Here is a 40404-nt window from a genome sequence, read left to right as displayed (position 1 = left end):
TAGCCGCGCTGGGCCATGGATGGCCCTTCGCGGCGGGCCCACGGAGCAATGCCGGAGTGAGGGCACACCGAGCCTAGGCGAGGTGCCGAGTGGTGGGGCATATAGCGTTTTGCTTACTTTTGCGCTTTTCAAAAGTGAGCCGCCGTCAGGGCGGAACCCTAAGTGGCCGTTACCGCAGCAATGGATATGTACGCAGTCAACAAGAGCATGGCCGGCTGTCAGGCCGCCATCGCGAGCAAGCCCGCTCCCACAGGAGAAACGCGCCCCACTCCCGACGCCCATTTTTTTCCTCATTCACGCGGAACCGCCAACCGCACAGGCGCCACTCACCTCGTGAATATGCCCAAGCCCAGAGGAACCGCCCATGTCTTCCACCGATGCCGTCCAGCGCCGCCTCGACACCTACTTCCAACGCGCGACCGACAACGTCAACAACGCTGCGATGAACGCAGCAGAAAGTCAGTCGCTCGACGACATGCACTCATTCCTGACCAGCATGAACGGCATGTCCGTCGCGGTGAACGCAGCGACTCAACAGACCACAGCCCATCACAACCTCGCCAAGGCGATCATCGATGCAATGCCATGAGCTGCGCACACAGCTCACCCGCTGGAACGCCAACGTCGATGGCCCGGAGCGGTTCACCGTTGTCATCGACGATGGCGAAGCAACGTTCAGCAAGCTCGACGAAGGCCTGCTGGCATCGGTCGAACTGACCGTCCCGGTGACCCATGAGGTGGTTCTGGAAGACCTGCTTCGGCTGGCGCACCCAAGCCTCTCGCGATTTCCCGGCGCGCTGGCTCGTTCGCCGCAAGACGGTCGGTTGTGGCTGCTGGCGCAAGTGCCGCTGGACGGGCACATCGACGACTTGATCGAGGTGCTCGAAGCACTGCTCAACCAGCGTGACACCTGGCAATCCATTCTCAATAAAGACCAACGTGCCGTTGCCGCGCCTGTGGCGCGACGCCTCTCGCACTCTCACTTGCTCGGAACAGGAATCCGCCATGCCTAACAGGTGGCTTGCACCGTACCGCTTGATGACCGCAGGCAAGGTACACCTTCGCCAGTCGATCGCACGCCGCTGGGCGAAACCTTCGCTGATCGCACTGGTATTGGCCGGCGCGCTTGGCGCTGGCATGCCGGCAGAGGCGGCCATACCGACCGACTGGAAGAACACGCCTTACGCCTACGACGCCCAGAACACACCGCTGGCCAAGGTACTCGGCGACTTCGCCAATACCTTCGCCGTGCAACTGGTAATCGACGGCACGGTGAAAGGCACCGTCGACGGGCGGATGCGCGCCGAAAGTCCCCAGGCGTTCCTCGACAGGCTCGGCCTGGAAAATCGCTTCCAGTGGTTCATGTATGGCAACACGCTGTACGTCAGCCCCTTGCAGAACCAGGACTCCACGCGCCTGGAAGTGTCCGCCGATGCCGTGCCGGACATGAAGCAAGCCTTGACCGACATCGGCCTGCTGGATCCGCGCTTCGGCTGGGGTGAGTTACCCGACGAAGGCGTGGTCCTGGTCTCCGGCCCGGAACGCTATGTGCGCTTGGTGGCGCAGTTTGCCGAAGCGCGCAAGACCCCCGAGGAAAAGCAGGAAGTGATCAGTTTTCCGCTGCGCTATGCCACCGCCGCCGACCGCAACGTCAAGTACCGTGGTGAAACGCTGGTCATCCCCGGGGTCGCCAGCATCCTGAAAGGCTTGCTGGAAAGTCGCAGCGCCGTGTCGGGGGGCATGCAGACGGCCTCGCCCCAAGCATCGTTCCAGAACATGCAGACCCAGCAGTCCATGACCATGGGCAATATCGAACAGTTGGCGTTGAACGGCATGGGTCGGCCGAACACCAGCCGTGTACCGTCCGGCGCGAACAGCGGTGCAGGCGCTCGGGGCAAGATCCGCGTCGAAGCCGACGTGCGCAACAACGCGGTGCTCATCTACGACGCACCCAAGCGACGGGAAATCTACACGCCGCTGATTCGCGATGTGGACGTGCCGCGCAAGCTGGTGGAAATCGATGCGATCATCCTCGACATCGACCGCACGCAACTGGCTGAGCTGGCCTCGAACTGGAACGTCGAGAGCGGCGATCTGATCGGCGGCGCCTCGATGATTCGCCCTGGTGCCAGCTCGACGGTGTTCATTCAGGACTACGGCGATTTTTCCGCGCAACTGCGGGCCTTGGAGGGCCGTGGCCTGGCCTCGGTGGTGGCAAACCCTTCGGTACTGACCCTGGAGAACCAGCCGGCGGTCATCGACTTCAGCCGGACCGAGTACATCTCGGCCATCGGCGAGCGCGTAGCCACCGTCGAGCCCATCACGGCAGGCACCAGCTTGCAGGTCGTGCCCCATGCCATCGAGACCGGGGGCCGCAATCAGATCCAGATGTCCCTGGACATCGAGGACGGCCGCATCGAACCCTCGGAAGTCGGCCAGCAGACGCCCAGCGTGCGCCGGGGCGTGGTCAGCACCCAGGCTGTCATGGGGGAAAGCCGGTCATTGGTGGTAGGCGGTTTTCATACCGAAGAGACCGGCGACAACCTCGAACGAGTGCCATGGCTGGGTCGCATCCCGCTGATCGGGCCGCTGCTGTTTTCCTCGACCACGCGCGAGACCAGTCGCCGCGAACGGGTGTTCATCCTGACGCCTCGCCTGATCGGTGACCAGGTCGACCCGGCCCGCTACATCTCCGCCCTTGACCGCGAACAGGTCGACAGCGCCATGGCCCGCCTGGAAGAGCGTCGCAACGGCACCCGCCCCGTCGGTCGTATCGAGGTCAGCGATGTGCTCGCCCAACTCGCCGACGGCAACATTCCGGCCACGTTCAAGCAAGCGGCGTCGATTCCTTATTCGCCCGACACATTGTGCGCGTTGCAACCCGGGCTATCGCTGGACGCTGCCCGGGCCCAATGGTTCGCCGGCCCCGATTACGGCATCGCCGTCGGCGTGGTACGCAACGATGGCCAGCAAAGGTTGCGCTTCGACGAAGCGAGTTGCGGTAGCCGCTGGGCCCTGGCCACCTCCGCCTGGCCGAAGGTGTGGCTTGAGCCCGGTGAGGAAACGGAAGTGTTCGTGGTCATGAAACAACCCACACGCACGCCAGGCGGCGAGCGCCCTTCTCTTCTGCAAACCAGCGCGAGGACCCTGCCATGAGTCGCACGCCACTGCTGCTCGTTTTATTGCTGAGCCTGCCGGTGTTCGCCGGCTGCGCGTACCGCTCAGGCTGCCAGGGCGATGCCTGCAGCCGCGCCGAACCGGACAACGGTCGGCTGGTGATCTGGTGGTCACCCGGCATGCGCGGCGGCCTTGGCTCCCCCGAACACCCACTGGACCATACGGTCGTCCCATTGGAGAACTGAAACGCTATGTCTTTTTCGGTACACAGCGTAAGCACTCGCCAGGCCTTCCAGAAGAACATCATCGCCGGCATCGCGACGTATTGGGAAATAGCCCCAGGCATTGAGTTCTGTCTGCGACGCGAGCCACACAGCGTGGGGCTCGCCTTACAAATACAAAGCCAGGCGCTGCGTGCAAACCAGATCCAGCATGCCCTCGAACGGCGTTTCGCCCAGCCGGCCGACTACGCGCAGCTGTTCGTATTTCTCGATCCGCAGCGGGCACTCGTGGTCTGGCAGGCGCTGCCCGACGCGCCGCTATCCACTGAGCTGCTTGATGAAATCCAGTCCCGTCAGCTGTCGCTGCTGGGCCTGGAAGACCTCGATGATTACTCGGCCACGTATTGAGGGCAATGCTGTTCACCCAGGAGCAACACTGAACCCGTGGCGAGGGAGCTTGCTCCCGCTCGGCTGCGCAGCAGTCGTAAAAACTACCGCAAACGGTATCTCCCGGTGCACCGCGTTGAATGGTTTTGGGGCCGCTGCGCAGCCCAGCGGGAGCAAGCTCCCTCGCCACAGTGATTCATCCAGAGACTTTATGAGAGAGGTTTTCCATGACCGTCGCACCGCTTGCCCAGCGCTTGATCTCGGCCCTCGCGGAACATTTGCATGCGCACTTGCAGTTGGAAGGTGGCGTGTGCGCGCTGTATGACGCGAGCAACCGCGAAGCCGTGGTCATCGAGTTGCCCGATCACGGCGATGTCGCCATCCTCCATAGCTCCATCGATGTACCTGCCCACGCGCCCGGCTTGCACAAGCGGCTGCTGGAACTCAATTTTCGATTGGATCTGCTCGGCGGCAGCTGGCTGGCCCTGGACGATAAGGGCAGCGTTCGCTTATGTGCCCATTGTCCGCTGGCGATGCTCGACGAGGCGCGGTTCTGCCATTGGATCGTCGGTTTCGTCGCCCAGGTCGGCGACATTCGAGCGCGCTTGGCGGTGCCTGCACCGCCGGGCAGCCCTCGTCCGGCCTCGCTCAACACCAACCGCACCCGACTGGGCTAACCCTGTAGAAGCAGGCGAAGCCTGCGATCTCTTGATCTTTCGCTTGAGATTCAAGTGTCATTGAAAAGATCGCAGCCTCGTTGCACTCGACAGCTCCTGCGCCGCTTTATGTGGGCTCATCGCTTTATCGAAGCTTCATCGCCTCGCCACCCTCCTGCATGACTTTCCTTGCACTGTCCATGAAGCCCTTGGTGACCTCCGTCACCGTATCGCTCATCAACTTGGCCATGTCGGCGGAGCTTTTAATGAGCATCATGGTGCTCTGGCGCTCTTCCATCCCCATCTGCATCTCGAACTGCTTTTCCATCAACTGCTTTTGACGGGTTTCCATCTCGCGCATGAAAGAGTCCGGCGTGCGAGATTCCGAAGCGGGACTGGACGTTTGCGTGTCATTCAGCGGTTGCGTGTCATTCGACGGCGCCGCGTGATTGGCGTCCCGCGCTCGGGGGCGGCCACGCTGATGCATTGCCGGTGGCGTCGAGGAGGAACGTCCCCGGCCATGCAGGCTTTGGGTACCTTCGCGCTGCTGCGCCTCACGGGGTCGCTGGCTCAGCGAAGGGAAGCGCGATGGCGATAAGCTGTCGGTGCCGTGCAGGGCACCTGTGCCCCTTAAGGGGCTCGTCAGGGAACTGGGTTCGGGCATGGGAATCCTCCACGAGTCAATGTCTGTGTGGTGGGCACTGTCGGCAGGCCGGATCCTGCGGACGAGCCTGGCTCACTCCCTGAGTGGCAACCGCGTATGCATCGGTTCCATCGACCTCAACGCTGGTTCAATTCCGGAATCTCGATGACCTCGCCCTTGGCCTCGTCATCCAGTTCGCGCAACACCCGATAAATGTGGGCGACCGCCTGGAGCGTTTCCCGGGGGATGTAGCCGCCGACATCTTCACGGTAGATCGTGCGCGCCAGCCAGATGCACTGGATGACCGGAACCCGGGCCGCCTTGGCCCGCTCGATCAGCGCCCGGGCCTCGGCATCGACGCCTTTGACGATCAACTGCGGCAGCGGCGTTTCCTCGGGACGATACAACAGCGCGACGGCAAAGTGGGTGGGGTTGACCACCAGCATGTCGGCGTCTTCCACCGGTTTGGTCTCTTTGTTGACGGGCTGGTCGACCAATTGCCGGGCCAGGCTGCGGCGATGCATTTTTACGTGGGGGTCGCCTTCCATTTCCTTGAACTCCTTGCGCACTTCCTCCTCGCTCATGCGCAGGCGCTTGGCGAAGAAATATTTCTGCAGGCCGAAGTCGAGGATCGCCAGCACCAGCAATACACCCAGGCAAATGTGCATGATGTGCCGAAACAGGCTGGCCAGCCCGCGCCAATAGCTGTGCAGGTCGCCGTTGACCAGGCTGATCAACGACCCGAGTGCCGGCAGGGTCACCAGATAAATCACGGTGCCGATAAACACGGCCTTGACCAGCCCCATGAACAGGTTGATCAGCGCCTGGCCGGAGAACATCTGTTTGGCCTGGTTCATCGGGTTCAAGCGGTTCGGGTCCGGCTGAAGGGCCTCGGGGGCGAACAGGAAACCGAACTGTATCCAACCGGCCACCAGGCGCGTGACGATCGCCAACCCTACGGTCATCAAGGTGAAGTTGAGCAGCACGCCACCGGCGTGGGCCAAGGTTTCCTCGAAGGCACGCACGAAGTCGACATCCAGCCGATGCAGCGGGAATGCCACCATGTCCCCCAAGGCCTGCATGCTGTCGTCGGCCTGGGTCAATGCCACTTCGGTGATCGCCGCAAGCACCAGCAGGCTGCTCAAGTCCTGGCTTTGGCCGACCTGGCCTTTGTTGCGCGCGTCGCGAATTTTCTTCGGCGTCGCCCGCTTGGTCTTTTCGCCACTGTCTTCGCTCATGGGCGAAGCCCTCCTTCAGGGCGCCTGCAACAACAGGTGAAGCAGATGCCGGATTTCGCCATAGCGACCAAGACGGCCAGTCATCGCGTCCCACAGCGTGGGCAGGTAGAACAGCAGGAAGCCCAGGCCAATCAGGCTCTTGGCCGGCATGGCGAGGACGAACACCTGCAATTGCGGGCTATACAGACTGAGCAGCGCCAGGCTGAACTCCACCAGCAACAGCAAGCCGATAAAGGGCGCCGCGTAGAGCATCATGTGCATGAACATTTCGGCGAGCAGCCCGAGAAACACGCCGAAGCCATCCGCGCCAGGCAATGGGAACCAAACGGTGGGCGACCACACCAGGTAGCTGTCCCAGATCACCTGGGTCAACGTGCCAATGCCCAGGGTGGTGACCAGCAGCAAGATCGTCATCTCCTTGAACAAGAGGCCCAGGGGCGTGGTGTCGGTGCCGAGCGCCGGATTCAACTGGCCACCGATGAGCGCACCGCGCTGGTTGTCCAACAAGGCGCCCACCGACTCATACAACCAGAACGGCATCGCCAACAGCACCCCGAGCAAGAAGCCCAGCACCAGCTCCTTGAACATCAACCCGGCCAGCGACAGCCAATTGACCTGGGCATCGATCAGCGCCTGGCGAATACCGGGCGCCGGCAACATGCCCAGGGCAAACACAACGGCATGGCGCGGCAAGCCTCGCAGGTGCTGGAAGCAAAACACCGGGACCAGGTAAGCGACCGGGTAAATCCGCGCCATGCCGAGCGCGATCGACAGCAGCAAGTCGAAATACGGGACGAAAGCCTGGGCCGTCATCAGGTGTTGGCCATCATTTCGAATGCCCGACGCAGCAGTCCCAGCAACTCCACACCGATCCAGCGGCCCGTCACCAGCAAGGTCAGCCCGACCGCCACCAGCTTGATGCCGAAGGGCAAGGTCTGGTCCTGGATCTGCATCAAGGCCTGCACCAGGGACGTCAGCACACCGACGATCACCGCAACGATCAAGGGCGGTGCGGAGAGCAGGACCACCAGCAGCATGCCTTCCTTAAACAACGTCAGCGCGTCCATCGCACGTCCTCAAAGATAGGAATAGAAGAGGCTGTCGAGCAATTGCGTCCAGCCCTGCACGAGGACAAAAATCAGCAGCTTGAGCGGCAACGAAATGGTCATGGGCGCGACCATCTGCATGCCGAGTGCCAGCAGCAGGTTGGACACGATCAGGTCGATGACAATGAACGGGATATAGATCAGGAATCCCATCTGGAAACCGGCCTCGAGCTCCGACAGCATGAAGGCCGGAATGAGCAGCATCAGGTCGTCGCGGCTGGCCTGCTCGGCGCGCTCCTTGGGCCACATCCGCTGGGTGTTTTCCAGCAGGTGGGCGAGGATGTCCGGGTTGGTGTTGCGCGACATGAAAGCCTGCAACGGTTTTACCGCGTTCAGCGCAGAACCTTGCAACGCCTCGGTGCTGCTGAAATCCAGCGGCTGTTCCTTCAGCTGTTCGGCGATGTTGTGGCCCACCGGCGCCATGATGAACAGCGTCGCGGCCAGGGCAATGGCATACAGGGCCATATTGGGTGGCACCTGCTGCACACCGATGGCGTTACGGGTGATCGTCAACACGATGGCTATCTTGAGAAAGGCGCTGCAGATAATCAGCAGCAGGGGGACCAACGAAATCCCACCAATGAACAGCGCCAGCAGAAAGGGGTCGACCCCCTGGAAGCTCATCCAGCCACATCCACGCGGGCGATTTGCAGACCCAATCGGCCATCGACCTCGACCAGCTCGCCCTGGGCCAGAGCTCGTTCGCCATAAAACAGCGCCGCCGTCCCCGGTGCCACACCTGGCACTTGCAGCACCGCGCCGGGCGCCAGATTGCGCAGCTCGCCCAAGGTCAGGTGCAAATGACCGCAGCGTATCGTCAGCGCCAGCGGCAGGTCGTCGAAACGCTCGGGGAGATCGGCAGCGACCGGCTCCGTCATCGGCGCCTCCTCGGTTTCAGCGGCATAGGCCGACAGCGGGTGCTCAGTCGCCTCGCCAGTTTGGTCGTCAGGTTCATAGCCGGTGCTATCGTCCCAGTCCGGCGTCAGGATGTCGGTGTCAGCGGTGGTGCTCATAACGGTCTCCTCCAGAGCGAGCAAGGTCAGGCGCAACGGCGCGGCACGGCTGTGTACCCGCACCTGCAAACAATGCCGGCCCAGGCGAATCAGCCCTTGGCCGGATGAATCGAACAGAGCGGTTTGTGGCACCAACACATCACCGGGGCGCAACGTCGCCACCTGCCCGGCGGCCAGCGCCAGGTGTCCCAGTTCCAACGGGACACGCAGCGCAAAGCCCTCGATCCTTGGCGCGGCTCGCCGTTGCCAGGGATCGGTGCGAAGCAGCCCCAGCAAGGTCGCACCGGTCATTTCCAGATGGCTCGTGACGCGGGCCGCGCCCACCCTCACGTCGAGCCGGCAGGCAATGCCCTGCACCGCGGGTTCGGCCGCTGGTTTGATAAAACCGAAGGCCTGGCGCAGGGGCTCGCTCAGGGTTTGCTGGAACAGCGACCAGAACCACGTGTCATCCGGTCCGGGTTCGGCAGGCAGGACCACCGGGCATTCACCGAACAGGCTGAGCACCGCGCCGGCCTCGTCCAAGGTAAAGACACCATGGGCACACGCCAGCACACACGGCGTGCTCCCAGCCGCAACGCCGCCCGGAGTCAGTTCCAGCAGGCCCGTCTCGCCCGCCACCTCGAAGGGCAACCGGACGCCAATCCCCAATAGCCGCCGGGCGGTGGCGTCCTCGCTGCCCACCGTCGGCAGCACCAATGCTTGGACCGTCATGTCGCGCCAACCTCTTCTTCCTGCGCTACGCGCACGCTGACCGGCTGGCCCAGGCTTTGGGTCAGCGCCTCTTCGAGACGACCGGATCGACTCGACAGCCGCGCCTGTACGTCTGCACTTTCGCTGCTCAGGCCGATGTCCCACCCGCACGCCCCGCCTGGCCGCCGGGCGGATACCTTGATGCGGCCCAGATTGGGCAGATGCAGTAGCAGGTCCAATTGCTGGTCGAGGGTGGCGCGCAAGCGCGGCGTGAGCTGGTCGACAAACGCCTCCTCTTCGCCGCTCGAAAGGTTCACCAGGCCCGACAGCGAACCGGTGCCGGCGCTGTCATCCTGCGCACCGCCCCGTGGCGCATCGACCCACTGACGGAACCAGTAACCGTCACTGCTGCCTGCCGTCAGGTCCGGGTCGCGTCCGCTGGCAGGGGCGGACTCACGCTCCACCGGACGGCTTGCCCGACTCACCTGGGCAGGCGGTTGCTCGTACGCTCGAGGCGGATGCCGAACGGGGGCCGCCGGGGGATTGCCGTGCGGTGTCGGCCCACCGCGCACGCTGTGCTCATTCATCGCTGGGGGGCTCCACCAGGTACTCCATCATTGCGCTGAGCTTTTCCAGATCTCGCCGGCGCCCTTGCAGCCGCTGCTGGGCAGCGGTCGTGTGCCGGGCCTGCTGCGCCTGTTCATCGTCCAGTGCCTGCACTGCCCGCGCTTGCTCGGCCAGCTCGCCGATCAAACGACGTTCCTGGGTACTCCAGGCATTCAGTTCGCACACGCTCAACGCCCGGCCACGGTGCTCGCCGTACAACGCCTCGCGCTGCACCGCCTGTTGCTCACGGGTCGCCTGCATTTGCGCGCGCGCGGCGGCAACCGCGGCTTCGCGCTCACGCAAACGCTCACGCTGCTGGCGCCACGCCCGCTCGGCTTGCGCTTCGCGGTGACGGCGTATCGGCGCCAGGGCGTCCAGATCAACCCGGGACATAGGCGGTCAACTGCTGCAGGTGGGCGAGCGTGGACGCAAACGGCTCCGGCTCACGCAGATCCTGGCGCAGGAAGGCGTCCAGGGCACCACGCGACTCCACCGCCAGGTCGGTCAAGGGGTCGGCGCCGGCCTGGTATTCGCCCAGGCGCAACATCAGTTCGATTTGCTCATAGGCCGACAACAACCGACGCAGATTGATGCCCCCCCGCAGGTGCTCCGCCTCGGCCACATTGGCCAAGATTCGCGACAGGCTGGCCAGCACATCGATTGCCGGGTAGTGGCCGCGTTCCGCGAGCTTGCGTGACAGCACGATGTGACCGTCGAGCAGCGAACGCACTTCATCCGCCACGGGATCGTTCATGGAATCCTGCTCGATGAGCACCGTATAAAACGCGGTGATAGCGCCCTCGTGGGTCAGCCCGGCCCGTTCGACCAGGCGCGGCAGCAGGCTGTAGACCGACGGCGGCAGGCCGCCACGCCCCAACGGCTCGCCGGCGGCCAGGCCGATCTCACGCTGGGCCCGGGCGAAGCGGGTCAGCGAGTCGATGAGCAGCAGCACGCGTTGGCCCCGGGCACGAAAACCCTCGGCCAATGCCGTCGCGGTGAACGCTGCGCGGGCGCGTTCCATGCTGGAGCGATCGGAGGTGGCGCACACCAGCACCGCACGGGCACGCAGTTCATCATCCAGCTCATGGTCGAGGAATTCACGCAGTTCGCGCCCACGCTCGCCGATCAGGCCGAACACGATGACATCGCAATCAACGTTCCGGGCAATCTCCGCCAACAGTGTGGTCTTGCCACAACCGGCGCCGGCGAACAGTCCCACACGCTGGCCTTCGCCGAGCGTCAGCGGGCCGTCGATGGCCCGTACGCCGGTCATCAAGGGCCGTTGGATGCGCGGTCGCGCGGTGGGCGCCGGGGCCTCGCCAATCACCTGCGACGCATTCGGCACATGCGCACCGGCGAAGGCTCCCGCGCCGCCATCCACCAACGGTCGGCCGAATCCATCCAGCACCTGGCCCAACAACTGCGGCCCCACGCACACCCGATGCGGCATGCCCAGCGGCTCCACCGCTGCCCCGACCCGGACGCCCTCCAGCCCGCCCAAGGCGCTGAGCAAGGCATCGTGCTGGTCGAAGCCGACAATTTCGGCGAGCAGCGGCTCGCGGGCGTCGCGCTCGACCCGGCAGAGGTCGCCGATCTGCGCCCCCGGCAGCCGGCACTGCAGCAAGATGCCGCTGACCCGCTGCACCCGTCCGCGCACCATGACCGGCGCGAAGCGACGCAAGTGCGCCAATTGCCCGGCCTCCCAGGCCTCCAGTCGCGCGATGGCCGCCTGCGTCATCACCAGGTGACCTCGTAGCGTTGGTCGCCCTCGAAGGTGACTTTGCCGCTGTCGATGGCAGTCAAGCGCAGGCCATCGATCTGGTCGCCCAGGAACAACCGACGGCCATCGGCGGTGACCACGTGACCGTGCTTGCCGCCCACGATCTGGGCGATCTGGAACGGCAGCTTCGTCAGCCGTTCCTTGACGTTGGCCGTGATCCCGATCGGTGTTTCGTAGCGGTCGTGGAAGCGCTCGATCAGTCGTTCGACCATCGCCAGGCGCGGGCGCGGCAACTCACCCACCAGGACCAGCCGGTCGTCCTGGCTCTCGACCCGTACACCGGCGTCCAAATCGCGCTCCTGCAACATGCGATCCAGCTCCAGGCGGACCGCCTCGACATTGTCCAAGGCCACCTTGGTCTGCTTGAGCTGCTGGGCCGGGCTGCGTGCCACAGTCTGCGCCGGCTGGCTGGTAAAGGCCCAGGCGCTGGAGGCGACGGTGATCACCGCCGCGGCAATGGCCAGGCGCTTGGGCCACGACGGCCGCACGGCGGGCTTCGGGGGTTCCCGGTCCAGCGCAAGATGCGCAGCGTCGTCCAGCGCCGCCTCTTCGGGCCAGGGCTGATCGGCCGGGGCCAGGCACAGCCAGACGCCTGCCACGGCAAACGGAGCATTGCTCTGCAAGGGCTCGGTCGCGGCCCAGGGCTGGCCCTGTCCATCGCAAACCGTGCCCTCCAGCCGTTCCAGTAGCCACTGGCCCTGCACCTGCCGCAGGCTCACATGACGCCCACAGATGCCCGGATCGTATAGCGCCAGGTCAGCCTCCTCCGCCGCCCCCACTACCCATTGCTCGCCAACCAGCGGCAACGCCGCACCTCGGTGCAGACCACTCAAGACTCGCAGTTCGAACATGGTCAATTCCTCAAGGGGCGACAGACGCTCGCCCACGATCCGGTTGTACGACGGGGCACCGGCGGCCCCCGTCCTCTGTCACAGCCAGGCCATCGAACGCACCTGGATTTGCATCGTTACGTGGAGCCACCGCTGCTGGCGTGCCAAGACAAGCCCGTCACGCGGCATCCTCCATCCGTAGTTTTTCCTGCTCGAGGTCAAAGCGCCCCAGCACGGTGACCTGGGCGTTGCTGTGCAACTCGCTGAAGGCGAGCACGGGCACGTGATTGAATTCGTCGCGCAACAAATCGCGTAGCGGGGCCCGCAGGTCTTGCGCCACCAACAGCACGGCCACGCGCTTGGCGCGCAACGGGAAGCCTTCGCGCAACTGCATGACCAAGGCGCGGGTATGCAGGCTTTCCAGGGCAAAAAAGGTTTCCGTCTGGGTCTGGCGCAGCGCATCACGCAACAGGCCTTCGGTTTCCGGCGTCAACAGCCACACGTGCAGGCCATCTTCGTCGCGGTACTGGTGATAGATCTGCGACTTCAGGGCGATGCGCGCGTAGTCGGTCAGCGCACCGACGTCGCGCTCGTGCTGCCCGTGCTCGATCAAGGACTCGGCGATCAGCCGCACCGCGCGCAGCGGGACACCTTCGCCGGCCAGGCGCTGGAGCACGGCCGCGAAACGGGCCAATGGCATGGTCCGCTGCAGTTCCTGCACCAACTCTGGCTGGCCCGCTTCGAGCCAACTGAGAATCGACTTGCTCTCCTGCAGCCCCAAGAATTGTGGGCCCGTGGCAAACATCGCGCGGCTCATCCGCTCCACCAGCAACTCGGCGGCCGACACCGCTTCCACGCGTTCATCCGCCAGCAGCGGATCGTCAGGCGTCAGCCAGAGCCACTGCTGCTCGTCACGCACCTCGCTGCCGACCTGCCCGTCGCGCGGTTCCAACGGCAGCGGCCCGCGCGCCACGGCCACGCGCTCTCCGAAAGTTGCCCGCAACATCGGCACCTCGTGCACGCAGAAGCGGAACTCGTCGTCTTCCAGCAGCGCGCTGTATTCGATCTCGAAGGGCGGCAGGGTCAGGCCAAAGCCGGCCACCAGCGCGTTACGCTTTTTGCGGATCGCCTGGATGGCTTCCTCGGCGGCCGCGTTGCCTTCCATGGCTTTGGAAAACTGCAGAAGATAGGCACGGGTCGGGTCGAAGCTGCGCAGGTCTTCGGCGCCGTTCTGTGCCGGGGCCACGACCTCCGCTGGCTGGTCGCCCTGGCGGGCCAGCCGGGCGCGCGAGTAGAGCTGGACGATGCCGGCGGTGCCGGTGATCAAGGCGATGACAATGAACACCAGCGTGGGCATGCCGGGCAAGGCCGCGAAGCCGAGCATTCCCACCGAAGCGATCACCCAGGCCTTGGGTTCGGCGGTCAACTGCTGGGCGATTTCCTTGCCGACGCTACTGCCTGCCGGCTCCCCTTGCGGCGATACGCGGGTGATGATCATGCCCGCAGTAAGAGAAATCAGCAGGGCCGGAATCTGCGCGATCAGACCGTCACCGATGGTCAACACGGCGTACAAGTGCATCGATTCGGATGCGCCCATGTCATGCTGCATCATGCCGACCGAAAAGCCGCCGATGAGGTTGATCACCACGATCACCAAACCCGCGATGGCATCGCCCTTGACGAACTTCATCGCCCCGTCCATCGCACCGAACAGCTGGCTTTCCTTGTTCAATTCCTCGCGACGCCGCCGGGCTTCGCTGACATCGATCAGGTTGGCGCGCAGGTCGCTGTCGATGGACATCTGCTTGCCCGGCAGCGCGTCCAGGGTGAACCGCGCCGCCACTTCGGCGACCCGCTCCGAGCCCTTGGTGATCACCAGGAAGTTGACCACCGTCAGGATGAGGAAGATGACCAACCCGACCGCCAGGTTGCCCCCCACTACAAAATCGCCGAACGCCTGGACGATATGGCCGGCGTCGCCCTGGAGCAGGATCAACCGGGTGGTCGCCACCGACAACGCCAGCCGGAACAGCGTGGTCAGCAGCAGCACCGCCGGAAACGAGGAAAACGCCAACGGTCGCGGCAGGTACAGCGAGAGGACGATCAGCAGGCAGGAGATGCAGATGTTGATCGCGATCAGCGCATCGACCACCGAGGTCGGCAAGGGCAGGATCAGCATGAACACGATGCCCAGCACCACGAACGCCCCGACCACCTCGATGCGTCGCACCGCTTCGTTGGCGACTTTGTTCAACAGGGCGATCATGAGCGTGCTCCAATCACCGGGGCAGCGGTCTGGCTTCGGGGCTCGCCACGGGAACGCTCATCGAGCAGCACCAACAGGTTCTTCAGCGCGGTCTGTCGGCTTTTGCTATCCCGCCAGAGAGGTAGCGGCAAACGCTTGAGCAAAGGGTACAGGCCGTTCAGGGAGACCAGTTGGTCCCGCTCCTCTTCTCCACCCAGTTCACGCCCGATACGCCGTACTTCCGCCGCCGACAGGCCACTGCTGACAAACCCCAGCATGCGTTGGAGCAACAGCACCGCCGTGAGCTGGCTGGCCGGGCAACTGCAGGCCAGTTGCTCGAGCAAACGGCGGCAGCTGTGCAGGACACTGCCCAGTTGCGTCGAGGCGGCCAGGCCGATCAACAACGTGCGCAACAGGGCGGTAGGACGTGACGGTGTGTGCGCCGCGATATCGTCAGCCAGTGCCCGGCGCATCATGTCCAGCCCCGGCACGAAGGCCGCCTCGCCGAACAAGCCAAGCAACGCCTGCATCATGGTGGGCAACGATTGCTTGAGCACCACGGTGTCGTAATAGAGCCGCCGTACCGCCTGGCGCAGTTCGGGATCGCCGCCCGCAGCGCGCAAGGCCTCGGCGATGTTCATGCCCGCCTGGATCTGCGCGCCATAACGCTCGCGCAATAGTTGCAGGTAGTCGCGAGCGCGCTGGGCTTCGACGAGACGACCTTGAACTTCGGCCTCGCGCAAGGCTTGCTGCAGGATCAGGTCGGTACGGGCCGGGTCACCACCGGTGGACTGCACCACCTCTTCAAGCACCGGCTCGCCACATAACAACAAACCCGCCTGGGCGGCCATCGCCCCCAGGCTTTGCTTGCCTGGGTGGCCGAGTTGGTCGTACCACTCTTCCAACTGCTCCCGCGTCTCGACGCGCACCTGGCCCACCTCACTGCGGGCATTGCGGATGCGCCGCTGGCTCAGCGCCTTGGTATTACGCTCCACATGATGGCTGAAGGTCATGCCGACCTCCTCCATCGAATTGGACTGCACGGCCTGAAACGATTCGACAGGCTTGCCAATGCCCACGACGGCCGAAACGGCCTGGGCAAGGTTGGCGGCAATATGCGCATTTGTCGGGGCTTCTACTTTCATGATGGCCGTGAGCGTGGTTTCGGACGCTCAGTGGGTGGCGGCTATCCAGCATTCAGTTCCATCAGCGGCCATGGCCCTTTCTGACCGGTTCGCAAGGGTTTCCTGCCCGAGCGTTCGCTCGGTGCAATTTCATGCAGTGGCGCTTGGGACGGCTGTGCATGCCCTTGCACAAATAGAGCAAAAGCACTAGTAAAAAACACTTAATTATCAGACAGATAACTCACAAATCCGGCTTGGCACAGGTCCTGCTGACGGGGGAAACGTCGACATTTTGATCGGCGCTATGGAACCTACTCAGAGGGATTTATTAATGAACAGCCTGAATCTCATGACCCCCCCGCAAACCTCCCCGGCCCCCACAGGTGCGCCAGACATCTGCTTCGGCGAGGAACGCAAGCTGCGTCTGTTTGTGCAAAAACGTGTACTCAATCAAGACGACGCCGACGACATCATCCAGCTCACGTACCTGGAAGCCTGGCGCAACCAGCAGAAGTTCAAAGGGCTGGCAAAGCAGGACACTTGGTTGTGCGGCATCGCCCTCAACCTGATCCGCAACCACTTCCGTCGCTTCTATGCGCAGCCACCGCTGAGCACGTTCGATGAGAGCGAGTTCAGCGAGTCCAGTGACGACATTGACCTGAGTGAACTGTGCGACAACCGTCGGCTGTTGGACCGCACGCTGTTAGCCATGGACGAGTTGCCCAAGGACATGCGCGATACCCTGTGGACCGCCGTGGACACCGAGAGCAGCTACCGCGATGCCGCCGAGCGACTGGGCGTCCCCATTGGTACCGTGCGTTCAAGGTTGTTTCGCGCGCGTGAACAACTCAAACGAAGCGTCTATGGAGAAGCCCGGCCATGACCCACAATCGTTTGAACAGCCGGCCCGACCTGCCACGCGGCGTGCGCCGCTACACCCCCGACGACTTGCCGGTGATGACAGATATCTTCAACGAAAGCGCTCTGGGAGGTACCAGCTCCCCCGTGCTCAGAGCGTTTTCCCTGAAGGAAATGACGTTTTTCGTCGACTGTTTCGTCAAGGAGGGTGATCCGATCTACGTGCTCGAACGCGCTGGCGAAGTCGTCGCCTGGTTGATCGTCAACCGCTTCTGTTGGGGAGCCCAGGCCTGCCGATTGACCGGTGAAGTGTCGATCTACGTACGCAGCGACCACATCGGCAGCGGCGTCGGCATCCGCCTTGGCCAAGCTGCGGTGGTGTTGGCCAGGCAGTATGGTTTCGAGACGCTGGTGGCCTGGATCATCGAGCACAACGAGGCCAGCAAACGCGGCGTACAAGGGCTCGGCGCGACCCAATGGGGACGCTTCCCAGGGATTGCCCGGTTCGCTGATAACCGTGCGGACGTCGTGCTCTATGGACTGCACCTGACGCCAGGCGACACGGCATCCATCTCCCTTTCAGCGCCAGCGCAAAACGAGGAGGCCAGCCTGGCGTGAGTCCACGGCTCGTCCGGCTGGACGTCGGGCGAGCCGCCTCTTTCCAAGGCATGGGCCTGCGCTCATTCGAGCCGATGCCATTTTTTGCACAGCCCCCGCAGCCCCTGCTGTTCAGTCGATAAACCCGTGGCGAGGGAGCTTGCTCCCGCTGGGCTGCGCAGCAGCCCCTTTTTCATCAAGACCTCGGTCATCCATCCACCGACCAACACACCGGCAACGCCTCCGGCCCCCTGAAGTTGGGCACGTAGCGCCAGCGTACGGCGCCGGGATCGACCGCCAATTGCAGCCCAGGGCAGCACCGAAGAAGTGTGTTCAAGGCGATTTCCAATTCCTGCCGGGCCAACGAGGCGCCCAGGCAATAGTGCGTGCCTTTGCCGAACGACATGTGCGGGCAGGCCGGGCGAGTGATGTCGAGCGTGTCAGGATTTGCACACAGCGTTTCGTCACGATTGGCCGAGCCCACCACCGCAATCAGCAGTTGCCCGCGTAGCAAGCGTTGTCCGGCCAGTTCGGTGTCCCGGGTAACGAAGCGGACCATGGCCCGCTCCACCGAAGAGTCATAGCGCAGAAGCTCCTCGACCGCGCCAGGCATTAACGCCGGCTCGTCACGCAATTGCGCCAGCACCTTCGGGTGCTGCACGAGCATGTGCACCGCATTGCCGATCATCGATGCCGACGTTTCGTGCCCAGCGATGATCAGCAGCGCGATCATGCTGCACAGCTCACTCTGGCTGAGCATGCTGCCCTCTTCCTCGACCTGCGCCAGCGCCGAAACCAGGTCATCGCCCGGCTGTGCTCGACGCTGGTCGATCAACGCGAGCATGTAGCCCGCGAATTCCTTGTAGCAATGCTGCAACTCGCTCAGGTCATGCCCCACCTGCTGGACGATCATGTGGGACCAGCGGCGGAAGTCGTCACGATCTTGTGCAGGGACGCCAAGCAATTCGGCGATGACAGTGATCGATAACGGGAATGCATATTGGCTCACCACGTCCATTTGGCCGCTCGACCACACGGGTTCCAGCAACGTCTCGGCGATCTGTTCGATACGCGGCCGCAGGGCATTCACCGCCTTCAACGTGAAGGCCTTGTTGACCAGGCGACGCAAGCGGCGATGACTGTCGCCATCGCGGTTGAGCATGTGGTCGTTAAGAAACGCGATGGATTGTTCGCCGCCGAGCATCGCGGCGAACTGCGCATCGATCCGCGACGGGTCACGGGCGAAGCGCTCGTTGTCCAGCAGCACCTCCTCGACTTCCCGCGCACCGGTGACGTACCACATCGGCAACTGCCCTTCGGCCTGGCTGAGGAACACCGGGGACGCCTGGCGCAGCGCCGCATAATGCCGATAAGCCTCGCCACGAAAGGCGTCGCTATTCAAATCAAGGGTACGCTCGTAAGCCATGAACACTCTCCAGGGGCATGAATCGTTGCTCCTGAGTGGCCGGGCGCGCCAAAAAAGATCCATGTGGGTTACCTGCCGGTGAACCGTTTGCACGGCCACGGTCACTCAAGGGAAAACACCAACCCTTGCGTGGAGCTGACATGACGCGTGCACTTGCAATCCATGGCCAATGCGACACTCGTTTCGAACCGGTCAAAGAGGCGTTTATCCGGCTGATGCAAAGCCCCTTCGAACGCGGCGCCGCCCTTTGCATCCAGATTGACGGCGAAACCGTTATAGACCTGTGGGCCGGCACTGCCGGGCCGGAGCCGGACAGCCATTGGCAGCGCGACACGCTGCTCAATCTGTTTTCCTGCACCAAGCCCTTCACGGCGGTGGCGATCATGCAGCTGGTCGGCGAAGGACGCCTGGACCTGGACGCGCCGGTCTGCCACTACTGGCCGGCCTTCGCCAACGCCGGCAAAGCGTCGATCACCCTGCGCCAGGTGCTTTGCCACCGTGCCGGGTTGCCTGCGCTGCGCACGCCCCTGGCACCGGAAACCCTCTACGACTGGGACACCATGACCGACCTGATCGCCGAGGAAACTCCTTGGGCCGCGGCTGGGGAACAGCAGACCTATTCACCCTTGCTGTTCGGCTGGATCCTCGGCGAATTGCTACGCCGGGTGGATGGCCTGACGCCGGCGCAAAGCATTCACCAACGCGTGGCGGTGCCGCTCGGGCTGGACTTCCACCTCGGCCTGGACGACGCGACCATCGCCCGCTGTGCCTACATGGCGCGCACCAAAGACGAGATCGACGACGAAGCGTTTGGCCGGGTGTTGAAGGACGTGCTCAACGAGCCGACCGCCATGAGCGCGCTGGCCTTCGCCAACCCGCCCATGGTGCTGGGACGCAGTAACGAGACGGGCTGGAAACGCATGACCCAACCAGCGGCCAACGGACACGGCAATGCCCGCAGCCTGGCGGCGTTCTACGCAGGCCTGCTCGACGGGCAACTGCTGGAGTCACCGCTGCTCAACGAAATGTTGCGCGAGCACAGCGCCGAATACGACCCGACCATCCAGACCCCAACGCGTTTCGGCCTGGGCATCATGCTCAACCAGCCGGACGTGGCGAACGGCAGTTATGGCATGGGCAACGAGGCGTTCGGCCACATGGGCGCCGGTGGCACCATCGGGTTTGCCGACCCTGAACGCGGCGTGGCGTTCGGCTTCGCCTGCAACACCATTGGTTCCTACGTCTTGATGGACCCACGCGCGCGCGGCCTGGCCAATGTCGCGATGGGCTGCCTGTAAACCCTGGATGACCGGCTCGATGCTACTCACTTAAGCGAAAGATCAGGCTGCGGAAGATCGTTCCCCACGCTCCGCGTGGGAATGCCGCCAGGGACGCTCCGCGTTCCGCTTCTGGAAGCAACCGGCTCACACCCCTGGCGGCACTACCACCTCCGCCACCTGCGGCTCGGCCGAGCCGGTATCGGGTGAGGCAACCACTTGTTCTTCGCTACCGGCCACGCGGGGCAGCGCGGCCTTGGCGATCATGTCCGGTTGGGCCAGCAACCTGCGCGATGCGTCCAGGGGCATCAGCAGGCGCCCCCTGGCCCTGCCGCGCGCGGCAGGGTTGAGCATGCGCAATTCTCGTTCATGAACACCGGACAACTGCGCCAGGTGCGCCAGATCCACCGGCTGCGCCAAGGCGACCATCTGGAAATACGGCTGGTCGGCGATGGGCGCCAGGCTCACGCCATAGTCGGCGGGCGCATTCACCAGTTGCGACAGCGCCAGCAGCCGCGGCACATAGTTCTGGGTCTCGCCGGGCAACGACAGGTTCCAATAGTTGGTCGCCAGGCCGCGGGCGCGATTGCGCGTGATGGCGTCGCGTACGCGCCCTTCCCCGGCGTTGTAGGCAGCCAGCGCCAGCAGCCAGTCGCCGTCGAAGTAATCGTGCAGGTAGGACAGATAATCCAGGGCGGCCCGCGTCGATGACGGAATGTCTCGGCGCTCGTCATAGTCGCCCCGCTGCTGCAATTGATAGCGGCGCCCCGTGGCGGGAATGAATTGCCAGAGGCCCAGGGCCTGGGCCGGTGATTGGGCGTTCGGATTGAACCCGCTCTCGATGGCTGGCAGCAGCGCCAGTTCCAGCGGCATGTTGCGCTTGTTCAGTTCACCCACGATGAAATGCAAGTAACGGCTGCCGGCACGCCCGGTCTGGGTGAGAAAAGCCGGGCGATCCATCAGCCAGCGGCGTTGCTCATCGATACGCGCCACACCCTGGGTCTTGGCCTGCAAGGAAAACCCCTGGCGCATGCGCGTCCACAGGCTGCCGCCGCCTTGCGGGGATGACTCGCCGATCTGGATGATCGTGTCCGTAGGCGCCGGCTCAAGCCAGCGCAGTTGCGAGCGGTAAGGCTCGTTGGCGAACGGATCACCAATGGTCAACTGCGGTTCGAGGTGCTGGCAGCCATACAGCAAGGTCCCCATGGCCAGCATGGACAACCCTTTGGGGACGAAGCGAAGGGCCGGCAAAAGTGCAATTGATCGAGGCATGGGCGGTCAACCTTGAGTGAGGTGGCGCCATTGGGTGGCAGATCGCAAGGCAGCGGTTCCACGCGGCTCGTCCGGCACGCTGTCATCGGGCGGCAGGGGCTCGGTTGGAACCGAAATGCCGCAGCTGTCACTCACCATGGGCAGCAGGCGCTCGTCGGCGCCTGGATGACAATGCGAGGTCACTCATGGCGTCACCCATCTATTGCAAGCTGATCGATCAGCTCTGCGAACTCACAATGATTCCTACCCCGGCAGCGTTCTACGAGCAGGCGAACCTGTCGGTCAAGGATGTGGACTTTTCCCTGAAGCACACCCCAGGCGTGGGTGAGGGAGACGTCTTTATCTACTGCAGCTTCGGGCCATTGCCGGTGGCGAATCGGGAAGCGGTCCTGCAACGGCTGCTGGAAACCAACCTGTACCTGCTGAGCGGCGCGTTCTGCCCTTCCCTGTCTTACAACCGCGACAGCGAACAGGTGATCCTGATCGGCCACGTCCCCCTGGAAACCCTCACGGCCGAGCGCCTGCTCGGGCTGATGGGCGGTGCTGCCGACATGGCGCTGATTTGGCGCGACGGCTACTTCTTCGACGGTGCCAGCCCAAACGACACCGCCAAGACCACCCAGCACAAACCCACCCCCCGTAGCACCGGGCTCAACAGCGCCCTGTCAATCTAGGAGAACACGACATGCCAGATTTATCAGTAGGACGAAGCACCAGCTCGGCGGCGTTGCACCAGCAGGACGATCGCATCACGCCGGTGGGAACCAGCCTGTCCGGGCAGGTTCGTCCCTCCACCAATCCCCTGGTGCCTTATCACTTCGAAGGACAGGCGACCGACAAGACCCAGCAAACACTCCGAACCAGGCAACAGCGCCTGACAGGACTGGTCACCAGCCTCGGCAAGAAAAACCCTGAGAGCGACCCCATTGGCTATGCACGGGAGCACATGAGCCTGGAAGGCAAGGTATTGGGCTACGCGCCAGGCACAAGTTATCAAGATGTACAGAAGCATCTCGCCGCACTCGGCGGCACGCCACACCCGATGCTGTCGGGCCATGAAGAAACCGAGGCATTCGTCAAGGACTTCAACGAGTACCTGGCCAAGAATGAGGACGACCGGAAAGAGGACGGCGGTTTCAAGGCGGTCTGGGACAAACACTGCGAGCGCATGGGTAATACCCTTGGCGCCTATCATTCGTTGTGCCAGGAAGTCATTGATAAAACCCCGGAAGGGAACGATCGCCAACTGCTGAAAAATAGCCATGAAGCCTTCCGCGGTTATGCCAAGGGTGTCATGCAAGCCCTGACGCAAGACATGCCCACGCGCTTGAATACCTTCATGGAAAGCCGAATCGAGCACGCGCAGAGTGCAGCGACCAACGAGAGCCTTTCCCAACCCGAACGCGATCTGGCGAAAGATCAACTGGATCAGTTGCTCGAGGTCCAGGGGGAGCTTGGCGAGTTGCTCAAGACCGATGACGACAAGCCGAACACGCCAAGCGAACTGGCGACGGCGACGAAGAAAAACGAGGTGCTGGACACCGCACTGAAGAACGTCGCACGCCAGGACTATGTCGCCGACCTCAAGACCAAAAGCGGCTTTGTAACCGGCCTGGCGGTGTTCGCCGGGGCGGGGATCCCGCAGGGCGTGGCGTCTGCGGGCCACTTTGGCGCGATCACAGCGTCGATTGATGAAAAAATGGCGGACGCCTCCTACGGCAAGCATGTCGCGGCGACCTCGACTGTCCTAGGCGCCGCCCACAAGGTGATCAGCGACGGCATCCGCCCATTCGTCCAGGTCGTCGTCGACAAGACCATCGGCGCCGGCCTGGAAAAAGTCGATCCGATGTCGGTCTATCCCAAGGCCCTGCAAGTCGTCACCCAGGACGGACGTCGGGTCGAGAACGCTGGACGCGATGCCCTCGACCTCACACAGGAGCAAAAGCGCAACGACTTCAAGCTCAAACAGAACGCGAACAACTTTGGCACCATGAGTGGTGACTTCACCGGCTACCTCGCCTTCGGTGCCGCCCATGCCGTGCGCGATACCATTGATCAATTCACCTCGGTAAACGCCGGCGGCATCATCGCCCGCACGACGGCCTCAGCAGTGGGCGGCACCTTCATGGCGGGGGGCCAGGCAGTGGCGAAATATGCGCAAACCCACGGTGATGAGGAGATTCCCACCTACCGGGTGACCAAGGAAAACCGCAACTGGGGCGAACTGTTACCCAAGGCGTTTTCCGAAGCGACAGGAAAGCTCAACCCGATCAGCATGGCCAACGTCAGCGACCTCGCCAACCGGATCGTTGGCGTAGGCGAAGGGGTCGCCATGCGTACAGCCGTGGGCGACGCAGCCGCGGTGGGTGAAAACCCGGAAGTGCGGGAAAAAATGGAGCAGATTGTCACAACCTTCTTCTCCTCCGGCCTGACGCTGCTTCCGTTCTTCGCCAACAGTGTGGCGGCACCGCTCGAAAACAAGGCGCTGAGCGGCAAAGACGACCTGACCAAGCGAGCAAACGTACCGCTGCAGAACGTGACAAATCCAAACCGAGACGGCCTGCCCCACACCCAGCCGGAAGGCTGGCGGCGCGACCTGGAAAATACCTACCATGTGACCCGCGGCCTTACCCAGGTCGTTCCGCAAACCGCTATCGCGGGGCTTAACCTGGGTACCGAATGGGCCCAAAGCCTGGCACCGCGGCCCAAAAAAGCCTCTGGCGATGACATTCAACTGGCAGAGCGAGGCGAAGCGCGGCCCCAGGGCGGGCCGTCCAACGAACCTGCACCCACTACCCGGCCAAGCTGATGAACCCGCCGGGCTATCTTTCGCTGGCTTGACGCCCATCGGTTGAAACCGTCCTTCTACGCCGGCCGCAGGAGCCTCCTGTGGCCGGCCCTCGCGACACACGCCGACTCACATCCCTTTGCGCTTCGACGACGACCGACGTGATTGCCATGCCGATCAACGATAGCCTTCCGATTCGCCGCGCCGACCTCCAAAGCCCAGCCGCTGCCTGAAACCTTCCACCGCCTATACTCTGGCCCGCGAGGCGACTTGGAGAAAATCCCTCCGACGGACGATGCGCCGGGAAGCAGCCCTATGCTACACAGGGAATCAACAGCGACACCAAGGGACCGCTGTCACCAGAATAAGGAATCACCATGAAACGCACCCTCATCGCCTTCCTGTCATTGATCGTCACCGCGATCATCGTCGCGGGTGGCTACCTCTACAGCAAGCAGCCCACCCGCCAAGGCACGGTGCAGTTGCAAGGGCTGCATGGCTCGGTGACGGTGCGCTACGACGAACGCGGTGTGCCGCATATCCGCGCCGAGAACGAAACCGACCTGTACCGCGCCCTCGGTTATGTCCATGCCCAGGATCGGCTGTTTCAGATGGAGATCATGCGCCGCCTCGCCCGTGGTGAGCTGGCCGAGGTGCTGGGGCCGAAACTGCTCGACACCGACAAGCTGATGCGCAGCCTGCGCATTCGCGAGCGTGCCGCGGCCTACGTGACCGAGCAGGACCCACAATCCCCCGCCTGGCTCGCCATGCAAGCCTATCTGGATGGGATCAACGCCTACCAGGACAGCCACACCCGTCCCGTGGAATTCGACGTGCTGGGCATTCCCAAGCGCCCCTTCACCGCCGAAGACACCGTGAGCATTACCGGCTACATGGCCTACAGCTTCGCCGCCGCCTTTCGCACCGAACCCCTGCTGACCTACGTGCGCGATGTGCTGGGTGCCAACTACCTGAACATTTTCGACCTCGACTGGCAGCCTCAGGGCGTGCTGGCCGAAGGTCGCAAGGGCAGCCTGCCGCTGGCTGCCGCCGACTGGAAAGACCTCGACGCCCTGGCCCGCCTGAGCGAGCAGGCCCTGGCTGATAACGGCCTGCCGCAGTTCGAGGGCAGCAATGCCTGGGCGGTCTCCGGCAGCCGCACCCACAGCGGCAAGCCGTTGCTGGCGGGTGACCCGCACATCCGTTTTTCCACGCCTTCGGTGTGGTACGAGGCGCACTTGTCGGCCCCGGGGTTCGAACTCTACGGGCAATACCAGGCACTGCTGCCCTTCGCGACGCTGGGTATGAACCGGGATTTTGGCTGGAGCATCACCATGTTCCAGAACGACGACCTGGACCTGATCGCCGAGAAGGTCAACCCGGACAATCCCGAGCAGGTCTGGTATCGCGACAAATGGGTGGACATGACCCGCAGCGAGCAGCAGATCGCGGTCAAGGGCCAGGCGCCGGTGACGCTGGTGCTGCGCCAGTCGCCCCATGGCCCGATCGTCAACGATGCCCTCGGCGCGAACGCCGGCAAGACCCCGGTCGCGATGTGGTGGGGGTTCCTGGAAAGCCGCAACCCGATCCTCGATGCCTTTTACCAGCTCAACCGCGCCGACACCCTCACCAAGGCTCGCGGCGCTTCGGCCAAGATCCACGCGCCGGGGCTGAACGTGGTGTGGGCCAACGCCAAGGGGGACATCGGCTGGTGGGCCGCCGCGCAACTGCCCAAGCGGCCAGTCGGCGTGAAGCCCGGCTTCATTCTCGATGGCAGCAGCCCGGAGGCGGAAAAGGAAGGTTTCTATCCGTTCAGCAGCAACCCGCAGGAAGAGAACCCGGCGCGGGGCTACATCGTTTCGGCCAATTTCCAGCCGGTGCCGGCCAGCGGCATCGAGATCCCCGGTTATTACAACCTCGCCGACCGTGGCCAGCAACTCAACCACCAGCTCAGCGACAAGCAGGCGAAGTGGGACATCGAAACCACCCAGAAACTGCAACTGGGCACCACCACCGCCTACGGCCCGCGCCTGCTCGCGCCTTTGTTGCCGGTGTTGCGCGAGGTGGTCAGCGATCCGCAGGAGCGCAAATGGGTGGAGCAACTGGCCCAATGGCAAGGCGATTACCCGCTGGATTCCATCAGCGCCACGCTGTTCAACCAGTTCCTGTTCAACCTGGCCGACGCCGCCCTGCACGATGAACTGGGTGACGGCTTCTTCGAAACCGCCCTGTCGACCCGGGTGATCGACGCAGCCCTGCCACGCCTGGCGGCTTCAAAGGATTCACCGTGGTGGGATGACCGCACGACGCTGGGCGTGGAAACCCGTGCCGACACGGTGAACATTGCCTGGAAGAAAAGCCTGGCCCACCTGCGGACCACCCTGGGTGACGATGCCACGCAATGGCAGTGGGGCAAGGCTCATACCCTGATCCATGGTCATCCGCTGGGTCTGCAAAAGCCGCTGGACCGGATCTTCAATGTCGGTCCGTTTGCGGCCCCCGGCACCCATGAAGTGCCCAACAACCAATCGGCCAAAATCGGTCCGGCCCCTTGGCCGGTGACCTATGGTCCTTCTACCCGGCGGATCATCGACTTCGCCGATCCGGCCCATAGCGTCACCATCAATCCGGTCGGCCAGAGCGGCGTGCCCTTCGACAAGCATTACGAGGATCAGGCCGAGGCGTACATCGAAGGGGTCTATCACCAGGCGCACCTGGCCGAGGAAGAAGTGGTGGCCAATACCCGCGCGACCCTGAAACTATTACCGGCGAGGAGCTCGCACTGATTCTGGCGGGTGTAATTTTTCATTACCAACAAGCTCAATCGTCATTGATGGTCAAGACTACAAGGGTTCAACACCCCGCCCCCTCTCACAGGAGTCAATGCAATGTTCAATAACTGGTCCGAGCTGCTGCCTACCATCAAGAGCGCCTTTGGCGCCCTGGGCAAAAGCAATCCGAAGATGGTCAAGGCCTACATGGCCCTGGACGAAGCCGCGGCTGAAAACGACGTGCTCGATGCCAAGACCCGTGAGCTGATCTCCATCGCCGTCGCCATCACCACGCGCTGTGACGGTTGCATCGGCGTACACACCGACGCCGCCATCAAGGCCGGCGCCACCCGCGAAGAAATCGCCGCCACCCTGGCCACCGCGGTGTCCCTGAACGCGGGCGCGGCCTATATCTACTCCCTGCGCGCGCTGGAGGCCCATGACGCGTTGAAGAAGTGAACGGCCAATAACCTGCCGGCCGCTATCGCGAGCAAGCTTGCTCCCACAGGTATCGATCGTTCCTCACGCTCCGCGTGGGAATGCCGCCAGGGACGCTCCGCGTTCCGCTTCTGCAAGGTGACGCAGAGCGTCACCGGATGCATTCCCACGCAGAGCGTGGGAACGATCGACATCTTCGTCGACTGTCACACCGCTTTCGCGAGCAAGCCCGCTCCCACAGTTACTCAGCGTCCGATTAAACCGGAGCGGTCTCGGCCCGACGCACTTCCGGCTGTTTCCAGGAGTCGGCAGCGCTTTCTTCGATGGCTTGCTGGATCGCCCGCTTACGGCTTTCTTCGGCGCGGCGGCTGAAGAACCAAACCAGGAAAGTCACCAGCGACACCGCCAGCAGGATCAGGCTCGCCACGGCGTTGATTTCCGGTTTCACACCCAGGCGCACCGCCGAGAACACTTCCATCGGCAAGGTCGTCGAGCCAGGGCCGGAGACGAAGCTCGCCAGTACCAGGTCATCCAGGGACAGCGCGAACGACATCATGCCCCCCGCTGCCAGTGACGGTGCGATCATCGGGATGGTGATCAAAAAGAACACCTTCCACGGCCGCGCACCGAGGTCCATGGCCGCTTCTTCGATGGACAGGTCCAGCTCACGCAAGCGCGCCGAGACCACCACCGCCACATACGCCGCGCAGAACGTGGTGTGGGCAATCCAGATCGTGACGATGCCACGCTCCTGGGGCCAGCCGATCATCTGGGCCATGGCTACGAACAGCAGCAACAGCGACAGGCCGGTGATCACTTCCGGCATCACCAGCGGCGCGGTGACCAGGCCGCCGAACAGCGTGCGGCCCTTGAAGTGGGTGATGCGGGTCAACACGAAGGCCGCCAGCGTCCCCAGGGCCACCGCGGCAATCGCCGTGTAGCAGGCGATCTCCAGCGAGCGCACCACCGACCCCATCAACTGGCTGTTGTCCAGCAGGCCGACGTACCACTTGATCGACCAGCCACCCCACACCGTCACCAGTTTCGAGGCGTTGAACGAATAGATCACCAGGATCAGCATCGGTGCGTAGATGAACAGCAAACCCAGCACCAGCATCAGGCTTGAAAAACTGAAGCGCTTCATTCCTTGCCCTCCATTTCTTTGGCCTGACTGCGGTTGAAGAGGATGATGGGCACGATCAGGATCGCCAGCATCACCACCGCCAGGGCGGATGCCACCGGCCAGTCACGGTTGTTGAAGAATTCCTGCCACAGCACTTTGCCGATCATCAGGGTTTCCGGGCCACCCAGCAGTTCCGGGATCACGAACTCGCCCACCACGGGGATGAACACCAGCATGCAACCGGCGACGATGCCGTTCTTGGACAGCGGCACGGTGATTTTCCAGAAACTGTTGAAGGTGCTCGAACCCAGGTCCGACGCGGCTTCCAGCAGGCTGGGGTCATGTTTCACCAGGTTGGCGTACAGCGGCAGGATCATGAACGGCAGGTAGGAGTAGACGACCCCGATATACACCGCCAGGTTGGTGTTGAGGATCTGCAGCGGTTCGTTGATAAAACCCATGCTCAGCAAAAAGCCGTTGAGCAAGCCGTTGTTGCTGAGGATGCCCATCCACGCGTAGACGCGGATCAGGATCGCGGTCCAGGTCGGCATCATGATCAGCAGCACCAGCACCGTCTGCATCTCTTTGCGGGCATTGGCGATGCCATAGGCCATCGGGTAGCCGATCAGCAGGCACAAGACCGTGCTGATCAGGGCCATTTTCAGCGAGCCGAGGTAGGCGGCGATGTACAACTCGTCCTCGCTCAGCATCGCGTAGTTGGCGAGGTTGAGCAGCACCTGCAGCTTCTGGTCGACGTAGCTGTAGATCTCGGTGTACGGCGGGATGGCTACGTCGGCTTCGGCGAAGCTGATCTTCAGGACAATGAAGAACGGCAGCATGAAGAACAGGAACAGCCAGATGAAGGGCACCCCGATGACCAATTGGCGGCCACCGGGCGTTATTCGATCGAGTCGGCGTTTGAGTTTGCGCATGTTCATGAGCGAAGTACCACGCCGCTGTCGTCTTCCCACCAGACGAACACCTGGTCGCCCCAGGTCGGACGCTGGCCGCGGCGTTCGGCGTTGGCGACGAAGGACTGCACCAGCTTGCCGCTCGGCAACTCGACGTAGAACACCGAGTGGCCGCCCAAGTAGGCGATGTCATGGACCTTGCCGCTGGACCAGTTGTTCTCGCAGGTCGGTTGTTCGGCGGTGACCAGCAGTTTTTCCGGGCGAATGGCATAGGTCACGGACTTGTCCTGCACCGAGGTGCTGATGCCGTGGCCCACGTAGATGTTGCGGTCCAGGTCCTTGCAGGTCAGCACCGCGTGGCCTTCGGCGTCGTCCACCACTTCGGTCTCGAAGATGTTGACGTTGCCGATGAACTCGCAGACCAGCCGGCTGGTCGGGGTTTCGTAGATGTCGATCGGGCTGCCGATCTGGGCGATCCAGCCCAGGTGCATGATCGCGATGCGCTCGGCCATGGTCATGGCCTCTTCCTGGTCGTGGGTCACCATGACGCAGGTCACGCCAACCCGCTCGATGATCTCCACCAGTTCCAGCTGCATCTGCGAGCGCAGTTTTTTATCCAGCGCGCCCATCGGCTCGTCGAGCAACAACAGCTTCGGCCGCTTGGCCAGGGAACGGGCCAGGGCCACGCGCTGGCGCTGGCCGCCAGATAGCTGGTGCGGCTTGCGCTTGGCGTATTGGCTCATCTGCACCAGCTTGAGCATTTCAGCCACGCGGGCATCGATCTCGGCTTTCGGGATCTTGTCCTGCTGCAAGCCGAAGGCGATGTTCTGCGCCACGGTCATATGGGGGAACAAGGCGTAGGACTGGAACATCATGTTGATCGGCCGCTCGTAGGGCGGCATGTCGGTGATGTCCACACCGTCGAGGTAAATCCGCCCTTCGGTAGGCCGCTCGAAACCAGCCAGCATGCGCAACAAGGTGGATTTGCCCGATCCCGAACCGCCGAGCAAGGCGAAGATCTCGCCTTTCTTGATTTCCAGGGACACATCGTCCACGGCAATCGTCTCGTCGAACTTCTTCGTGACCCGGTCGATTTTGACCAACACCTGCTTGGGTGTCTGGTCGCCCTCGAGGGCTTTCTTATAGGCGCCGGAGGCAACTGCCATTTACGAAACTCCCACAGAATTTGCAGTTCGCCCCACGCGGACGAACCTTTAGAATGTTGACGTTATTTACCCGACTTGACCTTGGTCCAGCTGCGGGTCATGAGTCGTTGGATCTTGGGCGGCAACTCGGAGTTGACGTAGAGCTTGTCGACGACCGCTTGCGGTGGGTAAACCGCTTCGTCGGTACGTACTTTCTGATCCATCAGCTCGCCAGCCTTCGGGTTCGGGTTGGCATAACCGACGGTGTCGCTGACCTGGGCGATGACTTCAGGCTTGAGCACATAGTTGATGAAGGCATGTGCCTGCTTGACGTTGGTGGCGTCGCGCGGGATCGCCAGCATGTCGAACCAGAGGTTGCCGCCTTCCTTGGGAATCACATAGGCGATTTCGACGCCCTTGCCGGCTTCGCTGGCACGTTCGCGGGCCTGGAAGATGTCGCCGGAGAAACCGGCGGCCACGCAGATCTCGCCGTTGGCCAGATCGGAGATGTACTTGGAGGAGTTGAAGTAGGTCACGTAAGGCCGGATCTTGAGGAGCTGGGCCTCGGCCTTCTTGTAGTCTTCAGGGTCTTCGCTGTTGGGGTTCAGGCCCAGGTAATTGAGCATCGCCGGGATCATCTCGTCGCCGGAGTCGAGGAACGAAACACCGCAACTGGACAGCTTCTTGATGTTTTCCGGTTCGAACAGCATGGCCCACGAGTCGATCTTGTCGACGCCCAGGACCGCCTTGATCTTCTCGACGTTGTAGCCGATGCCATTGGTGCCCCACAGGTAAGGTACGGCGTACTGGTTGCCCGGGTCGTTCTTTTCCAGGCGCTTGAGCAGCACAGGGTCGAGGTTGGCGTAGTTGGGCAACTGCGCCTTGTCGAGCTTCTGGAACGCCCCGGCCTTGATCTGCTTGCCCAGGAAGTGGTTGGACGGCACCACCACGTCATAACCGGTACGCCCGGCCAGCAACTTGCCTTCCAGGGTTTCGTTGGAATCGAACACGTCATACACCGGCTTGATGCCCGTGGCTTTTTCGAAATCCGCCAGGGTGGTCTCGCCGATGTAGTCCGACCAATTATAAATATGCACGGTGGAGGCGGCCTGGACGCTGACGGCGAGCGTCAGGCCGGCACCGACCAGCAAGGCGTTGCGTAACAAAGAAAAGACTGGCACGTGGAGGTCCTCTTAAATAGTTGGGCCCAAGTTGCCCCCGTTACTTGACCATGAGAGGCCCCGCAACAAAACCGGCGCGCAACTTACCTTCGATAAACCGATCCAGCAAAACTTTTAGTTATTTAATGGCTCCTGTTGCCGCCGCCGCGATGGCAGCGACAACAGGAAGATGCTTCAGGCCGGCTTATTTACCGGATTTGATCTTGGTCCAGCTGCGGGTCATGATCCGCTGGGTCGCGGCTGGCAGGTCGGCAATCGCGTAAAGCTTGGCTTGCACGTCTGCCGGCGGGTAGATGCCCGGGTCGCTGGTGATTTCCTTGCTGACCAGCGGCGTAGAGGCCGCGTTGCCGTTCGGGAAGCTCACGGTGTCGGTGATTTCAGCCATGATTTCCGGCTTTTGCAGGAAGGTCATGAATTTGTAGGCACCCTCGACGTTCTCGGCATCCTTGGGGATGGCGACCATGTCGAAGAAGCTGCCAGCACCTTCCTTCGGAATGTTGTAGCTGACTTTAACCTTGCCGCCGGCTTCGGCCGCACGGGACTTGGCCTGGTAGATGTCGCCCGAGTAGCCGACCGCTACGCAGATGTTGCCGTTGGCCAGGTCGGAGATGTACTTGGAGGAGTGGAAGTAGCCGATCGAAGGACGGATCTTGAGGAACAGCGCCTCGGCCTCAGCCAGTTGCTTCTTGTCCTGGCTGTCGGTCGGATAGCCCAGGTAATGCAGCGCCACCGGGATCATTTCGGTCGGCGAGTCGAGGAAGCTGATGCCACAGGCTTTCAGCTTGGCGGCGTTTTCCGGCTTGAACAGCAAGTCCCACGAGTTGGTTGGAGCGTCGGCACCGAGGGCAGCCTTGACCTTCTCGGCGTTGAAGCCGATGCCGATCGAACCCCACATGTACGGGAAGGCATGTTCGTTGCCCGGGTCGCTCACCGAAACGGCCTTGAGCAGGTCGGTATTCAGGTTTTTCCAGTTGGGCAACTTGGACTTGTCGAGTTTCTGGTAGACCCCGGCCTTGATCTGCTTGGCCAGGAAGTTGTTCGACGGCACCACGATGTCATAACCGGACTTGCCGGCCAGCAACTTGGCTTCCAGGGTTTCGTTGCTGTCGAATACGTCGTAGACGACTTTGATCCCCGATTCTTTCTCGAACTTGGCGACGGTGTCCGGCGCAATGTAGTCGGACCAGTTATAGACGTGCAGCACTTTATCGTCCGCCTGAACCGCGCCCGCCATCACGCCCATCAGGGACATGGCCAGGAGGGTCTTGCCAGCTATCTTCATACCTAATGTCTTCATGCCTAATGCCTTCATGAAAAAGTGCTCCAGTTATTCTTCTTAGCCACGTTCAGTAGCCGGCTCGCGGACAACTTGAACGGTCGGTAGTCTGGCAAGTTACAGGCCAGGCTTTCAACACAAGCCCAGCCTTTTATTCTCGCTGGGCGAGGCCCTTGCAGGCACCTCGCTCAGAGCCTAGCACTTAGCCTTGCAACGCACTGAGCGTCAGGTCCAGGCACTGCCGCGCCTTGGCCACTAACTCGTCAATCTCGGCCTTGCTGATCACCAGCGGCGGCGCAATGATCATGGTGTCGCCCACCGCGCGCATGATCAGCCCGTTATCGAAGCAGAACTGCCGGCAGATCATGCCCACGCCCTTGCCTTCGTAGCGCTTGCGCGTGGCCTTGTCCTGGACCAGTTCGATCGCTCCCAGCAAACCGACACCGCGCACTTCACCCACCAGAGGATGATCGTTCAGTTCCCGCAAACGCTTCTGCAAATAGGGTGCCGTTTCGCTGTGGACACGCTCGATGATCTTTTCGTCGCGCAGGATGCGGATGTTTTCCAGGGCCACCGCTGCGGCCACCGGGTGACCGGAGTAGGTAAACCCGTGGTTGAAGTCTCCGCCTTCGTTGAGCACCGCGACCACGTCGTCACGCACGATCAGCCCGCCCATGGGGATGTAGCCGGAGGTCAGGCCCTTGGCGATGGTCATCATGTGCGGTTTCAACCCGTAGTGATCGGTACCGAACCACTCACCGGTACGACCGAAACCACAGATCACCTCGTCGGCCACGAACAGGATGTCGTACTTGGCGAGGATTTCCTTCATGCGCGGCCAGTAGCTGTCCGGCGGTACGATCACGCCACCGGCGCCCTGGATCGGCTCGGCGATGAAGGCGCCGACGTTGTCCACGCCGAGCTCCAGGATCTTTTCTTCCAACTGGTTGGCCGCCCACACGCCGAACTCTTCGGGGCTCATGTCGCCGCCTTCGCCGAACCAATAAGGTTGGGCGATGTGGACAATGCCCGGGATCGGCAGGTCGCCCTGCTCGTGCATATAGGTCATGCCACCCAGGCTCGCGCCGGCCACGGTCGAACCGTGGTAACCGTTCTTGCGGCTGATGATGACTTTCTTGTTCGGCTGGCCCTTGATCGCCCAATAGTGGCGGACCATCCGCAGCATGGTGTCGTTGCCTTCGGAGCCGGAACCGGTGAAGAACACGTGGTTCATGCCTTCTGGGGCGATGTCGGCGATGGCTTTGGACAACTCCAGCACTGGCGGGTGGGCCGTCTGGAAGAACAGGTTGTAGTACGGCAGCTCGCGCATCTGTTGGCTGGCGGCGTCGGCCAGCTCCTCGCGGCCATAACCGACGGCCACGCACCAGAGGCCGGCCATGCCGTCGAGGATCTTGTTGCCTTCACTGTCCCAGAGGTAGACACCCTTGGCGTGGGTGATGATGCGCGGGCCTTTCTCTTTGAGCTGTTTGAAGTCGCTGAACGGCGCCAGGTGGTGATCGTTGCTCAGGGCCTGCCATTCACGGGTTTGCGGGTTGTTGCGGGTCATGCCAATTCTCCTTTTATCGGTGAGGGCGAAGCTGCCTGAAGCAGCCTCGCCCGGCGCTTCAGACGGCGAAGAGCAGGAATTCCCGCTCCCACGAACTGATGACGCGCTTGAAGTTTTCATGCTCGGCCCGCTTGACCGCGACGTAGCCTGTGATGAATTTCTTGCCCAGGTATTTCTCGATGGTGGTGCTGTTTTCCATGCGTTCCAGGGCGTCTTCGATGGTCAGCGGCAAACGCAGGTTGCGGCGTTCGTAGCCTCGGCCCACCACCGGCGCGCTCGGGTTGATGCCTTCGACCATGCCGATGAAGCCACACAGCAGGCTGGCGGCAATCGCCAGGTACGGGTTGGCATCGGCGCCCGGCAAGCGGTTTTCCACCCGACGGTTCTGCGGCCCGGCATCCGGCACGCGCAGGCCCACGGTGCGGTTCTCTTCGCCCCACTCCACGTTCACCGGCGCCGACGTGTCCGGAAGGAAGCGACGGAACGAATTGACGTTGGGGGCGAACAGCGGCAATAGCTCGGGGATGAATTTCTGCAGGCCACCGATGTGGTGCAGGAACAGATCGCTCATGGTCCCGTCTTCATTGGAGAAGACGTTCTTGCCGGTTTCCTTGTCGATGATGCTCTGGTGCAGGTGCATCGCACTGCCCGGCTCACCGGTCATGGGCTTGGCCATGAAGGTGGCAGCCACGTCGTGCTTGAGTGCCGCTTCGCGCATGGTGCGCTTGAACACCAGGATCTGGTCGGCCAGGGACAGGGCATCGCCATGACGGAAATTGATTTCCATCTGCGCCGTGCCATCCTCGTGGATCAGGGTATCGAGGTCCAGTTCCTGCAGTTCGCACCAGTCGTAGACGTCTTCGAACAGCGGGTCGAATTCGTTGGCCGCTTCGATCGAAAAGGACTGCCGGCCGGTTTCCGGGCGGCCGGAGCGGCCCACGGGCGGTTGCAGCGGAAAGTCCGGGTCGTCGCTGCGCTTGGTCAGGTAGAACTCCATTTCCGGCGCGACGATCGGCTGCCAACCCTTATCGGCGTAGAGCTTGAGTACTTTCTTGAGCACGTTGCGCGGCGACAGCTCGATGGGGTTGCCCTGCTTGTCGTAAGCGTCGTGGATGACCTGGGCTGTGGGCTCGATGGCCCAGGGCACAAGGAATACTGCGTTCTCGTCCGGGCGACAGATCATGTCGATGTCGGCAGGGTCGAGCAGTTCGTAATAGATGTCGTCTTCGACATAGTCGCCCGTAACGGTCTGGAGCAGAACGCTCTCGGGCAGGCGCATGCCTTTCTCGGCGATGAACTTGTTGGTCGGCGAGATCTTGCCCCGGGTGATGCCGGTGAGGTCGCCAATCATGCATTCGACTTCTGTGATCTTGTGGTCTTTCAACCAATCGGTGAGCTGGTCGAGGTTGTTACTCATAAATGCCTCTAGGCGTGAGTTTCCTGACGGCTATTAGTCGTCAGGCGTTGTTTGACGCATCGGCGTCGCGTTGTGCTGCCCTTGCTCGGCAGGCATCGCCAAATGCCTGGAAAATCGCAAGGTAGTGCGGGTTAGAGCTTACCTCCCATTCGGGGTGCCATTGCACACCTAAAGCAAAAGCCTTGCCTCCTGGCACCGAAACAGCCTCGATCAGGCCGTCGGGGGCCACCGCTTCGGCCCGCAACCCAGGTGCCAGGCGCTCGATGCCTTGGCTGTGGATCGAGTTGACTTCTATTAGCTGGGGCAATCCCAACCCTGCAAGTACACCACCAGGCTGGATATGTACGGCATGGGCAGGACCGTATTGGACATCCACCGCTTGAGTATCGTCTTCACGATGATCGATGAACGTTCCGACTTCATGAACTTTCTGATGCAGGCTGCCGCCAAAGGCTACGTTCATCTCCTGGAAACCTCGGCAAATGCCCAGCACCGGGATACCCGCATCGACAGCGGCGCGGATCAGCGGCAAGGTGGTGGCGTCCCGTGCAGGATCATGAGCAGTGCCTGGCGCACTGGCCGGGCCCTGGTAATGAAAAGGTTCTACATTGGAAGGAGAGCCAGTCAGAAGAATGCCGTCCAGGGCGTCCAGAATATCGGACGGCGGGAACAGATCCGCCAGGGACGGGATCAGCACTGGCATGCCCTTGGCGGCTGTTGCGACAGCCCGGGAATATTTTTCGCCACTGATGTGATAAGCATGCAGACCAATCTGCCTGGAGCAGGTGGTGACGCCGATTAACGGCAGGCGAGACATGAAGCACCCCGGTATTATTGCTGTTATGGGTTTGAATCGAGCTTAGCCTTGTTCATTTTTTTACACAACACCCCCGTAAAAAATACAACACGGCCCGCTCAAGCCTGCGGGCGCCAAGCCCTCTAAAGGGAAAAAAACGCCCCAAATTGCCTCAAAAAAGCCCTTGAGGTGCTTTTTTAGGGCAAAAAAGGCCCTGCTTGACTTCGGCATGCCGTTCGGGTTGACTGGCTTTCGAAGAGATCAATGATTGATATTTTTAACAACAAAGGTGTTGCATCATGTCGGTACCCCCGCGTGCCGTTCAGCTTAACGAAGCGAACGCGTTCCTTAAGGAACATCCTGAGGTTCTGTACGTTGACCTTCTGATTGCGGATATGAATGGTGTGGTGCGCGGCAAGCGCATAGAACGCACCAGCCTCCACAAGGTTTACGAGAAAGGCATCAACCTGCCGGCCTCTTTATTTGCCCTGGATATCAACGGCTCTACGGTGGAAAGCACCGGCCTGGGCCTGGACATCGGCGACGCTGACCGGATCTGTTATCCAATCCCTGACACCCTGTGCAATGAACCCTGGCAGAAGCGCCCTACTGCGCAACTGTTGATGACCATGCACGAACTCGAAGGCGAGCCTTTCTTCGCCGACCCGCGTGAAGTCCTGCGCCAAGTCGTGACCAAGTTCGATGAACTGGGCCTGACCATCTGCGCCGCATTCGAGCTGGAGTTCTACCTGATCGACCAGGAGAACGTGAATGGACGCCCACAACCGCCCCGCTCGCCGATCTCCGGCAAACGCCCGCACTCGACCCAGGTCTACCTGATCGATGACCTCGACGAATACGTCGATTGCCTCCAGGACATTCTGGAAGGGGCCAAGGAGCAAGGCATTCCCGCCGACGCCATCGTCAAGGAAAGTGCCCCGGCGCAGTTCGAAGTGAACCTGCACCACGTGGCCGACCCGATCAAGGCCTGCGACTATGCGGTCCTGCTCAAGCGTCTGATCAAGAACATCGCCTACGACCATGAAATGGACACCACCTTCATGGCCAAGCCGTATCCGGGCCAGGCGGGTAATGGTCTGCACGTCCACATCTCGATTCTTGATAAAGATGGCAAGAATATTTTTGCCAGCGAGGATCCCGAGCAGAACGCCGCACTGCGTCACGCGATCGGCGGTGTGCTCGAGACCCTGCCCGCGCAGATGGCTTTCCTCTGCCCGAACGTCAACTCCTACCGTCGTTTCGGCGCACAGTTCTACGTGCCGAACTCGCCGACCTGGGGCCTGGACAACCGCACCGTGGCTTTGCGCGTCCCTACCGGTTCGGCCGATGCCGTGCGCCTGGAACACCGCGTTGCCGGTGCCGATGCCAACCCGTACCTGCTGATGGCCTCCGTGTTGGCAGGCGTGCACCACGGCCTGGTCAACAAAATCGAGCCCGGTGCGCCGGTGGAAGGCAACAGCTACGAGCAGAACGAGCAAAGCCTGCCGAACAACTTGCGCGATGCCCTGCGCGAACTGGACGACAGCGAAGTCATGGCCAAGTACATCGATCCGAAATACATCGATATCTTCGTGGCCTGCAAGGAAAGTGAGCTGGAAGAGTTCGAACACTCCATCTCCGACCTCGAGTACAACTGGTACCTGCATACCGTGTAAGGGGTTGCTGTAAAGAAAAACGCCGCGGCCCTAAAGGCTGCGGCGTTTTTTTGGCTGTTCACAACACCCATTGTGGCGAGGGAGCTTGCTCCCGCTGGGCTGCGCAGCAGCCCCAAAAAGGCTTAATCGGTCAACCTGAAGCACCGCAGTGGCTGACTTCGGGGCTGCTTCGCAGCCCAGCGGGAGCAAGCTCCCTCGCCACAGGGATACCTTTCTTCCCAAGCGCCGCTATGGACCCTCCCCTCGCTCTGCGTACAATGCCCGCCAGCCCCGCAGGAGACAGCCATGACGCGCATCGCCACCCCTCGCAAACCCCGCGCACGCAGCCAGGCCCGGATCGACACCATTCTCGATGCCGCCCGGACGCTGCTTGCCGCCGAAGGCGTGGCCAGCTTGTCGATCTACAGCGTCGCCGAGCGCGCCGGGATCCCGCCCTCCTCCGTGTACCATTTTTTCGCCAGCGTCCCGGCCCTGCTCGAAGCCCTGACCGCCGACGTCCACGCCGCTTTTCGCGCGGGCCTGCAAGCACCGATCGATCATGCAGCGCTGAACCATTGGCACGACCTGTCACGGCTGGTGGAACAGCGCATGCTCGCCATCTACAACCAGGACGCCGCCGCTCGCCAGCTGATCCTGGCCCAGCACGGCCTGACCGAAGTCACCCAGGCCGACCGCCAACACGACCTCGAGCTGAGTGACTTGATGCACAAGGTGTTCGACCACCATTTCGCCCTGCCGTCCCTGCCCGGCGACGTCGACGTGTTCGCCCTGGCCATGGAACTGGGCGACCGCGTCTACGCCCGCTCGATACAGCAGCACGGCCACATCACACCGCGCATGGCCGAAGAAGGCATGCGGGTATTCGATGCCTACCTGGGGTTGTACCTGCCGCCGTATTTGCCCAAGCGTTCTGATTGATCGTCCCCACGCTCCGCGTCACTAGTGTCCGGTAAAATCTTTTCAGAGCTGAAGGTTACCTTGGGTAGCCTTCAGCTCTGTTTGCTTCTGCCTTCGGTCTTCAAGGCGTTCGATGCTCAATGGGCGTTCGAACAAGCTGTGGGTCAGCCTAATAGCAAAGTCTGAAATAGGCCCCGAACATCCTGAGCGGTGCTGATAAAGGTGCAGCAAAAGGTAGGTAATCAAGGCGCTGTAGATCTGCAGACGAACGGCATTTTCGGAGAAGCCGAAATATCGTTTTAACTTGAGGTTTTGCTTGATCCACTTGAAAAACAACTCGATCTGCCAACGTTGTTTGTACAGATCAGCGACCTCCTCAGCTGAGCGAGAGAAGTCATTGGTAACCAGCACCAGTGGCGTTTCATGGTCGTCTCGACGAACCTGAATCCGGCGCACAGCCTGATCCTGATAGTGATTCGGACGTCGAGTGTTCAGGTATTTCTTACCGAACAGCACCGATTCGTCTGCCTCAATGAATTCCGGTGCATCGTCTTTTCTCAAGCTTTCTACCTGCTTCAGGTTGGCGTTTTTTTTCAGCCGTGTGACGAAGAAAGAGCCCAACTGATCGATCTGGTACCACCAGTTGTAGTCGCAGTAACCCTTATCGAAAACGTATGTCATACCCGCTTCAAGAGGCATGGTCAGGGCATCGCTCAGATCGTTGACGTTGGCGGCGGTGATGTTCACGTAAGTCGGGGCTGTTTGCCGTGGATCGATTGCCACATGCACCTTCAGGCCTTGAGTTATGCGGGTTTTCGTCGCGGTGGTCCATTCGTCAAAACCGGGTCCACGCAGGCTGATTGAGGTCGAATCGATCAAGGTGATCATCGCTTCGAGCGACTTGCGCTGTTTGCGACCAACACCTTGAAGCAGGTGCTCGCAGGCCAGGCGAAACGGTTCAGAGCTGCGCTTACTCAAGGCATCGCAAAGGGTTGAACGCACCATGTTCTTGGCGTTTAGGTGATAACGATGGGGTTCCAGCGACTGTGAAGCTGTCGCCAACGTGCGCAAGCTTTTAGCTTGGACAAGCTGACCGTAAATCAGCGTGATAAGTAGATCCCAGGAAGTGAACTGCTTAGCGTAACGATCAGCACCACAGCGTTTGACGGCTGCCTTGAAGAGCTGATGAGGAAGGGCCTGGAGCATTTGTGCAAATCGCGTGCTGCTGAACATGGGCGAAAATCGAGTCTGAAAAACCTGATTATTGCTTAAGACGCAGGCACAGCAAGGGGGAGCAAGCTCCCCCTTCAGTTTTTACCGGACACTAGTGAC

38 protein-coding genes are annotated in these 40404 nt (G+C 62.0%); 15 read left to right on the top strand and 23 right to left on the bottom strand.

The features are described 5' to 3' along the window. The first annotated feature begins 364 nt into the window (after positions 1 to 364). The 6 genes from BM300_RS27410 (at position 365) to BM300_RS27385 (ending at position 4402) form a co-directional block, all read left to right on the top strand. Positions 365 to 589: a type III secretion protein gene (locus tag BM300_RS27410; protein ID WP_014340714.1), complete on the top strand. Its 225-nt coding sequence runs from the start codon at positions 365 to 367 to the stop codon at positions 587 to 589. Further along, a complete protein-coding gene (locus tag BM300_RS27405; RefSeq protein WP_092149057.1) occupies positions 576 to 1013 on the top strand; it encodes a type III secretion system chaperone in 438 nt (145 codons plus the stop codon). The genes BM300_RS27410 and BM300_RS27405 overlap by 14 nt, the downstream gene beginning before the upstream one ends. After that, positions 1006 to 3156 (top strand): type III secretion system outer membrane ring subunit SctC, encoded by a 2151-nt coding sequence (sctC, locus tag BM300_RS27400; protein ID WP_092149060.1) that lies wholly within the window; start codon positions 1006 to 1008, stop codon positions 3154 to 3156. The genes BM300_RS27405 and sctC overlap by 8 nt, the downstream gene beginning before the upstream one ends. After that, complete coding sequence (gene hrpT / locus BM300_RS27395) at positions 3153 to 3362, top strand: HrpT family type III secretion system protein (protein ID WP_063323923.1); 210 nt, start codon at positions 3153 to 3155, stop codon at positions 3360 to 3362. The genes sctC and hrpT overlap by 4 nt, the downstream gene beginning before the upstream one ends. Positions 3363 to 3368: 6 nt before the next feature. Next, complete coding sequence (locus BM300_RS27390) at positions 3369 to 3746, top strand: hypothetical protein (RefSeq protein ID WP_063323922.1); 378 nt, start codon at positions 3369 to 3371, stop codon at positions 3744 to 3746. 206 nt (positions 3747 to 3952) lie between these two features. Next, complete coding sequence (locus BM300_RS27385; protein ID WP_092149063.1) at positions 3953 to 4402, top strand: type III secretion system chaperone; 450 nt, start codon at positions 3953 to 3955, stop codon at positions 4400 to 4402. Between the two features lie 124 nt (positions 4403 to 4526). Here the strand turns inward: BM300_RS27385 and BM300_RS31125 are convergent, their stop codons facing one another. The 12 genes from BM300_RS31125 to BM300_RS27325 all read right to left on the bottom strand — a co-directional run bounded on the left by BM300_RS31125 (position 4527) and on the right by BM300_RS27325 (position 15677). Then, the gene (locus BM300_RS31125) at positions 4527 to 5045 is read right to left on the bottom strand and encodes a type III effector (RefSeq protein ID WP_170862109.1); all 519 of its coding nucleotides are present in this window, start codon (positions 5043 to 5045) and stop codon (positions 4527 to 4529) included. A gap of 116 nt (positions 5046 to 5161) precedes the next feature. Continuing rightward, positions 5162 to 6262: a type III secretion system export apparatus subunit SctU gene (sctU, locus tag BM300_RS27375; protein WP_063323920.1), complete on the bottom strand. Its 1101-nt coding sequence runs from the start codon at positions 6260 to 6262 to the stop codon at positions 5162 to 5164. Positions 6263 to 6277: 15 nt separating this feature from the next. After that, complete coding sequence (gene sctT, locus BM300_RS27370) at positions 6278 to 7075, bottom strand: type III secretion system export apparatus subunit SctT (RefSeq protein WP_063323919.1); 798 nt, start codon at positions 7073 to 7075, stop codon at positions 6278 to 6280. Continuing rightward, positions 7075 to 7329 (bottom strand): type III secretion system export apparatus subunit SctS, encoded by a 255-nt coding sequence (sctS, locus tag BM300_RS27365; protein ID WP_003206603.1) that lies wholly within the window; start codon positions 7327 to 7329, stop codon positions 7075 to 7077. Before sctS ends, sctT begins: the two co-directional genes overlap by 1 nt. Positions 7330 to 7338: 9 nt before the next feature. After that, positions 7339 to 7992, bottom strand: coding sequence for a type III secretion system export apparatus subunit SctR (gene sctR, locus BM300_RS27360; RefSeq protein ID WP_063323918.1), 654 nt, complete (start codon positions 7990 to 7992; stop codon positions 7339 to 7341). Then, positions 7989 to 9092: a type III secretion system cytoplasmic ring protein SctQ gene (gene sctQ, locus BM300_RS27355; protein WP_092464512.1), complete on the bottom strand. Its 1104-nt coding sequence runs from the start codon at positions 9090 to 9092 to the stop codon at positions 7989 to 7991. The genes sctR and sctQ overlap by 4 nt, the downstream gene beginning before the upstream one ends. Further along, the gene (locus BM300_RS27350) at positions 9089 to 9658 is read right to left on the bottom strand and encodes a type III secretion protein (protein WP_256575865.1); all 570 of its coding nucleotides are present in this window, start codon (positions 9656 to 9658) and stop codon (positions 9089 to 9091) included. Before BM300_RS27350 ends, sctQ begins: the two co-directional genes overlap by 4 nt. Continuing rightward, positions 9651 to 10070, bottom strand: a complete 420-nt coding sequence (locus BM300_RS27345) for a type III secretion protein (protein WP_092464510.1) — start codon at positions 10068 to 10070, stop codon at positions 9651 to 9653. Before BM300_RS27345 ends, BM300_RS27350 begins: the two co-directional genes overlap by 8 nt. Continuing rightward, positions 10057 to 11415 carry a FliI/YscN family ATPase gene (locus BM300_RS27340; RefSeq protein WP_092464508.1) on the bottom strand — a complete coding sequence of 453 codons (1359 nt, stop codon included), beginning with the start codon at positions 11413 to 11415 and terminating at the stop codon, positions 10057 to 10059. Before BM300_RS27340 ends, BM300_RS27345 begins: the two co-directional genes overlap by 14 nt. Beyond that, positions 11415 to 12308, bottom strand: a complete 894-nt coding sequence (locus tag BM300_RS27335) for an FHA domain-containing protein (protein WP_092464506.1) — start codon at positions 12306 to 12308, stop codon at positions 11415 to 11417. Before BM300_RS27335 ends, BM300_RS27340 begins: the two co-directional genes overlap by 1 nt. A gap of 157 nt (positions 12309 to 12465) precedes the next feature. After that, positions 12466 to 14553: a type III secretion system export apparatus subunit SctV gene (gene sctV, locus BM300_RS27330; protein WP_063323913.1), complete on the bottom strand. Its 2088-nt coding sequence runs from the start codon at positions 14551 to 14553 to the stop codon at positions 12466 to 12468. After that, complete coding sequence (locus BM300_RS27325; RefSeq protein WP_092149081.1) at positions 14550 to 15677, bottom strand: TyeA family type III secretion system gatekeeper subunit; 1128 nt, start codon at positions 15675 to 15677, stop codon at positions 14550 to 14552. Before BM300_RS27325 ends, sctV begins: the two co-directional genes overlap by 4 nt. Positions 15678 to 15987: 310 nt before the next feature. On the opposite strand from BM300_RS27325, the gene BM300_RS27320 reads away from it, so the two are divergent. Next, complete coding sequence (locus BM300_RS27320; protein ID WP_092221362.1) at positions 15988 to 16539, top strand: RNA polymerase sigma factor; 552 nt, start codon at positions 15988 to 15990, stop codon at positions 16537 to 16539. Continuing rightward, complete coding sequence (locus tag BM300_RS27315; RefSeq protein WP_063323910.1) at positions 16536 to 17132, top strand: GNAT family N-acetyltransferase; 597 nt, start codon at positions 16536 to 16538, stop codon at positions 17130 to 17132. Before BM300_RS27320 ends, BM300_RS27315 begins: the two co-directional genes overlap by 4 nt. A gap of 187 nt (positions 17133 to 17319) precedes the next feature. On the opposite strand, the gene BM300_RS27310 is transcribed toward BM300_RS27315, so the two are convergent. Further along, entirely contained in the window at positions 17320 to 18537 is a 1218-nt protein-coding gene (locus BM300_RS27310) for a cytochrome P450 family protein (RefSeq protein WP_092221360.1), read from the bottom strand. Positions 18538 to 18677: 140 nt separating this feature from the next. Here BM300_RS27310 and BM300_RS27305 point away from each other — a divergent pair, with 140 nt between their 5' ends. Next, positions 18678 to 19835: a serine hydrolase domain-containing protein gene (locus BM300_RS27305; RefSeq protein ID WP_063323908.1), complete on the top strand. Its 1158-nt coding sequence runs from the start codon at positions 18678 to 18680 to the stop codon at positions 19833 to 19835. A gap of 126 nt (positions 19836 to 19961) precedes the next feature. Here the strand turns inward: BM300_RS27305 and BM300_RS27300 are convergent, their stop codons facing one another. After that, the gene (locus BM300_RS27300; protein ID WP_092464504.1) at positions 19962 to 21086 is read right to left on the bottom strand and encodes a transglycosylase SLT domain-containing protein; all 1125 of its coding nucleotides are present in this window, start codon (positions 21084 to 21086) and stop codon (positions 19962 to 19964) included. 185 nt (positions 21087 to 21271) lie between these two features. On the opposite strand from BM300_RS27300, the gene BM300_RS27295 reads away from it, so the two are divergent. The 4 genes from BM300_RS27295 to BM300_RS27280 all read left to right on the top strand — a co-directional run bounded on the left by BM300_RS27295 (position 21272) and on the right by BM300_RS27280 (position 27104). Then, positions 21272 to 21760, top strand: a complete 489-nt coding sequence (locus tag BM300_RS27295; protein WP_063323906.1) for a type III secretion system chaperone family protein — start codon at positions 21272 to 21274, stop codon at positions 21758 to 21760. A gap of 11 nt (positions 21761 to 21771) precedes the next feature. Next, the gene (locus BM300_RS27290; protein ID WP_092464502.1) at positions 21772 to 23895 is read left to right on the top strand and encodes a type III effector; all 2124 of its coding nucleotides are present in this window, start codon (positions 21772 to 21774) and stop codon (positions 23893 to 23895) included. 356 nt (positions 23896 to 24251) lie between these two features. After that, entirely contained in the window at positions 24252 to 26660 is a 2409-nt protein-coding gene (locus BM300_RS27285; RefSeq protein WP_092464500.1) for a penicillin acylase family protein, read from the top strand. Positions 26661 to 26762: 102 nt separating this feature from the next. After that, complete coding sequence (locus BM300_RS27280; protein ID WP_003206631.1) at positions 26763 to 27104, top strand: carboxymuconolactone decarboxylase family protein; 342 nt, start codon at positions 26763 to 26765, stop codon at positions 27102 to 27104. 235 nt (positions 27105 to 27339) lie between these two features. Here the strand turns inward: BM300_RS27280 and BM300_RS27275 are convergent, their stop codons facing one another. The 8 genes from BM300_RS27275 to BM300_RS27240 all read right to left on the bottom strand — a co-directional run bounded on the left by BM300_RS27275 (position 27340) and on the right by BM300_RS27240 (position 36520). Then, positions 27340 to 28227: an ABC transporter permease subunit gene (locus tag BM300_RS27275; RefSeq protein WP_063323903.1), complete on the bottom strand. Its 888-nt coding sequence runs from the start codon at positions 28225 to 28227 to the stop codon at positions 27340 to 27342. After that, the gene (locus tag BM300_RS27270; protein ID WP_063323902.1) at positions 28224 to 29144 is read right to left on the bottom strand and encodes an ABC transporter permease subunit; all 921 of its coding nucleotides are present in this window, start codon (positions 29142 to 29144) and stop codon (positions 28224 to 28226) included. Before BM300_RS27270 ends, BM300_RS27275 begins: the two co-directional genes overlap by 4 nt. After that, a complete protein-coding gene (locus tag BM300_RS27265; protein WP_063323901.1) occupies positions 29141 to 30283 on the bottom strand; it encodes an ABC transporter ATP-binding protein in 1143 nt (380 codons plus the stop codon). The genes BM300_RS27270 and BM300_RS27265 overlap by 4 nt, the downstream gene beginning before the upstream one ends. A gap of 62 nt (positions 30284 to 30345) precedes the next feature. Beyond that, entirely contained in the window at positions 30346 to 31443 is a 1098-nt protein-coding gene (locus BM300_RS27260) for a polyamine ABC transporter substrate-binding protein (RefSeq protein WP_092221344.1), read from the bottom strand. 184 nt (positions 31444 to 31627) lie between these two features. Further along, positions 31628 to 32725 carry a polyamine ABC transporter substrate-binding protein gene (locus BM300_RS27255; RefSeq protein ID WP_024617271.1) on the bottom strand — a complete coding sequence of 366 codons (1098 nt, stop codon included), beginning with the start codon at positions 32723 to 32725 and terminating at the stop codon, positions 31628 to 31630. 196 nt (positions 32726 to 32921) lie between these two features. After that, a complete protein-coding gene (locus BM300_RS27250) occupies positions 32922 to 34286 on the bottom strand; it encodes an aspartate aminotransferase family protein (protein ID WP_092149105.1) in 1365 nt (454 codons plus the stop codon). 58 nt (positions 34287 to 34344) lie between these two features. Next, positions 34345 to 35703 carry a glutamine synthetase family protein gene (locus tag BM300_RS27245; protein WP_018610575.1) on the bottom strand — a complete coding sequence of 453 codons (1359 nt, stop codon included), beginning with the start codon at positions 35701 to 35703 and terminating at the stop codon, positions 34345 to 34347. A 40-nt stretch (positions 35704 to 35743) separates the two neighbouring features. Next, positions 35744 to 36520 (bottom strand): gamma-glutamyl-gamma-aminobutyrate hydrolase family protein, encoded by a 777-nt coding sequence (locus BM300_RS27240; RefSeq protein WP_092345185.1) that lies wholly within the window; start codon positions 36518 to 36520, stop codon positions 35744 to 35746. Between the two features lie 278 nt (positions 36521 to 36798). Between BM300_RS27240 and BM300_RS27235 the strand changes: the two genes are divergently transcribed. Both BM300_RS27235 and BM300_RS27225 read left to right on the top strand, forming a co-directional pair. After that, positions 36799 to 38175: a glutamine synthetase family protein gene (locus BM300_RS27235; protein WP_014340747.1), complete on the top strand. Its 1377-nt coding sequence runs from the start codon at positions 36799 to 36801 to the stop codon at positions 38173 to 38175. Between the two features lie 285 nt (positions 38176 to 38460). Beyond that, entirely contained in the window at positions 38461 to 39093 is a 633-nt protein-coding gene (locus BM300_RS27225) for a TetR/AcrR family transcriptional regulator (RefSeq protein WP_072342898.1), read from the top strand. A gap of 42 nt (positions 39094 to 39135) precedes the next feature. On the opposite strand, the gene BM300_RS27220 is transcribed toward BM300_RS27225, so the two are convergent. Beyond that, positions 39136 to 40305: an IS4 family transposase gene (locus BM300_RS27220; RefSeq protein ID WP_092462707.1), complete on the bottom strand. Its 1170-nt coding sequence runs from the start codon at positions 40303 to 40305 to the stop codon at positions 39136 to 39138. Positions 40306 to 40404: the final 99 nt, after the last annotated feature.

Origin of the sequence: Pseudomonas sp. NFACC46-3, from assembly GCF_900114515.1 — a bacterium.
Lineage (GTDB): Bacteria > Pseudomonadota > Gammaproteobacteria > Pseudomonadales > Pseudomonadaceae > Aquipseudomonas > Aquipseudomonas fluorescens_Q.
Note: the sequence above shows the minus strand (reverse complement) of the source record. Positions and strands in the feature narration are given on the sequence as shown.

What these genes read in the sequence shown, in the direction of transcription:
- BM300_RS27275 (WP_063323903.1), bottom strand. Translation starts at nt 28,227, where the DNA reads ATGAAGCGCTTCAGTTTTTCAAGCCTGATGCTGGTGCTGGGTTTGCTG.
- BM300_RS27265 (WP_063323901.1), bottom strand. Translation starts at nt 30,283, where the DNA reads ATGGCAGTTGCCTCCGGCGCCTATAAGAAAGCCCTCGAGGGCGACCAG.
- BM300_RS27390 (WP_063323922.1), top strand. Translation starts at nt 3,369, where the DNA reads ATGTCTTTTTCGGTACACAGCGTAAGCACTCGCCAGGCCTTCCAGAAG.
- BM300_RS27240 (WP_092345185.1), bottom strand. Translation starts at nt 36,520, where the DNA reads ATGTCTCGCCTGCCGTTAATCGGCGTCACCACCTGCTCCAGGCAGATT.
- sctQ (WP_092464512.1), bottom strand. Translation starts at nt 9,092, where the DNA reads ATGACGGTCCAAGCATTGGTGCTGCCGACGGTGGGCAGCGAGGACGCC.
- hrpT (WP_063323923.1), top strand. Translation starts at nt 3,153, where the DNA reads ATGAGTCGCACGCCACTGCTGCTCGTTTTATTGCTGAGCCTGCCGGTG.
- BM300_RS27310 (WP_092221360.1), bottom strand. Translation starts at nt 18,537, where the DNA reads ATGGCTTACGAGCGTACCCTTGATTTGAATAGCGACGCCTTTCGTGGC.
- BM300_RS27325 (WP_092149081.1), bottom strand. Translation starts at nt 15,677, where the DNA reads ATGAAAGTAGAAGCCCCGACAAATGCGCATATTGCCGCCAACCTTGCC.
- sctV (WP_063323913.1), bottom strand. Translation starts at nt 14,553, where the DNA reads ATGATCGCCCTGTTGAACAAAGTCGCCAACGAAGCGGTGCGACGCATC.
- BM300_RS27270 (WP_063323902.1), bottom strand. Translation starts at nt 29,144, where the DNA reads ATGAACATGCGCAAACTCAAACGCCGACTCGATCGAATAACGCCCGGT.
- BM300_RS27220 (WP_092462707.1), bottom strand. Translation starts at nt 40,305, where the DNA reads ATGTTCAGCAGCACGCGATTTGCACAAATGCTCCAGGCCCTTCCTCAT.
- BM300_RS27300 (WP_092464504.1), bottom strand. Translation starts at nt 21,086, where the DNA reads ATGCCTCGATCAATTGCACTTTTGCCGGCCCTTCGCTTCGTCCCCAAA.
- sctS (WP_003206603.1), bottom strand. Translation starts at nt 7,329, where the DNA reads ATGGACGCGCTGACGTTGTTTAAGGAAGGCATGCTGCTGGTGGTCCTG.
- BM300_RS27235 (WP_014340747.1), top strand. Translation starts at nt 36,799, where the DNA reads ATGTCGGTACCCCCGCGTGCCGTTCAGCTTAACGAAGCGAACGCGTTC.
- BM300_RS27280 (WP_003206631.1), top strand. Translation starts at nt 26,763, where the DNA reads ATGTTCAATAACTGGTCCGAGCTGCTGCCTACCATCAAGAGCGCCTTT.
- BM300_RS27305 (WP_063323908.1), top strand. Translation starts at nt 18,678, where the DNA reads ATGACGCGTGCACTTGCAATCCATGGCCAATGCGACACTCGTTTCGAA.
- sctT (WP_063323919.1), bottom strand. Translation starts at nt 7,075, where the DNA reads ATGACGGCCCAGGCTTTCGTCCCGTATTTCGACTTGCTGCTGTCGATC.
- BM300_RS27255 (WP_024617271.1), bottom strand. Translation starts at nt 32,725, where the DNA reads ATGAAGATAGCTGGCAAGACCCTCCTGGCCATGTCCCTGATGGGCGTG.
- BM300_RS27385 (WP_092149063.1), top strand. Translation starts at nt 3,953, where the DNA reads ATGACCGTCGCACCGCTTGCCCAGCGCTTGATCTCGGCCCTCGCGGAA.
- BM300_RS31125 (WP_170862109.1), bottom strand. Translation starts at nt 5,045, where the DNA reads ATGCCCGAACCCAGTTCCCTGACGAGCCCCTTAAGGGGCACAGGTGCC.
- BM300_RS27320 (WP_092221362.1), top strand. Translation starts at nt 15,988, where the DNA reads ATGAACAGCCTGAATCTCATGACCCCCCCGCAAACCTCCCCGGCCCCC.
- BM300_RS27285 (WP_092464500.1), top strand. Translation starts at nt 24,252, where the DNA reads ATGAAACGCACCCTCATCGCCTTCCTGTCATTGATCGTCACCGCGATC.
- BM300_RS27410 (WP_014340714.1), top strand. Translation starts at nt 365, where the DNA reads ATGTCTTCCACCGATGCCGTCCAGCGCCGCCTCGACACCTACTTCCAA.
- sctU (WP_063323920.1), bottom strand. Translation starts at nt 6,262, where the DNA reads ATGAGCGAAGACAGTGGCGAAAAGACCAAGCGGGCGACGCCGAAGAAA.
- BM300_RS27250 (WP_092149105.1), bottom strand. Translation starts at nt 34,286, where the DNA reads ATGACCCGCAACAACCCGCAAACCCGTGAATGGCAGGCCCTGAGCAAC.
- BM300_RS27340 (WP_092464508.1), bottom strand. Translation starts at nt 11,415, where the DNA reads ATGACGCAGGCGGCCATCGCGCGACTGGAGGCCTGGGAGGCCGGGCAA.
- BM300_RS27225 (WP_072342898.1), top strand. Translation starts at nt 38,461, where the DNA reads ATGACGCGCATCGCCACCCCTCGCAAACCCCGCGCACGCAGCCAGGCC.
- BM300_RS27295 (WP_063323906.1), top strand. Translation starts at nt 21,272, where the DNA reads ATGGCGTCACCCATCTATTGCAAGCTGATCGATCAGCTCTGCGAACTC.
- BM300_RS27290 (WP_092464502.1), top strand. Translation starts at nt 21,772, where the DNA reads ATGCCAGATTTATCAGTAGGACGAAGCACCAGCTCGGCGGCGTTGCAC.
- BM300_RS27405 (WP_092149057.1), top strand. Translation starts at nt 576, where the DNA reads ATGCAATGCCATGAGCTGCGCACACAGCTCACCCGCTGGAACGCCAAC.
- sctR (WP_063323918.1), bottom strand. Translation starts at nt 7,992, where the DNA reads ATGAGCTTCCAGGGGGTCGACCCCTTTCTGCTGGCGCTGTTCATTGGT.
- BM300_RS27245 (WP_018610575.1), bottom strand. Translation starts at nt 35,703, where the DNA reads ATGAGTAACAACCTCGACCAGCTCACCGATTGGTTGAAAGACCACAAG.
- BM300_RS27315 (WP_063323910.1), top strand. Translation starts at nt 16,536, where the DNA reads ATGACCCACAATCGTTTGAACAGCCGGCCCGACCTGCCACGCGGCGTG.
- BM300_RS27345 (WP_092464510.1), bottom strand. Translation starts at nt 10,070, where the DNA reads ATGTCCCGGGTTGATCTGGACGCCCTGGCGCCGATACGCCGTCACCGC.
- BM300_RS27335 (WP_092464506.1), bottom strand. Translation starts at nt 12,308, where the DNA reads ATGTTCGAACTGCGAGTCTTGAGTGGTCTGCACCGAGGTGCGGCGTTG.
- BM300_RS27350 (WP_256575865.1), bottom strand. Translation starts at nt 9,658, where the DNA reads ATGAATGAGCACAGCGTGCGCGGTGGGCCGACACCGCACGGCAATCCC.
- sctC (WP_092149060.1), top strand. Translation starts at nt 1,006, where the DNA reads ATGCCTAACAGGTGGCTTGCACCGTACCGCTTGATGACCGCAGGCAAG.